This window comes from Mesorhizobium sp. LCM 4576 (assembly GCF_001854815.1).
Lineage (GTDB): Bacteria > Pseudomonadota > Alphaproteobacteria > Rhizobiales > Rhizobiaceae > Mesorhizobium > Mesorhizobium plurifarium.
On the sequence record NZ_MDDT01000031.1, the window covers coordinates 1 to 57,671 of the forward strand.

The following is a 57,671-nucleotide window of genomic DNA, read 5'->3' on the forward strand; positions in this document are numbered from 1 at the left end:
ATTTTCGGGCACATAGACGGCGCCATCCATCACCGAGCGGATGGCGGCGGCGAGGTCGCTCTTCCTCGCCGATTTCGGGATGAAGCCGGCCGCGCCGTAGGACAGCGCCTCGGAGATGATCTTCGGCTCCTCATAGCCCGACACGATCACCACCGGCAGTCGCGGATAGCGGGTCCTCAGCTGCAGCAGCCCTTCGAAGCCATGCACGTCGGGCATGCTGAGATCGAGCAGCGCGAGGTCGAACGGCTTGGCGTCGGCGAGAAGCTCGATCGCTTCCGCGATCGAGCGCGCCTCGACCGTGTCGACATCCGGATAGGCCATCTGCACGGCGCTGTGCAGCGCCTCGCGAAACAGCGGGTGGTCGTCGATGATCAGGAAGCGGGCGCGATCGCTGACGGGGGTCATTGCACGGGTTCAGGCATCGGTTCGGTTTCGGCAGCACAGGATAGTCCCGTGACCATGGCCAGATTATTGGCAAATAGTATACGCCCAATGATCCAGGCATTGTCACTGAAACGACAGGCCGATGTATGGGGACGTCAGAGTCTTGCCCGCCCGGCAAAATCGGCGGAAGGTGGGCGCGATTCACGCCAACACAGAGAAAAACCATGCCAGAATTCGTCCTTCCGCCGCCGCCGGTCGCCTCGGTTGCCGTCGCAGGCTCGGCGGAGCGGTTTGCCGTGCGCCGCATCTTCTGCGTCGGCCGCAATTACGCGGCGCATGCGCGCGAGCTCGGCAACGACGAGCGCGACCCGCCCTTTTTCTTCACCAAGCCCGCCGATGCGGTGGTCGACAGCGGCGCCGAGATCCCCTACCCGCCGCTGACTTCGAACCTGCATCACGAGATCGAGCTGGTCGTCGCCATCGGCAAGGGAGGCCTTCACGTGCCCCGCGCGGATGCGCTCGCCTATGTCTGGGGCTATGGCGTCGGCGTCGACCTGACCCGTCGCGACCTGCAGGATCAGGCGAAGAAGGCGGCGCGTCCCTGGGACTGGTCGAAGGCCTTCGACCAGTCCGCGCCTTGCGGCCCGCTGGTTCCGGCCGCGAAATCAGGACATCCGGACAAAGGCCGCATCTGGCTCGCCGTCAACGGCGCGGTGAAGCAGGACGGCGACCTTGCCGAGCTGATCTGGCCGATCGCCGACATCGTCTCGATCTGCAGCGACGCGGTCGAGCTCCAGCCTGGCGACCTTATCTTCACCGGCACGCCGGCCGGCGTCGGCGCGGTCCAGGCCGGCGACAGGATCACCGGCGGCGTCGACGGCATCGGCGAGATCGCGGTGACCATCGGGCAGCCGAGGCGATGAGCGACCTCGTCCTCCACAATTACTATCGCTCCTCCACGTCCTACCGGGTGCGGATCGCGCTGGTGATGAAGGGGCTGGACTACACCTATGTGCCGCATCACCTGCGCCATGGCGAGCATCTGGAGCCAGCCTATCTCGCCGTCAACCCGCAAGGTCTGGTGCCCGCGCTGGTGCTGGACGATGGTACGCTGTTGACCCAGTCGCTGGCGATCATCGAATATCTCGACGAGATCGAGCCCGAGCCGCCGCTGCTGCCGAAGGATGCGCTGGGCCGGGCGCGTGTCCGCATGCTGGCGCAGATGATCGCCTGCGACATCCACCCGGTGAACAATCTGCGCGTGCTGACCTCGCTGCGCACCTTGTTCGGCGCCGGCGACCAGGACGTCGTCAACTGGTTCCGGCACTGGGTGAACGAAGGTTTCCAGCCGCTTGAAAAGATTCTCGCCTCCTCGCCCGAGACCGGCACCTTTTGCCATGGCGATGCACCCGGCCTCGCCGATATCTGCCTCGCCGCGCAGGTCACCAACAATGCCCGCTTCGGCGTCGACATGACGCCCTATCCGGTGATCGCGCGCATCAACGCCGCCTGCATGGCGCTGCCGGCGTTCCAGAAGGCTGCGCCGCAGAGCCAAATCGATGCCGAGTAGCCGGGCTTAACGCCCTACCCTCAGCGTCGCGGCCCAGAATGCCAGCGCCGCCAGGCCGATGCCCGCGCCAAGCAGGCAGACGCCCGTCCAATTCCAGGCCCCGTAGGTCATGGTCGAGGCGATCGAGCCCAGCGCGCTGCCCAGCGAATAGAAGATCATGTAGCCGCCGACCAGCCGGCTGCGGGCGTCCGGCCGGCGGGCGAAGATCAGGCTTTGATTGGTGACGTGCACGGCCTGGATGGCAAGGTCGAGCATGACGATGCCCAGCACCAGCAGCCACAACGACGTGCCCATGAACGCGATCGGCAGCCAGGCGGCGGCCATCAGCAAGAGACCGAAGCCGGTGACCAATTGGCCTTGCCCGCGATCGACAAGCGTGCCGGTCCAGCGCGCCCCCAGCGCGCCGGCGACGCCCGCCAGGCCGAACAGGCCGATCTCGGTATGCGACAGCGAGAACGGGGGTGCCGCGAGCGGCAGCACCAATGGCGCCCAGAGCACGTTGAAACTGGCGAAGATCAGCATGGCCAGCACCGCACGCACGCGCAGCAAGGGCTCCCCGATGAACAGAAGCAGCACCGAGCCGAGCAGCCGGACATAGGATGTGCGCGGCCGCGCCGCCTCCTGGCGAGGCAGCACGCGGAACAGGATTACCGCCATCGCGAGCGTCAGCACCGCCGAGGCGAGATAGACCGAGCGCCAGCCGGCAAAATCGGCGACCAGCCCCGAAGCGAAGCGCGCGAGCAGGATGCCGAGGATCACACCGCTGGTGACGGTGCCGACCGCCCGCCCCCGCTCCGCCGGCGCCGCCAGGTCGGCGGCATAGGCGACGAGGACCTGCACGACGACGGCGAGCAGACCGACCGCCGCAAGGCTCGCCAGCAGCACCGCGGCGCTCGGCGACAGGCCGACAAGGACTAGCCCCAGAGCCGAAAGCACGGCCTGGGTGGCGACCAGCCTGCGGCGGTCGAAGAGATCGCCGAGCGGCACGATGAAGAACAGGCCGAGCGCGTAGCCAATCTGCGTCACGGYCACCACGATACCGACCGAAGCGGGGGCGATCGCGAAGTCACGTGCGATGGCGTCGAGCAGCGGGTGCGCGAAATAGACGTTGGCGACGCTCAAGCCGCAGACGACCGCGAAGATCAGCGCGGTGAGGCGCGGCAATCCCTGCCCCTTCGCGGCTTCTTCGGTCTRCCGCAGGTCCGCGCTTTGCAGTTGCAGGTTCATCGTGCCGGCTCCATTCGGTTTCAAGTTGAAACCATTGCGGAATAGACAAGAAGGTTTTATCTTGCAACCACAAATCGGAAACCTGGACGAATTGCATGGTGAAACGGACGAGCCATCAAAGCGCGGATTGCCTCATCGCCCGGCCGCTCGACGCGATCGGCGACTGGTGGTCGCTGCTCATCGTGCGCGACGCCTTCGACGGCATGCGGCGCTTCGGCGAATTCCAGAAGAGCTTGGGCGTGGCCAAGAACATCCTGTCGGCGCGCCTGCGCAATCTGATTGCGCATGGCATCCTCGAGACCGTTCCGGCCGAAGACGGCAGCGCGCATCATGAATATGTACTGACCGAAAAAGGCCGTGGCCTGTTCTATGTCCTGGTCGCCCTGCGCCAGTGGGGCGAGACCTATTTCTCCGGGCCGGGCGAGCCCTACACCTTCATGGTCGACACCCGGACCGGCAGGCCGATCCGCCGCCTGGAGGTGCATGCGGAGGACGGTCGCCTGCTGGCGCCGGGCGAAACGCGGCTCGCCGATTTCCGCCAGCAGCCGGAATAACCGATCGGTCCGCCGGTCCTGCTGGCAGAATCGATTTCCGGTCGACTGCCCGTGGAATCGGCTATCGTCGTCTCAAAACGCGGGAGTTTGCCGATGAAAGCCGTCGTCTTCGAGAAATTCGGCGAGGCGCCGACGATCCAGACCGTGCCCGATCCGAAGCCGGCGGCCGACGGCGTGGTCATCAAGGTCGAGGCTACAGGTCTTTGCCGCAGCGACTGGCATGGCTGGATGGGCCATGACGACGGCATCACGCTGCCGCACGTTCCCGGGCACGAGCTGGCCGGTGTCGTCGTCGCCGCCGGCAAGCAGGTCAGCCGCTGGAAGGCCGGCGATCGCGTCACGGTGCCCTTCGCCGTCGGCTGCGGCCGCTGCTTCGAATGCACCTCCGGCAACCACCAGGTCTGCGAGCACCAGACGCAGCCCGGCTTCACCGGCTGGGGCTCCTTCGCTGAATATGTCGGCATCGAGCATGCCGACACCAATCTCGTGCGCCTGCCCGAAGAGATGGAATACGCCACCRCCGCCAGCCTCGGCTGCCGCTTCGTCACCTCCTTCCGCGCCATCGTCGACCAGGGCCGGGTGACGCCCGGCGAATGGGTGGCCGTGCATGRCTGCGGCGGCGTCGGCCTGTCGGCGATCATGATCGCCAGCGCCATGGGCGCCAACGTCATTGCCATCGACCTCACCGACGAGAAGCTGGAATTTGCAAGGAAGATCGGCGCGGTGGCGACGATCAACGCCTCGACGACGCCGAACGTGGTCAAGGCGGTCAAGCAGATCACCAATGGYGGCGCGCATATGTCGATGGACGCGCTCGGACATCCGACCACATCCTTCAACTCGATCTCGAACCTGCGCCGCCGCGGCCGTCACGTTCAGGTCGGGCTGATGCTGGGCGAACATGCCCGTCCCCAGGTGCCGATGGACAAGGTGATCGCCTTCGAGCTCGAAATCCTCGGCAGCCACGGCATGCAGGCCTACCGCTACTCCGCGATGATGGAGATGATCCGCACCGGCAAGCTGAAGCCCGAATTGCTGGTGGGCAAAAGGATCAGCCTCGAGGAGGCCCCGGCCGCCCTGATGGCAATGGGCGGTTTCGAGGGGATCGGCATCGGGGTCGTGACGAAGTTTCAATAGGCCCCTCACCGCGCGAACTTCTTCGCCCCGAACACGCAGGCCACGACGCCGAGCGTGACGACCACCATCATCGGACTGACCTTTTCGTGCAGCAGGCTCGCCGCCAGCGCCAGGCCGAAGAAGGGCTGCAGCAATTGCAGTTGTCCGACGGCGGCGATGCCGCCTTGCGCGAGGCCGCGATACCAGAACACGAAGCCGATCAGCATGCTGAACAGCGAGACATAGCCAAGGCCGATCCAGGCGCTCGAGCCGATGGCCGCGAAGGACGGCGGCAGCGTCGCAAAGCTCAGCGCCAGCATGACCGGCAGCGACAGCGCCAGCGCCCAGCAGATCACCTGCCAGCCGCCGAGCTTGCGCGACAGCTTGGCGCCTTCGGCGTAGCCGAGCCCGCAGACGATGATGGCGCCGAGCATCAGGCCGTCGCCGACCGGCGACGCGGTCACGCCTTGCGCCAGGGCAAAGCCGGCGACCAAGGCGCTGCCCAGGCACGAGAACAGCCAGAAGGCCGGGCGCGGACGGTCGCCGCCGCGCAACACGCCGAAAATCGCGGTCGCCAGCGGCAGCAGGCCGACAAAGATGATCGAATGCGCCGAGGTGACGTGCTTCAGCGCCAGCGCCGTCAGCAACGGGAAGCCGACTACGACGCCCAGCGCGACGACGGCCAGCGAGGCCAGGTCGCCGCGCTCCGGACGTCTCTCGCCGAACATGAGCAGCATCGCGATCCCCAGTAGGCCGGCGATCGCCGCCCGTGCCGCCGTCAGGAAGGTCGGATCGAAATCCATCACCGCCACCCGCGTTGCCGGCAGTGATCCGCTGAAGATCAGCACCCCGATGAAGCCGCTGAGCCAGCCGTCGAAACTCTTTTCCATGATCTGCTCCGTTTGCGCTTCCGTACCGGCGCGGGCCATGGTGTTGCCAGATACAATGGAGTACAATTCCACAAAACTGTAATGGTCCACAGGGAAGTACAGATGGACACATCGGGCCCAAATGCCGGTGGCGCCACGCTCGTCGAAACCGTCATGGCGGCAATCCGCCAGCRCATCGCGGCGCGCACGCTGACGCCCGGAGCCCGCCTGCCGTCGATACGGGCCATGGCCAAATCCATGCAGGTGTCGAAGTCGACCGTGGTCGAGGCCTATGAGCGCCTCGCGGCGGAAGGCACGATCCGTTCGCGGCCCGGCTCGGGTTTCTACGCCGCCGGCCAGCTTGCGCCACTATCACTGGCCGAGATCGGTCCTCGGCTCGACCGCGCAGTCGACCCGCTTTGGGTGTCGAGGCAGTCGCTCGAAGCAGGCGAGGACATGCTGAAACCCGGCTGCGGCTGGCTGCCGGCGTCCTGGATGCCGCAGGCCGCCCTGCGCCGGGCGCTGCGCACCGCCGCCCGTGCCGACGACGTGACGCTTGCCGATTACGGCACGCCGCTTGGCCTGCCGCCGCTGCGCCAATTGCTGGCGCGGCGCATGGCCGAGCATGGCGTCGAGGCCTCGCCCGACCAGATCATGCTGACCGATTGCGGCACCCAGGCCATCGACCTTTTGTGCCGCTTCCTGATCGAGCCCGGCGATGCGGTCCTGGTCGACGATCCCTGCTATTTCAACTTCCATGCGCTGCTGCGCGCCCACCAGGCCAAGGTGGTCGGTGTGCCTTACACGCCTTCGGGTCCGGATATCGAGATCTTCGCCGAGGCGCTCGCCGAGCACCGGCCGCGCCTCTACATCACCAATTCCGGCATCCACAACCCGACCGGCGCGATCCTGTCGCCGGTCACCGCGCACCGGCTCCTGAAGCTCRCCGACCAGGCGGACCTCACCATCGTCGAGGACGATATCTTCGCCGACTTCGAACAYAGCCCTGCCCCGAGGCTCGCGGCCTTCGACGGGCTGCAGCGCGTTATCCAGATCGRCTCCTTCTCCAAGACGCTGTCGGCCTCGGTGCGCTGCGGCTTCATCGCGGCGCCAGCCGACTGGATGGAAGGCCTGACCGACCTCAAGATCGCCACGACATTCGGCGGCACCCGGCTGTCCGCCGAACTGGTGCTGACCCTGTTGAAGGACGGCAGCTACCGCAAGCATGTCGAGCAGTTGCRCACCCGCCTGTCGCGCGCCATGGCCGAGACCGCCGGCCGGCTGAAGGCGATGGGCATCGCGCCCTGGATCGACCAGCCCGCCGGCATGTTCCTCTGGTGTCGCCTGCCCGACGGCATCGACGCGGCGGAAGTCGCGCGCCATGCGCTGTCGGACAATGTCGTGCTGGCGCCCGGCAACGCCTTCAGCCTTTCGCACACCGCCGGTCGCTTCATGCGCTTCAACGTCGCGCAATGCGCCGACGAGCGTATTTTCACCGTCTTGGAAAGAGCGGTCGCAGCGTCCCGCCGCAAGGCGGCGTAGTGCGACCACCGGTTGCCCTATCGGGCTTTGGCTGGTAGGGAACCGCCAACAGCCATGCCGGCAGGCATGCGCATCGTCACCGGGACCGACAGCCATGGGATCCAGCAAGTCAGCAGACAAGTAGGCCGCAACAGCGCTTCGTTGTTGCGGCAGTCTGTCCCGTTTTTCTCGTGAGCAATTCCAGGAAAAGTGTGAAGCGGTTTTCCGTCCGGAATTGCGTCAGAAAAGACTGAGCCAGGTCGCCGTCAAATCTGACCATTTGAGCGGATTTTCCTCATGTCTTCTCCGAACCAGCCGACATGGACCTTGTCCATGCCAGCAGCCTTGCTGCTTCTGTCTCCCTTCGATGTCCTGGCCTCCCTCGCCATGGATATCTATTTGCCCGTCGTGCCGATCATGCCAGGCGCGCTCGGCACTTCGCCGGCCGTGGTGCAGCTAACGCTCAGCCTCTACATGATCTGTCTTGGCGTCGGCCAACTTGCCTTCGGGCCGATCTCCGACAGGATCGGCCGGCGCCCGGTGCTGATCGGCGGGGCGCTCTCGTTCATGGCTGCCTCCTTCCTTCTCGCCGTCACCTCGCTTGCACCGGCCTTCCTTGCCCTTCGCATCGCGCAGGCCCTGGGCGCCTCGGCCATGCTCGTCGCGGTCTTCGCCACCGTCCGCGACGTCTATGCGAAAAGACCGGAAGGCGCCGTCATCTACGGCACGCTCGGCTCGCTGCTGTCCTTCGTGYCGGCGCTGGGACCGATTGCCGGCGCCTTGATCGCCAATAGCTTCGGCTGGCGGGCTATCTTCGTCACGCTCGGCATCCTGGCGGCAGTGGCGACGCTCAATGCCGGGCTGAATTGGCGCGAAACCCGCCCGCTGGTCGATGGCGCTGCCCGGATTGGTCTCGGGCCGATCCTGCGCAGCTTCGCCTTCTGGACCTACACGTTGGCCTTCGCCACCGCCATGGGCTCATTCTTCGTGTTCTTTTCGACAGCGCCCCGGGTGCTCATCGGCAAGGCCGGCTTCTCGCAGCTCGGCTTCAGCCTGGCCTTCGCCAGCGCTGCATTGGCGATGATTATCACCGCGCGCTTCGCGAAGAGTTTCGTCGCGCGCTGGGGCATCGAAGGCAGCGTCAGGCGCGGCATGGCGATGTTGCTCCTGGGTGCTGCCCTGCTGGCCGCCRGCCAGTCATTGGCCGAGCCGTCCTTCGCGAGCTTCGTCATGCCGATGTGGGTCATCGCCATCGRCATCGTGCTGACCGCTTCAGTCACCGCCAATGGCGCGCTGGAACAGTTCGGCGAGACCGCCRGCACGGCCGTCGCGCTCTATTTCTGCGCCCAGAGCGTGATCGTTTCGACGGCGGGAACGCTGTTCGTCATCATCCTGGATGGCGACACGGCATGGCCGCTGGTTGGCTTCGCCGCAAGCTTCGCAGTCGTCACGTTGCTCGCTGTGTGGCGGTTGAACAGCAACGTCTCCGAAAAACCATTGAATAGCTAACCAGCGCCAAGAGACCGTTTCGAAACTCGCTCCTGTGAGTCAGCTGATGGTGGCTTCGAGAACCGGAGCGGAGCGTACTTTCAGTACGTGAGCACCGGAAGCGCAGAAGACGCCTTCAGATGGCCGCAGGAGTAGAGTTTCCAAACGGTCTAGGAGCTGGCCCGCTTGCGGCGCTCGTACATCATCACCAGCGTCTCGGCGGTCAGCGCCGGCTTCTGCTCGCCCTCGATCTCGACGGTGTTGGCCGCCTTCATCAGATACTGGCCGGGGCCGAGATCCTCCATGGAAAGCAGCGTTGTGCGCAGTCGGATGCGCGCACCGGCCTTGACCGGCGCCAGGAAGCGCACCTTGTCGAAGCCGTAGTTGAAGGCGGCCTGGGTGTTCTCCGGCACGATGCCCATCTCCAGCGCCAGCGCGCCGATGATCGACAAGGTCAGATAGCCATGCGCGATCGTGGTKCGGAAGGGGCTCTGCCGCTTCGCCCGCTCGGGATCGACATGGATCCATTGATGGTCGCCCGTGCATTCGGCGAACTGGTCGATGCGCTGCTGGTCGACCGTCGTCCAGTCGGACACGCCGAGCTCCTGCCCGGACATCGTGCGCAGCTGTTCGAAGGTCGGCGGCGTTCTCGGCCGTGTTTCCGTCATTCCGGCTTTCCCATCACTCTTGCTGTCTCCCGACCATGAGCGGCGACCGCTGTCAATTCGCCGCCCCGCGATTTTCGCCGGTAGAGTTGATGCTTTTAGGGCAGGCCGAGAACGCTCGAGCGCCTGCGCCGGTTGCATCGCATGTCGGTCTATGATGGGCCCGAAACGCCGGACAGCCTATTTCTTTTCGTAGCCGGCACGGATTTCCGCCATCGCATCCCTGATCCGGTCGCGCAGGATCTCGACCGATTCGGTGCTGGATTTGCGCACAAGGTCAGCCACTTCGCTGGCATTCTTCAGCGTCGTCTCGAACGACCTGCGGGCAAATTCGGCCTGCTTGCCCATCAATTCCTGCGGGTTGCCGGGCGCCTGGTAGTTCTGCGCCATCCGCGTGACCTCGTTGATGGCATTCTGCACCATCTCATGCTGCCTCGCCAGCACCGAGGAGGCGCCGGCAGCACTTGCCCTCGCCGACTTTTCCAACGCTTCGAGGTTCTTGCGATGATGATCCAGGATCGCCTGGACATCGACATTCGGCAGCTTGAGGTCGCGGCCGAACCTGCTGAACATGTCGAGGAACGAGTCGGATTCCGGTTGTTTTGCCATGCCCTGCCTCCCGTTTTGCCGCCTTTGCGGCGTGCCAGAAGGAGAATAGTGCCAGTTGGGCCGGCGTCAATTGACGAGAAGCAGCCGCTCGGCCGTGTAGAGCGCCAGGCCGGCAAGGCCGCCGATGATCATGCCGTTGAAGCGGATATATTGCAGGTCCTTGCCGATATTCGTCTCGATCAGCCGCGTCAGCTGCGCCAGGTCCCAGCGCTTGACCTGGTCGGCGATGAATGTCGACACCCCGCTCTTCTGGCTTTCCACGAACGATGACAGCGCGACGACAAAGCCCTGGTTCATGTCGGCCCTGATCTGCGCGTCGTCGGCCAGATGCCTGCCGATCTCGACGAACATGTTGGCGAGATGCTCGCGGATCRTCGACTTCTCCRCATTGGCGTCCTGCTCGATGAACAGGCGCAGGCTTGTCCATGCGTCGCCGGCCAGTGCCCTCACCTCCGGGCGGCCGAGAAAATCGCGCTTCAACGCCTCGGCGCGCCTTGCATATTGCTTGGAGGTCCTGAGCCGCTCGATGAAGYCGAGCGCGAAACGGTCGAATTCGGCGCGCATCGGGTGATCGGGATCGGCCCTCACTTCATCGAGCAGCGAGCCCGCCGAGGCGACGATCTTCTTCAAGAGATAGGCATCGGCGCGAAACAGGTTGAACAGCGACGGCAATTCCTCGCGGATCTTTTCACGCATCGTCGCCAGCGCCTGCTCATCGTTGAGGAAGCGCCCGACGACCCGGATGAATTCATCGAAGAGCTTCTGGTGGCGGCGATCGTCGGTCAGCGCCGACAAAAGATCCGCCGCGAGCGGCGCCAGCGGCACCTTATCGATCTGCTCCAGCATGCGGCTGGTGACGAAGTCGCGCAGGCCGGATTGCTCCACCGCCGTCAGCGTCTGCGGCACCAGCCGCGCGACGAACCGCGACAGGCCGGCGGCGCGCTCGGCATCGGCAAGCCAGTCGGCGACCAGGGCGGCGAAGTCCACCTCTGCAAGCTTTTCGCGCACCGGTTCCGGCGCCAGGAAATTGGCCTCGATGAAGCGGCCGAGATTGTCGGCGATGCGGTGCTGGTTCTCCGGGATGATGGCGGTGTGCGGGATCGGGAGTCCCAGCGGCCGCCTGAACAGCGCCACCACGGCATACCAGTCGGCGATGCCGCCGATGGTCGCCGCTTCGGCGAAGGCCGCGACGAAGCCGAGCCACGGATGGGTGGCCTCGAAGGATTTCGCCAGCGCGAAGACGAGGATGCAGAGCGCGAGCGCCGCGGCGGCGATGAGCTTGGTGCGCCGCAATGCCGCGAGCTTCGCCTTGGCATCGGCGTCGAATCGAACCGGCGCTAGAGCCGGGGCTGATTGAGACATGAAAAGGCCGTTTCCTGTTGACACCTGCCTCTATCTAGTGCCTGCGCCCGCGAAACGCTCGCCCGAAGCGAAGGGGCCATCGGGGCCGCTGCCCGCACCGGCATGCACAAAAAGTTGACACGATTATTCATCTATGTACCGGTCCAGTCTGGAATTGTTCCAAACTATGGGCCATATTTGGCTCAAGCTAATATTTCGCGAGGATACCATGCGGCTCACGCGCCAGACCAACTATGCGATGCGCATCCTGATGTATTGCGCCGCTAACACCGACAGGCTGAGCCGCATCCCCGAGATCGCCGCCGCCTATTCGGTGTCCGAGCTGTTCCTGTTCAAGATCCTGCAGCCGCTGGTCGAGGCCGGCCTGGTCGAGACCGTGCGTGGCCGCAACGGCGGCGTGCGCCTCGGCCGTCCGGCCGAGCAGATCAGCCTGTTCGATGTCGTGCGCGTCACCGAAGAGAGCTTCGCCATGGCCGAATGCTTCGAGAACGACGCCGCCGAATGCCCGCTGGTCGACAGCTGCGCCCTGAATTCGGCGCTGCGCGAGGCGCTCAACGCGTTCTTCGCCGTGCTTTCCCGCTACACGATCGCCGACCTGATCGCGGCGCGCCCGAATGTGCGTCACCTGCTGGGCATCGACCTGCTGGAGCAGCGCGCCCCGGCGGCCTAAGCCGCCGACTGCGGCAGCACGAACGGCGTATTTCCTGACGGCAGAGCGCCGACCTTCAGCTTGCAGTCGAACACCTTCTCGATCAGTTCGTCATTGAGCACGTCCGTTGGCGTCCCGGCGGCGGCCAACTGGCCACCAGAGAGCACGAAAATCCGGTCGGCATACATGGCCGTCAGATTGAGGTCGTGCAGGATGGCCACCACGCCGCCGCCGCGCTGGGCGAAATCGCGCGCGATGTTCATGATGATGAGCTGGTGCTTGACGTCGAGGCTGGAGACCGGCTCGTCGAGGAAGAGATAGCGCGGACGCCCCTCAAGCACCGGCGCCCACACCTGGCAGAGCACGCGGGCAAGCTGCACGCGCTGCTGTTCRCCGCCGGAAAGCTCCTGGTAGAAGCGGCCGGCAAAGCCATCGAGATCCACCCGTGCCAACGCCCRCTCCGGCAGGCGCGCATCCTCGCCGGGCAACACGCCGGAGCGCCCGCCGATCAGGCCGAGGCGAACGATCTCGCGCACGGTGAAGGGAAAGGACAGCGTTGTGACCTGCGGCAGCACCGCGCGCAGCGTCGCTGCCTCCACCGGCTTCATCGCCGACAGGTCGCGGCCGTTGAGCGTGACGGTGCCGGTATAGGCAAGCTCGCCGGTCAGCGCCTTGAGCAGCGTCGTCTTGCCGGACCCGTTCGGTCCGACGATGGCCTCGACTTCACCAGGCCGTGCCGTGAAGCCGACATGGGACACGATGCGCTTGCCGCCGATCGCCACCGAGATGTCGCGCGCTTCGATCATGGCAGGCTCACAAATCGATGACGCCGCGCTTGCGCAGCAGGATCCACAGGAAGAACGGCGCGCCGGCGACCGCCGTGACGATGCCGATCGGCAGCTCGGCCGGCGCGACGATGGTGCGGGCGACCGCGTCGGCGATGAGAAGCAGCGATGCGCCGAGCAAAGCGGAAGCCGGCAGCAAATAGCGGTTGTCCGGTCCGATCGCGAGCCGCAGCACATGCGGCACGACGATGCCGATGAAACCGATGCCGCCGCTGACCGCGACCGAAGCGCCGACCGCCGCCGACACGCCGACGATCGCCGTGTATTTCAGCCGCTGCACCGGAATGCCGAGATGACCCGCGGTCGCTTCTCCCAGCGCCAGCGCGTTGAGGCCGCGCGACAGGAACGGCATCGCGGCCAGCGCCAGGATGATCACCGGCCCGACGGTGCCGATCTTCGGCCATGTCGCGCCGGCGAGCGAGCCGAGTTGCCAGAAGGTCAGGTCGCGCAACTGCCGGTCATCGGCCATGAAGATCAGGACGCCGGTCAGCGCCATGGCAAGGGCGCTGATGGCGAYGCCGGCAAGCAGCATCGTGGCGACCGACGTCCGCCCCTGGCGCGTGGCGATGGCGTAGAGCAGCAACGTCACCGCGAGCCCGCCGAAGAAGGCAGCGAGCGGTAAGGTGAGCGTGCCGAGCGCAAGCGTGACGGGCGCGAGCCAGGTTGTTCCGAGGACGATGACCGCCACCGCGCCGAGGCTGGAGCCGGCGGAAACGCCGATCAGGCCGGGATCGGCAAGCGGATTGCGGAACAGCCCCTGCATCACCGCGCCGCAGACCGCCAGCGCCGCGCCGATCAGCACGCCGAGCAGCACGCGCGGCATGCGGATGTCATAGACGATCAGCCGGTCGCGCGCCGCAAGCGCGCCATCCGATGGCACGGCGCCGGTAGTAACCCAGTCGCGGATGACGCGGACGGCCGATGCGTCCGAGGCGCCCGACGTCAGCGACAGGAACACGGAAAGGACCAGCGTCAGGCACAAAAGCGCGATGACGAACCTTGCCCGCGCCGAGCGGTCGCCATCGGCTGCCATCGCGCGGCTCGGYGCGCCTGCTATCGACTGTTCGGCCATCGCCGCTCAGTCCGCGACCTGGTTGCCATAGAGCTCGACCGCAAGATCGTGGATCGCCTCCGCCGTGCGCGGACCGAAGCCGAGCAGATAGCCGCCCCACATGCTGATCATCTTGCGGTTCGTGCCAGCCGGCGTCGAAGCGACGGCGGGGTTGGCAAACAGCTCGTCCTCCGAGATCGGCGGTCCGCCGCCCTTCATCGTCAGGATCACATCCGGCTTGGCGCTGACGATCGCCTCGTCCGTCATCCCCTTGTAGCCGGAAAAGCCCTCGACGGCGTTGACCGCGCCGGCGAGTCTGATGATGCCGTCGGCCGCGGTGTCGCCGCCGGCGGCAAGGATCTTGCCGCCTTGCGTCGACAGCACGAACAGCACGCGCTTGCGCTCCTTGATCGAAGCCGTCTGCTTTTCCGCCGCTGCCAGCTTCGCGTCCGTCTCGGCGGCCAGCTTCTCCGCCTTTGCCTCGACCCCCAGCGCCTTGCCGACGATGCGGATCTTCTCGAGGATGCCCTCGTGATTGTAATGGTCCGGCACCTCGATGAAAGGCACGCTCGACTTCTTCAGCACGTCGACCGCTTCCTTCGGGCCGCTGCCATGCAGCGCAAGGATTCCGCTCGGATTGACCGACAGCACACCTTCGGGCGAGAGCGCGCGCATGTAACCGACATCCGGCAGCTTCTGCGCTTCTTCCGGATAGGAGCTGGTCGAATCGCGGGCGACGAGATGCCCCTCCTCGCCAAGCGCATAGACGATCTCGGTGATCGAGCCTCCGATCGAGACAATTCGCGAAGCATCAGAAAAGACGGCCTTCCCTTCGTCGGCTCCGACAGGCAGCGCGATAATGGCAAGCAGAACGCCAAGCATCGGCGCGAGCGCCGTGCGAAAACGGAAAACGATACGCATTGGGTCTTGCCTTATGCAGCGGTCGGGCTGGGAACGCGGGGCAGGTTCTCGGCGAGAAAACGCCAGTCCTCCCGCTCGCCTTCGCCTTCATGGCGCTTGCCGAAGAATTGGATGATCATGCCGCCATCGGCGTCATAGGCCTCCAGCGAGGTGACATGGCCGTCCTTGGTCGGCTTTCGCACCGCCCAGACCTCGTGGATGTGATCGGTCCTCAGATGCAGATGGAAGGTCTCGTCGAGCACGTTGATCCACGGCCCCATCGGCTTGACGGATCTGATCGGGCCGGAATGGATCTGGATGCAGCCGCGGTTGCCCACGAAGCACATGATGGGCATCTCGCCTGCCGCCGCGTGGTGGAACAGGGCGCTCACCGCGTCATTGTCGAGCAGCCACGCATAGTCCTGGCCGACCATGCGCACCGCCTCGCGGCGGCTGAGCTTCAGCGTCTTCAGCATGCCGAAGAACTGATGCACGTCGGTCAGCCGGCTCCAGCGGTCGCGCAGATCGTCGATCGAGGCGACCGAAGCATGCCCCTCGCCCTTTCCTTCCGCGGCGCTTGGGAGGATCGCGACGGTCGGTTCCTGGTTCGACGATTCCAGGCTCGCCACCAGTTTCTGGTAGGCATAGAGGTTGGAGGCGGGCTTCAGATGCACCTTGTGCACAGYCTCGCCGGCTGCGTCGAAGAACTGCAGGCTGCGGCGGATCTCGCCGCCGTCGCGTTTCTCGACGGCAAAGCCATGCGCCCAGACTTTCGGGAAGATGCGCAGGTCGATGTTTTCACCAAGCACCATGGCGTTGTGGTTGCCGGTGACGACCTTGTCGTAGACGCCGATCTTCTCGTGCACGGCGCTTTCGTTGCGCGTCAGCGCCATCACCTCGCCGACCGCCTCCAGGCCGGTCAAAAGGTCGTTGACGCGCGGCTCGACACGGACGGCGCCGAAGCCRCATTGCGCCGCGACGAGCTCCGCTTCCGAAATGCCCAGTTGCGCCGAGAGATCACGCTCCCGCATCTTGGGATTGTCCTGCCTTGTCCGCCGGATTTCCTCCGGCGACGGCTTAACGCGCTGGTCCATATCGTTCACCTGTATTGCCTGATGTTCGTCTATCGCCCGCCGATTGCGGTCACTTGTTGAGGATCAGCTTGCCCTGGCGGGTGATCTTCAGGCGGTAGAGCGCGCCATGATGCTCGATGCCGATCTCGTGCTCGCCCTGGAACAGCGTGTTGCTGGAGAGCGTCCTCACCGCCAGCGGCACCCGTTCGTAGCGCATCTGCGTGTCTTCCGGGCGGCGGACGCGATAGCGGAAATCGTTGGGATTGTGCGTGTTCATCGGGTCGGTCCTTTCCTCTGCCGGGCATCTTGGCCGCGGCCTCATAAAATGCCGATTAAATTCTTGACTCGAATAATCATGTTTACTAGTCAGTGCATTACCGGACTAAATGAGTCAACATTTAAGACGCCGGACGTGATCAAAAATGCGAGCGAGCCACCGGCCAGCCAGCTACGAGCCTGAAATCTGGAGTTGGGGCATGGGGTTGGTGACTTGGGGACGGACGGGCCTGGCGGGCAATAGCGCGGGTCCGGGCTTCCGATCGATTGCAAAGGCAATCGCCGCATTGATGGCCGGAGCGGCGGCGGTCGCGCTCAGCGCGCCCGCCGCGCAGGCCCAACAAGCCGCGCAGCGGGCCAACCAGCAGCAGGCCGATCAGAAAAAGAAGGCCGATGAGAAGGCCGCGGCCGAAGGAACCCTGCTCGACAAGATCCTCGTCATCAGCCGCACCGGCGAAACGGCGATCCAGTCGCTGGCCTCGGCCAGCCATGTCGACCAGGAACAGCTCGACCGCCGCATGGCGACGACGCCGAACGAGATGCTGCTCGGCGTGCCCGGCGTCACCGTCCAGGCCGACGCGCGGCGCGTCTCTTCCAGCATCAACATCCGCGGCCTGCAGGATTTCGGCCGCGTCGCGGTGATCGTCGATGGCGCCAGGCAGGACTTCCAGCGCTCGGACCACGGCACGCAGTCGACCTTCTATGTCGATCCCGAGCTCATCAAGTCGGTCGACGTCATCCGCGGCCCGACCGCCAACACCTATGGCTCCGGCGCCATCGGCGGCGTCGTCTTCTTCGACACCAAGGACGCAGCGGATTTCCTCAAGCCGGAAGAGACATGGGCCGGCTCGCTGACCGGACGCTATGAGAGCAACGGCAAGGGCTGGACCACCAGCGCCACCGGCGCCTACAAGACCAACGACAACTGGGACATCCTTGGCAACATCGTCTACCGCGACTACGGCGACTACAAGAAGGGCGGCGGCGACACCGTTGCGGGCACCGGTTTCGACGTGCTGAGCGGCCTGCTCAAGACCACCATACGCCCGACCGAAAACAGCGAATTGAAGCTTGGCTGGGTCGGCTCGAAGGACGGCTGGACCGAGACCAGCGGCGGCGTGCCGGCGAACGACGTCGATCTGAGGTCGAACACCTTCACGGCTCGCTACAACATCACCGACGACGCCAAAAGCTGGCTCGACCTCCACGTCAACGCTTCCTACAACAGAACCAATCTCGACCTGACGACGCTTACCCAGCAGAACCGCTTCGATCCGACCACCGGCCTGCCCGTGGTGCTGCCGGCGGGCTCGCTGTCCAGCTTCGATGTCGGCACCACCGGCATCGACATCTGGAACACGTCGCGCTTCGAGACGGCGAGCGTCGCGCATGAACTGACCTATGGYGGCGACTGGGTCGGCGACGATGTCGATACCGGCGGCAGCGCCGGCGGYGACAGCTTCTACACGCCGTCGGGCAAGCGCAACGTCTCCGGCGCCTACATCCAGGACAAGCTGACCTGGGAGTGGCTCGAGGTCATTGGCGGCCTGCGCTATGACAATTACAGCCTGAAGGACGACACGAACGAGACCTCCGGCGACCGCGTCTCRCCGCGCATCACCATCGGCGTCTCGCCCTTCGAAAGCGCCGGTCTGGCCGGACTGCAATTCTACGGCACCTATGCGGAAGGCTATCGCTCGCCCTCGCTGACCGAGACGCTGATCAGCGGCAACCATCCGGCGGGCGTCAGCTTCCCGTTCCTGYCCAATCCCAATCTCAAGCCCGAGACCGGCAAGACGGTCGAGTTCGGCGTCAACTACAAGCAGAACGACATCATCGAGGGCGGCGACGCGCTGCGGCTCAAGGCTGCCTACTTCAATAACAATGTCGACGACTACATCGACGGCGTGACGCTCTCGCCCTTCGACCCGACCAGCGGCTGCCCGTTCGGCCCGGGCATTCCGATCTGCTTCCAGTACCAGAACTTCGCCAAGGCCAAGATCAACGGCTTCGAGCTGGAAAGCGTCTACGACGCCGGCTGGGGCTATGCCGGTCTGTCGGCCTCGATCATCAACGGCCACACCATCTCCTATGAAGGCGAGCGCGCGGACCTCGCCACCATCCCCTCCTCGCAGGTGACGGCCCAGCTTGGCCTGCGCTTCCTCGAGGACAAGCTGACCGTCGGCGGCGAGGTGCAGTACAACGGCAAGCCCAAGGGCAATCCGGTGGCCAAGGATTTCACACTGGTCAACGCCTTCGCCAGCTACCAGGCGACGGACAATCTCAAGCTCGACTTCCGCGCCGACAATCTGTTCGACGTCAAATACACCAACCCGCTCAACGGAAGCACGACCGCCGTCCTTTACGAACCCGGCGTCACGCTGAAGCTCGCGGCAACCATGCGCTTTGGAGGCTGAGATAGACATGAAACGCTTGACGGCATCCTTTCGTCTGCTGACCTCGACGTTGGCGATGTCGCTTGCAGCGCCGGCGTGGGCTCAGTCCGCGCCGGCCCTCAGTCTTGAGCTCAACGCCGCGCAACCGTCTGAAAAAGGCTGCCGGCTGACCTTCGTCGTCAACAACGCGCTCGGGGCCGACCTGTCGAAGGCTGCTTTCGAAATCGCACTGTTCAACCAAGCCGGCGTTGTCGACCGCCTCACCGTGCTCGATTTCAAGGCCCTCCCGGCCGGCAAGACCAAGGTCACGCGCTTCGACCTTACCGGCGCCGACTGCGGCAAGCTCAGCCGCGTGCTGATCAACAGCGCGACCGAATGCGCAGGCACCGGCGTCGAGCCGGCGGCCTGCATGCGCGCGCTGAAGACGTCGACCAAGACCGCGATCGCTTTCGGCGTATAGAGGTGATGTTGCATCCGGCCTTGCCGCAAGACGCCACGGCGTGGACCGCCTCCGGTCCGCCGCCATGGATGGCAACCGATCTTGATTTGACAAGTCCCTATCGCGCGCGGCAGGTCTCGGCGCGAGACATGCAGGACATCGATCACACACCCGACGCGGACAGCGGATTGTCGGCTACACCGACCGAGTCACTGATACAGCCGCGGCCAGCGGCCGGTCGGCGTAAATGGCCGTTGGCCATCGTCGCTTCCGGCCTGCTTCACGGCGCGGCGGCGGCCGCGTTCCTGCTCGCGCCTGCCGGCACATTCGACTCCCTGGACGCGATCCAGGCCGAGGGCGCCGACCAGTCCGGCGCCAACGTCATCGGCAGCGCCCTGGACGACCAGTCGTCCGGCGCCGTGGATGTCACCCTGGTGCCCGATCCTCAGCCGGTGAAACGCCAGGCCGCGCAGCCCGCTCCGCCAGCCGAGGCGCAGCAACCGGCAAGCGTGCCGCCGACACCTCAGCATCCGCAGCAAGCCGTCAAGGAAGCCGCTTCCATGCCGGATATCCTGGCGTCCGCCAGCCCGCGCCAGGATGACCAGAGTGTTCCCGCTGAAAGCAAACCCACGCCCGCGACCGAGCCGCAAAGCGCTGAAGCACCCCCAGTCGAGGCTGAACAGCCATCGGCTCCCAGCGCGACATCGAGCGCTCCAGCCACATCGGCTGGGCCAAGCCAAACCATTGAAACTGGCGGCACGGCGGATGGCGATACGCGCGACGCGCCGGCTGTCGCTAGCAAGGGCAAGAAACAGGCCGCCGGCAATGCCCTGGAATCCCGCTACAGCGGAGAAATCCAGAAGAAACTTGCACGCGCCAACCGTCGCGTCTCGAAATCGATCCAGGCCAAGGCTCGCAACAATGCCAGGGTGGTTTTCGTCGTCGCGGCCGATGGCAGCGTCAGCGACCTGCAGCTCGCCGAAAGTTCAGGGTCCGCCGAGCTCGATCAGTTCGCTTTGACGCTGGTGCGCAAGCAAGCCCCGTTCCCTCCCATTCCGCCCGAGACCGGAAAATCAAGTTGGGTGTTCAAGGCGCGGATCGGCCCTTTTTAACGCGTTCGTCCCCCAGTTGAAGCCTTTCTGGACGTCAGAATTCATCCATTTCGAAAGGAAACCAATGTACATCGCCATGAACCGCTTCAAGGTCCAGACCGGCTCCGAGGAAGCCTTCGAGGACGTCTGGAAGAACCGCGATTCCAGCCTCTCCGAAATGCGGGGTTTCAGGGAATTCCACCTGCTGCGCGGCCCCGTCAACGAGACCGAGGGCTATACGCTGTTTGCCTCGCACACGGTCTGGGCGAGCCAAGAGGATTTCGTCGCCTGGACAAAGTCCGAGAATTTCCGCGCCGCCCATCGCAATGCCGGCGGGTCGAAAGTGCACTATCTGGGCCACCCGCAGTTCGAAGGCTTTTCGGTCGTCGAAGGCGCCTGAAACRCGCCTCCGCCAGGCCTGCTATGCTGCAGCCAGCAGGCTGGCGTTGCCTCCCGCCGCCGTCGTGTCGACGCAAACCGCGCGCTCATGCGCGTAAGCCGCGGGGTTCAGCACCTCGCTGACCAGAGGCACGATCGGCCCGGCGCGCTCGGCGATCACCTTGCGCACGATTCGCGCCGCCTCCGGCGTGCCGGAGAAGGCGACGACATCGACGCGCAGCGAACGCGCCTCGACCGGATCGGGCCGGCCGTCGATCGCCGCCAGCGGCAGGCCCTTGCCGGTCAGCGCCGAAAGCGCGGCCGGGGCGCCCGGCGCCACCGCCARCACCGCGTTGCCGGCGGCAAGCGCCTGGATCGTCTGGGCAAGCAGCGTCTCGGCGTCCGGGCCGAGGCAAAGCACCCGGCCGCGCGGGGCCAGCGACAGCGTGTTGGCCTCGCCGGTCGGTCCGGGAAGGTCGACCTGGCCGAAATCGAGACTCGCCGCGGCAGCGATTGCCGCCGCGCCCTTGCCGCGCAGATGCTTCCTCAGGATCGCGACGCGATCCGGCCGTGTCGACCAGCCGCCGAGCGTCGGATCCGGCAGATTGTCGGCAAGCTCGGTCGCCGTCACCTTGTGGCCCTCGCCTACTTCGGTGCCGGCCTCCGGCCCCTTGCGGAAGCGGCGCAGGTAATGCGGTCCGCCGGCCTTCGGGCCGGTGCCCGAAAGCCCCTCGCCGCCGAAGGGCTGCGAGCCGACGACCGCGCCGATCTGGTTGCGGTTGACATAGATGTTGCCGGCATGGATGCCGTCGACGAAATGCTGGACGCGGCCCTCGATGCGGGTGTGCAGGCCGAAGGTCAGGCCGTAGCCCTTGCGGTTGATGGCGGCGATCACCGCATCGATGTCGTCGGCGTCGAAGGTCGCGACATGCAGCACCGGGCCGAACACCTCGCGCTCCATCTCCTCGATGCCCTTGACACGGAAGACATGCGGCGCGACGAAGCGGCCGGTCGCCGGCGCTTCGAGCTTGGCGATCAGCCTGCCTTCCAACCCCTTCTTCTTGCAATAATCGCTGATCGAAGCCTGCGCCTCGTCGTCGATGACCGGGCCGACATCGGTCGAAATCAGCCAGGGGTTGCCGACATTGAGCGCTTCCATCGCGCCCTTCAGCATTTCCAGCATCTTCTTCTCGACATCCTTCTGCACGTAGAGCACGCGCAATGCCGAGCAGCGCTGGCCGGCGCTCTGGAAGGCCGACGCGAGGATGTCGCGCACCGCCTGTTCGGGCAGCGCGGTGGAATCGACGATCATCGCATTCAAGCCGCCCGTCTCGGCGATCAGCATCGCATCGGGCGCCGCGGTTTCGGCCAGCTGCTTTTCGATCAGCTTGGCGACCTCGGTCGAGCCGGTGAAGCAGACGCCGGCGATGCGCGGGTCGGCGGTGAGCGGCGCGCCGACCGACGGGCCGTCACCCGGCAGAAGCTGGATGACGTCTTCCGGAACGCCGGCCTCGCGCAGCATCTCGACGGCGCGAAAGGCAATCAGCGACGTCTGCTCGGCCGGCTTGGCGATCGCCGAATTGCCGGTGACCAAAGCCGCCGCGATCTGGCCGGTGAAGATCGCCAGCGGAAAGTTCCAGGGCGAGATGCAGACGATCGCGCCGCGCGCCTCGGTGCCGTTCTCGGCATTCGCTGCTTCGGCCGCGTAATAGCGCAGGAAGTCGACCGCCTCGCGCACCTCGGCGACGCCGTCGGCCAGCGACTTGCCCGCCTCGCGCGTGGCAAGAGCGAAGAACTCGGCCGCGTTAGCCTCGTAGAGGTCGGCGGCGCGGTTGAGGATCGCGGCGCGCTCGGCAACAGGACGCTTCGCCCAGGCGGGTTGCGCGTCGACGGCGATGCGCACCGCGGTCGCCACCTGCTTGGCCGCCGCTTCATGCACCGTGCCGACGATTTCGTCCGGCTTGGCCGGATTGACGATCTGCCGCTGCTTACCGTAGCCGGCGGCGCGCGTGATCGGCTTGGCGTGCCAGCGGTCCGCTCCGGCGAACTCCGCCCGAGCCCTGTCAATGGCCGCGAGCGTCACCGGATCGGTGATGTCGAAGCCCCTGGAATTGCGGCGTCCGGCGCCGAAGATCGCGGYGGGACGCGCAATCGCCGGGTTGGCGGCGGGACCCTGCGTCTCGACGGCCGCGAGAGGGTCGCGCGCGATCTCCTCGGGCTCGACTTCCTCGTCGGTCAGTTGATGGACGAAGGAGGAGTTGGCGCCGTTCTCCAGCAGACGGCGCACCAGATAGGCAAGCAGGTCAGAATGCGCGCCGACCGGCGCATAGATGCGGCAGCGCGTGCCTTCGGCCTGCCGCACCGTCTCGTGCAGCGCTTCGCCCATGCCGTGCAGGCGCTGGAACTCGAAACTGTCGCGGTCCTTCGCCATCGACAGGATCGCGGCCACGGTGTGCGCATTGTGGGTGGCGAACTGCGGATAGATGCGGTCGGTCATCGACAAAAGCTTCTTCGCGCAGGCCAGGTAGGAAACGTCGGTGTTGGCCTTGCGGGTGAAGACCGGATAGCCGGAGAGGCCGAGCGTCTGCGCGCGCTTGATCTCGGTATCCCAATAGGCGCCCTTCACCAGCCGCACCATGATCCGGCGGTCGTATTTCTTCGCCAGCGCATAGAGCCAGTCGATGGCGAAAGCCGCGCGCGGGCCRTAGGCTTGTACGACAACCCCAAAACCGTCCCAGCCGGCAAGTTCCGGCTCGGCCAGGACGCGTTCRATGACGTCGAGCGACAGGTCGAGACGGTCCGCCTCCTCGGCGTCGATGTTGAGGCCCATGCGCGAATGYCGGGCGGCAAGCGCCAGCGACAGGAGCCGCTCGGCCATCACCGGCAGCATCGTCTCGCGCTGCGCCACCTCGTAGCGCGGATGCAGCGCCGAGAGCTTGACCGAAATGCCGTGATTGTAGCGGATGTCGGGGCCGTTCGACCCGGAATCGAGTGAGGAGATCGCGTCCGCATAGGCGCGGTGGTAGCGTAGCGCGTCGGCTTCGGTGCGGGCTGCCTCGCCCAGCATGTCGAAGGAGTAGAGATAGCCCTTCTGTGTCATCGGCCGGCCGCGTTTGACCGCCTCGGCGATGGTGCGGCCGAGCACGAACTGCTCGCCCATCTCGCGCATCGCCGCGGCGACCGCCTTGCGGATCACCGGTTCGCCCAGCCTGCGCACCATGGCGCGCAGCGTGCCTTCGATGCCGCCCTCGCCTTCATCAAGCACGCGGCCGGTCAGCATCAGCGCCCAGGTCGAAGCGTTGACGAAGATCGAGCTGGAACCGCCCGAATGGGYCGACCAGTCATGCGGCGCGATCTTGTCGGCGATGAGATCATCCATCGTCTCGGTGTCTGGAACGCGCAGCAGCGCCTCGGCCAGGCACATCAGCGCCACGCCTTCCTTGGTCGACAGGCCGTAGGCCGAGAGGAAGACCTCCATCAGCCTGGGATCGGTCGAGCCGCGCACCGCGCGCACCAGGTCGGCTGCGCGCGCCGAGATCGCCTTGCGCTCCTCGGCTGACAAGCCCGCCGTCGCCGACAGGCGCTTCACCGCCTCGTCTTCATCGGGCAAATAATTGGCGCGGATCTGCTGGCGGATGGCGTCGAGCGGCATGTCGGGTCCATGAAAGCGAGCGTGAGCGAACGGTCTGGCGGTCGCCGGACCGGATGGCGCAAGCTAGCACAGCTGCGAATTCCAGTCGGTCCAAAGAAATCGACAGGATAGTCCATTCGATCTATCATATAGGCATCATTTCCAATTTTTTGACTGCCATTTCGATGACCGAAGACCAATTGGACCGCATCGACCGCAACATCCTGTCCGCGCTGGGGCGCGATGGCCGGCTTTCGATGTCTGAGCTGGCTTTGAAGGTCGGGCTGTCGAAGACGCCGGTGCAGGCGCGCGTGAAGCGGCTGGAGAAGGATGGCTATATCAGAGGCTACCGCGCAGTCATCGACCGCGAACGCATGGGCGAAGGCCATGTCGCCTTCGTCCAGGTGAAGCTGTCGGACACGCGCTCGGCAGCGCTCGACGCCTTCAACCGCGCGGTACAGGGCGTGCCGGAGATCGAGCAATGCCACATGATGGCGTCGAGCTTCGACTATTTGCTGAAGGTTCRCACCACCGACATCGCCGCCTATCGCCGGGTCCTCGGCGAGCGCATCTCGGCCCTGCCCCATGTCGCGCAGACGTCGACCTTCGTGGCGATGGAGACGGTGAAGGATCGGTAGTTCCCCGACACAGGGATTTTGAAAGGCTGCCGTTTGCCTTGGTGCAAGATTTTCCGTCATGTCCGTGAAATCAGCGCAAACGCCGGGGGATTTGTTGAAGCCGCCCCAACCTCGTCATTCTATGGCGGAGCAAGGAGCGAAGCGACGCGCGCAGACCATAGAATCCATTCCGTGACTTCGAAGAGTTGCTGCGGTGCAGAATTCTGCTCCGTTGTATGCCTTGGCGAAGATAACGGCATGGATTCCAGGGTCTCCGCGACGGAGCTTCGCTCCTGCTCCGCCCTGGAATGACGATCGCGATGGGCGTTTCGGCCAATCTCCAACGCATGCCACCTGACAACGCAAACAGAGCCGACCGGTCAAAATCCCTGTGCGGTGCCCTTAGTGCGAGGCTTTCTTAATCTGATCGATCTCCTCGCTGGTCCTTATCAATGCCTCGGCGATCGCAAATTCCGCCTCCAAGGCTTCGAATTCAGCTACAAATTCCGGGTCGTTAAACCAGTCCTTGGCAGCATCTTCGACGGGAACTGTTTTTCGGTTCATGGGATCACCTCTTATCCCWTTATTCCGACAGCGTCTTCAGGAACGCCACCAGCGCCGCTCGCTCGCGATCGGACAGATCGAGCGGATGAACCTCCGACACGCCTTCCACACTGAGCGGCGCCTTCGAATAATGCGCCACCACCTCGTCGAGCGTCGCGAACTGCCCGGCATGCATGTAAGGGGGCCGGCTTGCGGCGCCCCTGAGCGACGGCGTCTTGTAGGCGCGCATGAGTTGCGGCCCGTCCTTGACCATGAAGCGCAGCTCGCGGCAGGCGCTCTCGTCGCCGTCGCGGAACTTGCCGAGACAGTTGAACGGATCGTCCTCGACCTRCGCCACGGCGTCCACCCGCCCGCGGTCCGGYGGCAGGCCGTCTACCGGCGGCACGCCGGTGTTGTGGAAGGCGTTGTCGGTGAAGCGCGGGCCGTTATGGCAGGTCACGCAATTCGCCTTGCCGATGAACAGTTTCAGCCCGAGAATCTCTTCCGGCGAGAACGCCGCATCCCCTTCCGGCTTGGCGCCGGTCGCGAGATCGATGGCGAAGCGGTCGAAGCGCGTCTGCTCAGGCTCGATCGAGCGCTCGAAGGCGGCGAGCGCCTTGCCGATATTGGCATAGACGCGATTGACGTCGTCTTGCTGGCCAGCGGGCATGGCGTTCCACGCCGCCTTCTCGGCATCCGTGCCGAGCGGGCTGGCATTGGCCGGCACGGTGGAAAGGTCCGGCATCGGTCCGAAGATGCGCTCGTAGCGCTCGCCGAACCGCTTCTTGATGTAATGCGCGAAAGCAGCCCGATTGCCGGCCTGCTCCAGCGGATTTTCAAGCGGCGTCAGCGCTTGCGCCCACAGGCTGTCGCGCCTTCCATCCCAGAAGAACCACGGATTGCGCGCCACGCCGGCCAACGGCATCGTACGGCGGTTGGTATGGCCGACGCCGACCGCTTGCGGCAGGTCGTCCTGGAACTGGCGGTCGATCTTGTGGCAGGTCGAGCAGGACACGGTGCCGTCTCGGCTCATGCCGGCATCGAAGAACAGCGTCGAGCCAAGCGCCGCGGCCGCCGGCACGTCGCCGTACTGGTTCGTGGTGTCAGGTTTCAGGGACGGCAGCGTGTTCAGCGCCAGCGATGCAATGATCTTCTTCTCGGCGTCGCTGAACTGCGGCTCGCCGCAGCCGCCTAACAAGGCGAGAGCGGCCAAAGCCAGCAGGCTTGCAATGCTGGCAATGCGCCTCATGACCCGCTCACAACACGACGTTGAAGACGACGGAATCGGATCCGGCCGCCGCCGAAATACCGAAGTGCAGCTGCCACCAGCCGCTCATCGTGAACTTCACGCCATCGATGCGATACCGCCCCTGGCCGAGATAATCGGTCGCCTGCGGACTGGTCGGCAGGCCGTGATCGTGCTGCGGCATCCCGCCCGAAACGGTGATGGCGGCGCCTTCCACCGGCGCGCCGGCGGCGGTCTTCAGCGTCAGCAGCCAGGACTGCAGCTCGCCCTGCCGGACGACGCCGCGCTCCGGCTCGAAGCTCGCGATGAACAGGCCGTTCGCCGTCTTTTTCGAGCGCGACAGATCCGGGCCGGACGCCGATTGCGGCAACGTCAGATAGACGGCGGCCACAATGCCGACCAGCAGGGCGGCCAGACCGAGACCCGCAAGAATGTAACGCCATATCGATGCCAAACCCGTTCCTCTTCGGCTGCTAACGTCGCGGGCCGCTTGTCGCGTCCCGCCCTGCCTGTGGGAAATCGCTTCTGGCGCAAAATTCGCCGCTCGCCAAGCATGGCGCTGCCGGCCGCAAAAAGCTACAGCAACAACATCTTAGGAAGGGATAGCCCGCATGGCCAAAGGTATCGCGTCGATCGGCGAATGCATGCTGGAACTGTCGGGCCAGAGCGGCTCGAACTGGCGCATGAGCTTTGCCGGCGACACTTTCAACACGCTCTGGGCGTTGCACGCCTTGAGCCCGGAACGGCCCGCGACCTATGTGTCGGCCTTCGGCGACGACCCCTTCTCGCGCGACCAGATCGCTTTCTTCGATCAGAACGGCATCGGCATAGGCAACAGTCCGGTCATCGCCGGCGCACGCCCCGGCCTTTACGCCATAACGCTCACCGGCGCCGAGCGCGCCTTCACCTACTGGCGAAGCGACGCTGCCGCGCGCCAGCTCGCCTCCGATCCGGCAGCCTTGGCGAACAGCCTTGAAAACCAGGCGCTTGTCTATTTTTCCGGAATCACCCTGGCAATTCTGGACGAGGCCRCGCGGAAAACTTTGCTGACGGCCATAGTTGCGGCCCGCCAGGCCGGCTCGCTCGTCGCCTTCGACCCGAACTACCGCCCGCGTCTGTGGCCGAGCCGCGAGATGGCCCAGGCCGCGATCCTGGAGGCGCTCGCCGTGACCGACATCGCGCTGCCGACCTTCCCGGACGAGCAGATGCTGTTCGGGGACCAGACGCCGCAGGCAACGGCGGAGCGCCTTGGCAAGTTGACTGGCGAAGTCGTGGTCAAGAATGGCGAGCAGCCGGCCCTGATTGCGCTGAACGGCGCTTCGCAAATCGTCGACGCGGTGCATGTAGCCACGCCTGTCGACACCACGGGTGCCGGCGATTCCTTCAACGGCGGCTACCTCGCCGCGCGGCTTGCCGGCCATGCGCCCGCCGACGCCGCCCGCCGCGCGCACAAAGTCGCCGCCGCGGTGGTGCAGGTTCGCGGCGCGCTGGCGCCGTTTGAGACGTTGAGACCCGCCTTCGACAGTTAAGCAATATCGAAGCTTAAGCAGACCTCACTTCAATACCATCAAACTTCAGGGCAGCCGGAACCGATATTCGGTCACCTGATGATAGATCTGTCCCGGCCAGAGCGTGGCCTGCGGGAAATAGGGCCGGTTCGGTGCGTCCGGCCAGGTCTGCGCTTCGAGGCAAAGGCCCGAAAACGCCTTGTAGCGGCGGCCCTCGAGCCCCGGCGATGTCGGCGCGACATACTGGCCGATGTAGAGCTGCAGTCCGGGCTCGGTGGTCCAGACCTCCATCTCGACGCCGGAATTGGCGCCCTGCACCCAGGCCGCCTGGTGCAGCGGCCCGCGGCTGGACGCCAGGCAGTAATTCAGGTCGTAGCGAAGCTGCTCGCCTTCCATTTCCATGCGCAGCGGCCGCGCCTGCCGGAAGTCGTAAGGCGTGYCGTCGACGGGCTTCACGACGCCGGTCGGGATCATCTCGTCATCGACGGGCGTGTAGGCGCCGGCGTTGAGCATCAGCCGGTGGTCGARGATGTCGCCGGCCCCGCCATCGTCGAGATTGAAGTAGGAATGCTGCGCGAGGTTGCACAGCGTCGGCTCCTCGCAGGTCRCCGTCAGCTCCATGCTGAGCGTGCCGGGTATCTTCAGYCGGTAGGTGCAGGTGACGTCGAGCGCGCCGGGAAAGCCCATGGCGCCGTCCGGGTCGTGCAGCGTCAGCGTCACGAAATCGCGGCCGTGCAGCGAGACGGCCCATGGCCGGTGGAAATAGCCTTCCGAGCCGCCATGCAGCGTATGCTTGCCGAGAAAATTGCGCTCGGTCTGGTAGCGCTTGCCCGCGATGGTGAAACGGCCGCCGCCGATGCGGTTGGCGAAGCGGCCGACGACGGCGCCGAAGAAGGCGCGGTCGGTCTCGTAGGGTTCGAAACGGTCGTAGCCCAGCACCAGCGGCGCATCATGGCCGCTGAGCCTGAGATCCTGGACGATCGCGCCGAGTCCGATGATGTTGGCGGTAAGGCCGCCRCCGCGGATGGTGAAACGGCGAACCGGCTCGCCCGCCTGCGTCGTRCCGAAGACCTCGCCGTCTTTCATCGCCATGCTCGAAGTGCCAGTTCTCGATCCTTGGATTTAGGCCGGCTGTGTCTTGTCCGGCAAGGGCAGGCGTTTCGCCTGCCCTGCTCTATGGACAATTATCAGAGCCCCAGGCCGCCGAAGCAGGCATATTTGGTGTCGAGATAGTCCTCGATGCCCTGGTGCCCGCCTTCGCGGCCGAGGCCGGATTCCTTGACGCCGCCGAACGGCGCCTCCGGCGTGGTGATCAGGCCTTCATTGACGCCGACCATGCCATATTTCAGGCCTTCCATCACCCGGAAGGCGCGGCCGAGATCGCCGGTGTAGAAATAGGCCGCCAGGCCGAACTCGGTGTCGTTGGCCAAGGCGATCGCTTCTTCCTCGGTCTCGAACTTGAACACCGGCGCGATCGGCCCAAAGATCTCTTCCTTCATGAAGCGCATGTTCGGCGTGGCGTTCGAGATCACCGTCGGCTGGAAGAACGAGCCGCCCAGCGCATGGCGCTTGCCGCCGGTGACGACCTTACCGCCCTTCGACGTCGCGTCGGCGATGAATTCCTCGACCTTCTCGACCGCCTTCTCGTCGATCAGCGGTCCCTGCTGGACGCCTTCCTCGAGGCCCGAGCCGACTTTCAGATTGTTGCTGGCGGCGGCGAGCTTTTCGACGAACTTGTCGTAGATGCCGGCCTGGACGAGGAAACGGTTGGTGCACACGCAGGTCTGGCCGGAATTACGGTATTTCGCGGTGATGGCGCCGGCCACCGCGCGGTCTACATCGGCGTCGTCGAAGACMAGGAACGGCGCGTTGCCGCCGAGCTCCATCGACACTTTCTTGACCGTCGAGGCCGACTTCTGGATGAGCAGCTTGCCGACCTCGGTCGAGCCGGTGAAGGTGATCTTCTTGACCAGCGGATTGGTGCAGAGCTCGTCGCCGATCTCGCCGGCCGAACCGGTGACGATATTGACGACACCTTTCGGGAAGCCGACTTCCTCCACCAGCGCGCCCCAGGCGAGGCCCGAATAAGGCGTCTGCGAGGCGGGCTTCACCACCGCGGTGCAGCCGGCAGCCAAAGCCGGGCCGATCTTGCGGGCAAGCATGGAGGACGGGAAGTTCCACGGCGTGATGGCGGCGATGACGCCGACCGGCTCCTTGGTCACCAGGATACGGCGGTCRCCCCATGGCGAGGGCACGATATCGCCATAGACGCGGCGGCCTTCCTCGGCGAACCACAGGATATAGCTTGCTGCCGAGCCGATCTCGCCCTTGGACTCGGTGAGCGACTTGCCCTGCTCGATGGTGAGCAGTTCGGCCAGCACGTCCTGATTGTCCATCATCGCGTCATGCAGCTTGCGCAGCAGCTTCGAGCGCTCGAGCGCGGTGGTCTTGCGCCAGCTCTTGAAGGCTTGCTCCGCAGCCTCGATGGCCCTGCGGGTCTCGGCCTTGCCGGCCTTCGGCACGGTGCCGATCTTCAGGCCCGTCGCCGGATTGTTGACATCGATGGTCTGGCCGCTGTCGGCCTGCACCCATTCGCCATTGATGAGATTGGCCTGGYGCATGAAATGGCTGGTTTTCTGAAGCATGGTCTGGCCTCCGTTCGGCGCGCTGATCGGGCCGTTTTTCTGGAAATCCGTTGAGGCGTGCTCAAGAGCCGCACGCCGGCGCATTGCTCTTACCTAGGGAAAGGCGGGCAGGCAATCACAAGATGGCATATAGGGGTTGGGCCAACAAAGGCGAGAGCGCTCGGCCCCTCTAGCCGAAGATGTGGATCACCACCGTCAGCCAGAACGACGTGGTCACCACCGCGCTGGCGGTGGCAAGGGTCATCTGGTTCGAGGCCAGCGCTTGGCCGGTGTTGAACTGGACGGCGATCAGGTAGGAATTGATGCCCGAAGGCAGTGCAGCAACCACCACCGCGACCTTGGCCGTCAGCGGCGGCAGGCCGAGCAGCCACACGAAAGCCAGCACCAGCGCCGGCATCAGGAACAGCTTCAGACCCGACAGCGCCAGCGCCGGCCGGATATTRCCGGAGATGCCGAAGCGGCGCAGGCTGAGCCCCATGGCGAACAGCGCCACCGGGCCGGCCGTATCCGCCAGCGTGTCGACCAGCCGCTCGACGAGGTCGGGCAGCGGCAAGCCGGTAAGGCGCCAAGCGAGCCCCGCCAGGATGCCGATGATCAGCGGATTGATGAACAGCCGCCTGAGGAAGCTTTTGACGACGCGCAGCGGATGGACCGTCTCGCCGCTGCCGCGCCCGAACATCTCGAACAGCACGATCGAGGCCATCATCATGATCGGCAGGTGCACCGAGACCAGCAGCGACAGCACCTCGAAGCCGCTGGCGCCGAAGATGCCGAGGATGAAGGGCGCGCCGAGCAGCACGACATTGGAATAGGCCGACGACACGCCGCCGACGATGCCGGCGCGGGCATCTCGCCCGAAGATGCGCGTCATCACCAGATGGCCCCCGGCCCAGGTGATGGCCACGGCCGCGAAATAGGCGCCCCATAGCGACCACGGCGTGACGCCGTGGAAATCCGATTTGACCATGGTCTGGAACAACAGCAGCGGCATCGCCACGTTGACGGCGAATTCGGAAATGCCCTCCCCGCTCGCCGGCTTCAGATAGAAGGTGAGCCCGGCCAGATAGCCGAGCGCCACGAGGCTGAAGACGAAGAGGACGGTTTCGGTAAGCGGAGTCATTTTCTGGGTAGGGTCATTTCTCCCGTGATAGGCGAGCCCTGATCGCCGTGCAATTGGCGCCGCGCGCTCTCCCCCCGGCGCCTCTGCTTGTTTTCCAGTCCGCTTTGCGATCCCTATATGCCCTCACGGCCTTCCCCCGCCGGGCCGTCAAAGGACTTCCGATGCTGCGAATTGTTCTGGCGCTTTTTCTCCTGGCTGTTCCGAGCCTTGCCCACGCGACCGACGCCGGCTGGGCGTTGCTGCGCGACGGCGGCCATGTCGTGCTGCTTCGCCACGCTTTTGTCACCGGGGCGACCGACCCGGCCAATTTCGACATCGGCAATTGCGCGACGCAGCTCAACCTGTCGGAGCGCGGCAAGCAGCAGGCAAGCCGCATCGGCGCACTCTTCGCGGCGCGCGCGGCGCCGATCGACCACGTGCTCTCCAGCCGCTATTGCCRTTGCCTCGACACGGCCCGCATCGCTTTCGAATCCGAACCGCAACCCTTCGCGCCGCTCGACCTGCTCAAGACCGACCCGGCCGAAAAGACCGCGCAAATGGAAGCGGTGATGAAGGAGATCCGCGGCTATTCCGGCTCCGACAATCTGGTGCTGGTCACGCATCTGGAAAACATCGAGGCGCTCACCGGCATAGCGCCGCGCGAGGGCGAGGCCGTGGTGGTGGCACCGGAAGGCGACGCCCTCAAGGTGCTCGGTCGCGTCACTTTCTAAGGCGTCGCGCCGACCGGTGTTGCCGAAATACAACTCCTGGAAGAAGCCGCAAATCCGTCGCGACAATGCCGCTTGCGACAACCCGTCGCAGGGTCTATAGGCGCGCTCCCGGTCACGAAAACCGAAGCGAGCACAACGGTTGGAGCTTTCGTCTCCGCCCGCGCAGCCGGCTCTGCCACACTGTGTACGGCGCCGTTTCGGGGATAGGGATTGCGGATGTAGCTCAGAGGTGAGAGCGCCGGATTTGGGTCCGGAGGTCGGGGGTTCGAGTCCCTTCATCCACATCGCGGATAGCTCAGAGGGTAGAGCATCAGATTTTTAATCTGACTGTCGAAGGTTCGATTCCTTCTCCAACGGCCTGATAAGCCGACACCTTCAGGTGGTGTTATCCAAAGGTCCGGGGACCGGAATGCGAGGATTTCACGGACGACAGGGCTTCGGCCTCGCCGGCCCGCGACGTCCTGCGCCATCGGCTCGCGGCCAGGCCCGCGGTGACGATCAAGGCGCGACGCGGCCGGCAAAGGAAGCTTCGGCTTCCGGCGCCCGCTTCGCCGCCCCGCGATCCGCTCCCAAGGGTCCGCCGTGGATCGATGCCACCGGTCCCCGGATCATTCGTGCCCGGACATGAAGTACGACGACGAAACGAGAAACGAAAAGGATGATCGACGCATGACGTGACGCCTCGCATGGGGCCATGCCCGACAGGAGTAAGACAATGAAGACCATTCTCGAAAAGCTTCTTGGACGCCAGCGCGTCCTCGTGAAGGAAAATGAACGTGCCGTCGCCCTCTACAAGGGCGAGATCCAGGCGATCCTGATGCCGGGCGAACATTGGCTCGCCAACCGGCGCGGAAACCTGGAAATCTCCAGGCACGACCTGAAGAACCCGGAATTCGTTTCGGCTTACGAGAAGGCGTTGTTCGACAAGCTCCCGGATGTGGCCGCGCGTCACTTCACCGTCGTCCGCACCGGGCGCACGGACATCGCCGTCGTCGAGCGCGACGGCGCCCTCCACGCTGTTCTGTCTCCGGACCGCAAGCTCGTGCTTTGGACCGATGCCGGACCGTGGAAGGTGACGACTGTCGACACGGCGGCCGATCTGGCTGTCGATCCGGCCCTGATGCGCCGGATCGGCCAGGCCCGGAAGACGGAGCATGTGTTCCTGCATCCGGTCGTGGACGGTCAGGTCGGGCTGTTGTTCGTGGACGGCGTCTTTGCCCGCACACTTGCCGCGGGCGTGCACGCCTTCTGGAATGTCGGGCGCATGGTCCAGGTGAAGGTCGTCGACATCAAGCGCCAGTCGCTCGATGTCGCCGGGCAGGAAGTGCTGACCAGGGATCGCGTGACGATCCGCGTCAACATCGCCGCCGAATACCGGGTCGTCGATCCGGTGACGGCGGTGAGCACGGTGAAGGACTTCTCGGAAGCCCTCTACCGCGCCCTGCAGTATGCCTTCCGCAAGACGCTTGGCGCGCTCACGCTCGACCAGATCCTCGACAAGAAGGTGACGGTCGACAAGGACGTGGCGGCCAAGGTGCGCGACGACATGGCCGCGATCGGCGTCGAGGTCAGCGATATCGCTCTCAAGGATGTGATCCTGCCGGGCGACATGCGCGAGATCCTCAACCAGGTGGTTTCGGCCGAGAAGCAGGCCGAGGCCAACGTCATCCGCCGCCGCGAGGAGACGAACGCCACGCGTTCGCTCCTCAACACGGCCAAGGTGATGGCCGAGAACCCGGTGATGCTGCGGCTGAAGGAGCTCGAGGCTCTCGAAGCCATCGCCGGCAAGGTCGAGCGGCTCACCGTCCACAACGGGACGGGCGGGCTGCTCAACGATCTGGTCAAGCTCCGCGACTGATGCATGTCGCCCAAAAACGGTTCCGGCTTCGGGACAACGACATGCATCGACATCGAAAGCTGACGTCGCGTAAAATGGGAAGGGCCGCCGGGTAGACCGGCGGCCCTTCTTGCGTTTCCCTGGCCCCTACTCATCTGCCCTCGRCGCATCAGGCCTTTTCCTGCCGGGAAAAACCGATTAGACAGCGCCCAAAGCAAGATGCGGACAGATTCCGCCCGCAACCCGAAGGAAGAGCCCTTGTCCACCACGTTCGAGAAAGTCGCCAAGATCATTGCCGACACCAGCGAGATCGATATCGACACCATCACGCCCGAGAGCCACACCATTGACGATCTCGGCATCGACAGCCTCGATTTCCTCGACATCGTCTTCGCCATCGACAAGGAATTCGGCATCAAGGTACCGCTCGAGAAGTGGACGCAGGAAGTCAATGACGGCAAGGCTTCGACCGACGATTACTTCGTCATGAAGAACCTGTGCGCCAAGATCGACGCGCTGGTCGCGGCCAAGGCCGCCTGAAGCGGCTGGGGCGCGGTCTTGACGCGCCCTGCCAGCTGACCCACAACAGCCGCCCCCGCAACAGGCACCCATGAGTTCTCACGACGTCGTCATCACCGGCATCGGCCTTATCTCCTCATTGGGAGAAGGCCCCGACGCGCATTGGCAGAAGCTGACGCAGCCTGGGTTCCAGCCGGTGCTCGATGCGGCACGCTTCGCGCCCTATACCATCCATCCCCTGCCCGAGATCGACTGGAACCTGCAGATCGCCAAGCGCGGCGACCAGCGCCAGATGGAGACCTGGCAGCGGCTCGGCACCTATGCCGCGGGCCTCGCGTTGGACGATGCCGGCATCAAGGGCAACGACGAGCTCTGCACCACGATGGACATGGTGGTGGCGGCCGGTGGYGGCGAGCGCGACGAGGCCGTCGAYGCCGCGATCCTTGCGGCCTCCGAGAGCCGCAACGACCGCGACGTGCTGCTCAACGAGAAGCTGACCACGGAACTGCGGCCGACTTTGTTCCTTGCCCAGCTCTCCAACCTGCTCGCCGGCAACATCTCCATTGTCCACAAGGTCACYGGTTCCTCCCGCACCTTCATGGGCGAGGAAGGTGCCGGCGTTTCGGCCGTCGAGACGGCGGCCGCCCGCATCCGTTCGGGACAGTCGACCCATGTTCTGGTCGGCGGCGCCTTCCAGACCGAGCATTCCGACATGCTGCTCGGCTACGAGCTTGCCGGCTACCTGCATCGCGGGCCTTGGAAGCCGGTCTGGCAGCGCCAGGGCTCCGAAGGCGGCGGCGTGGTAACGGGCTCGGGCAGCGCCTTCCTCGTGCTCGAACAGCGCGAGCACGCAAAAAAACGCGGCCGCAAGATCTACGCCGAGCTTGGCCCTGTTGTCTCCGGCCGCGCCAGGCGCCGGCAAGGCGAGTTGAATGCAGGGATTGCCGCGCTGTTGAAGCAGGCCCACCTTCCCGATGGCGACCTRCTGACGATTTCCGCCGCCTCCGGCGCGCACGTCGCAACCGCGGCCGAAAAAGCGGTGCTCGACRCCAACCCGGCTTTGGCCGTGCGCGCCTTCTCGACGCTGACCGGCCATATGAAGGAAGCGCAATTCCCCTTTGCGGTTGCGCTCGCGGCAATGGCYGTGGACCGTGGGGCCGGCTATCCTGTCTTCGATGCCACGGCGGAGCGCCCATTCGGAGGCGCCCCCAATTCCGTCCTTGCAACCGCGATCGGCTATCACCAATTCGAGGGTCTGGGGCTGATCAAGGCCGCTTAGAGCAATTCCAGGAAGGCGCGTAGCGGTTTTCCGTCCGGATTGCGTGAAAACAAAGAGTTAGAGCGGCTTGGTGATTCTATGAAACGAACCGCTGAACCGCTCTAGAACGAGGCAATAGAACATGGCCAATCTTCGCGATCACATGGGTCGGCCGATTGTCGCGGTGACCGGCATCGGCGTGGTGACGTCGCTGGGTGTCGGCAAAAAGGACAATTGGGCGGCGCTGACCTYGGGCAAATCCGGCATCCATCCGATCACCCGCTTTCCCGTCGACCACCTCAACACCCGCATTTCCGGCATGGTCGACTTCCTGCCCTCGAGCTCGAAGGGCGCCAGCCACCTCACTTACGAACTGGCCGAGACGGCGGCCCAGGAGGCCGTCTCGGAAGCTGGCCTCGATTCCGGCGATTTCGCCGGCCCGCTGTTCCTGGCCTCGCCGCCGGTCGAGCTCGACTGGGCCGACCGTTTCTCGCTCTATAATTCCGACAAGAATGACGGCGGCGCCGAAAGGCTGCTGCGAGTGGCGCGCGGGCTGAAGGAGCTCGACATCTTCGAGACCACGCAGTTCGGCTCGATCGCCGACCAGCTGGCCGACCGCTTCGGCACGCGCGGCCTGCCGATCACTTTATCCACCGCCTGCGCCTCGGGCGCCACTGCCATCCAGCTCGGCGTCGAGGCGATCCGGCGCGGCGAGTGCGACAAGGCGCTGTCGATCGGCGCCGACGGCTCGGCCACCGCCGAGGCGCTGATCCGCTTCTCGCTGCTGTCGGCGCTCTCCACCCATAACGACATCCCCGAGAAAGCGTCAAAACCCTTCTCCAAGGACCGCGACGGCTTTGTCCTGGCCGAAGGCTCCGGCGCGCTGGTGCTGGAATCGCTGGAGGYCGCCCTTGCCCGCGGCGCGACCATCCTCGGCATCATGCGCGGCTGCGGCGAGCGCGCCGACGACTTCCACCGAACCCGCTCCAAGCCCGATGCTTCGCCGGCGATCGCCACGGTGCGCGCTGCCCTTGCCGATGCGGGCCTCAGCGAAGACGAGATCGACTATGTCAACGCGCACGGCACCTCGACGCCGGAAAACGACAAGATGGAGCACCTGTCGCTGTCGACGGTGTTCGGCGAGCGGGTCGGCTCGATGCCGATCTCTTCGAACAAGTCGATGATCGGCCACACGCTGTCCGCCGCCGGCGCGGTCGAGGCCGCGTTCTCGCTGATGACCATGCGCGAGAGCGTCATCCCGCCGACCATCAATTACGACAATCCCGATCCGGCTATTGTCCTCGACGTGGTGCCGAACAAGAAGCGCAACGCCGAAGTCGGCACGGTCTTGTCGAATTCCTTCGGCTTCGGCGGTCAGAACACTTGCCTTGTCATGGCGCGGGAACCGGTCTAAGCGGACTTTTTCAGCCAGACTGAACCGACAGGCCACATGCGCGCATTGCAACTTATCGAGGACCGCCGTCTCGAAACGGTGGACCTGACGCCTCCCCCGCCGCCTTCACTGGGCGAAGTGACGCTCCGCATCAAGGCGGTGGCGCTCAACCATATCGACGTCTGGGGCTGGCGTGGCATGGCCTTCGCCAAGCGCAAGCTGCCGCTGGTCGTCGGCGCCGAGGCTGCCGGCGAGGTCGAGGCGGTCGGCCCCGGCGTCTCCAACCTGCTGCCGGGACAGTTGGTGTCGATCTACGGCGCGCGCACCTGCGGGTTGTGCCGCGCCTGCCGCGAAGGCCGCGATAATCTCTGCGAGCACGTTTCCGGGGTCCACGGCTTCCATCTTGACGGCTTTGCGCAGGAAAAGATCAACCTGCCGGCCCGCCTCCTGGTGCCCGCTCCCCCCGGCGTCACGGAAATCGGCGCCGCGGTCGCTCCTGTCACCTTCGGCACCGTCGAGCACATGCTGTTCGACAATGCCAGACTGGAACCCGGCGAAACCATCCTTGTCCATGCCGGCGGTTCCGGCATCGGCACCGCCGCTATTCAACTCGCCAAGAGGATGGGTTGCACGGTGATCACCACGGTCGGCTCCAACGACAAGATCGACAAGGCCAAGGCGCTTGGCGCCGACCACGTCATCAACTACCGCGAGGACCGTTTCGAAGGCGTCGTGCGCAAGCTGACGAAGAAGAAGGGCGTCGACGTCGTGTTCGAACATGTCGGCGCCGACACCTTCGCCGGCTCGATGTTGTCCCTGAAGCGCGGCGGGCGCCTCGTCACCTGCGGCTCGACCTCCGGCGTGTCGACGCAGGTCAACCTCATGCAGCTCTTCCAGCAGCAGCTGAAGCTGCTAGGCTCCTTCGGCTGCCGCATGGAGAACATGGCCAACGCCATGCAGAAGATGGCCGCCGGCCTCGTCGCCCCCGTCATCGATACGGAGGTGGGCTTCGACGACATCGATGCGGCGCTGAAGCGCATGGAAGGCCGCGACGTCTTCGGCAAGATCATCCTGCGCGTTTCCTAAAGCAATTCCAGGAAAGGCGGATGGTCGGCAACGCGCTCAGGAAAGCCCGCCGGGACTTCATGTTCCGCTACGGCCGGCGGCTGCGCCAGATGGAGCACTGGCTGGTCGCCAGGCTCGCCATCGTGTTGCTCTCGCTGCTACGCCTGTTGCCGCCGGACAGCGCGCTCAACTTTGCCGACCGCGCCGCCCGCCGGGTCGGTCCGCTGGTCGGGCGCCACCGCGTGGCGGTCAACAATCTGCGCCWTGCCTATCCGCAGAAGAGCGACGCCGAGATCGAGGCCATCGCGCGCGACATGTGGGGCAACATGGCCCGTYTCGCGGCCGAATATATCTTCCTCGACGCGCTGTTCGACTTCGACCCGGACGCTTCGAAGCCGGGGCGGGTCGAGGTTCGCGGTATCGAGCATTTCGTCGAGATCGCCGGCGAAAAGAAGCCGCATATCCTGTTCACCGGCCATCTCGGCAATTTCGAGTTGCTGCCGGTGGCCGCCGCCACGTTCGGCATGAACATCACGGCGCTGTTCCGCCCGCCGAACAATCCTTACCTCGCCGACTACATCCACTCCACGCGCCGCTCCTCGATGGGCGCCCTGCTGCCCTCCGCCGCCGGAGCGTCGTTCGCCCTTGCCGCCATCCTGGAAAAGGGCGGCAATATCGGCGTGCTGGTCGATCAGAAATTCTCGGGCGGCGTGGAGACGACTTTCTTCGGCCGTCCATGCCAGACCAATCCGATGCTTGGCATGCTCGCCCGTCACTATGACTGCGATGTCTACCCCGCCCGCTGCGTCAGGCTGCCGGGCAACCGCTTCCGCCTGGAAATCGAGGACAAGCTGACCCTGCCGCGCACCAGCGACGGCAGCGTCGACGTTGATGCCGCCACCCAGCTTCTCACCGACGTGGTCGAGCGCTGGGTGCGCGAAGATCCCGGACAGTGGATGTGGTTCCACAAGCGCTGGGAAATCAGCGGCCGCCGCCGCAAGCGCGCAAAGGCGAAGGCGGCAGCCGGCCAGTAATTGGCTTTCAGTTGGTGACGACGATCCGCGTGTTGCCGAAGCCGACTTCCTTCACCATCGTGTAGAAGGTCGCCGCATTGGCCGGGTGCAGGCGCACGCAGCCATGCGAGGCCGGGCGCCCGAGATTTCTCACCGACCCGGTGCCGTGAATAGCGTAGCCGCCATGGAAGAACACCGAATAGGGCATCGGCGAGTTGTCGTACTTGCGCGAATACCACATCCGGGCGGTCCATTGCGGCCGGTAGCTGCCGCGCGGCGTGAAGTAGCCCTTGCGCGCGGTCGACACGCTCCAGYGATAGACCACCTGGCCGTATTTGCTGACGGTCATGGTCTGCGACGAGACGTCGATGTTGGCGACCAGCGTTGCCGCCCGGCTTGCGATGGACGTGCCGAACAACGCGGTTGCCAGCACGGTTGCCATGAGAACGAACTTTTTCATGCGATCAAACCCCTTTGATTGCCCCCTGCCATCCACGCGGTTTTCCATCTTTTTGCCGGCAGGTGCGTTAAGTACCACACACTCGTTGACGAATCCGCCAATCCGATGYGGTGAATTTGAACGATTTTCCCGGTATAGTTGCCGCCGCGACACGCACCCTCTGGAGTTTAGGCAGGGGCGTTGGGCCATGCCCGGATCGTCGAGTGGCAATGAGYGACTGCTTGCTTGCAAAAGTGCTGCGTTCCTTCTTCAATCCGCCGCATGGATGAACGACTTCTCAAGGCGGTCGAGGACCGGACCGACGACCTCGTTGCGCTGACCGCGGACCTGATCCGCTTCCCAACCGTCAACCCGCCAGGCGAGGCCTACCGGCCATGCGCCGAGTTTCTTGGCGCCCGCCTGAAGAAACTCGGCTTCGAAACCGAATTCATCCGTGCCGAAGGCGCGCCAGGCGATAGCGACCGCTATCCGCGCGTCAACGTCGTCGCCCGCTTCGATGGCCGCTCGCCCGGCCCCTGCGTGCATTTCAACTCGCATATCGACGTGGTCGAGGCCGGCGACGGCTGGACCGTCGATCCCTTTGCCGGCGTGGTGAAGGACGGCAGGGTCTATGGCCGCGGCGCCTGCGACATGAAGGGCGGCCTGGCCGCTTCGGTCATCGCCGTCGAAGCCTTCATGCGCACCCATCCCGACTTTCCCGGCGCCATCGAGATATCGGGCACGGCGGACGAGGAATCGGGCGGTTTCGGCGGCGTCGCCCATCTGGCCAGGCTCGGCTATTTCTCCAAGCCGAAGGTCGACCACGTCATCATCCCCGAGCCGTTGAACAAGGATCGCATCTGCCTTGGCCATCGCGGCGTCTGGTGGGCCGAGATCGAGACCAAGGGCGAGATCGCGCATGGCTCGATGCCGTTCCTCGGCGACAATGCGGTGCGCCATATGGGCGCCGTCCTGCAGGCCTTCGAGGAGGAATTGTTCCCGGCGCTCGACCGCAAGATGACGCGCATGCCCGTGGTGCCGGAAGGCGCCCGACGCTCGACCATGAACATCAATTCCATCCATGGCGGCCAGACGGAGGATTTCCGGCCGGGCCTCCCCTCGCCCAACGTGCCGGATTCCTGCCGGCTCACCATCGACCGGCGCTTCCTGCTGGAAGAGGACATCGCCACCGTGAAAGGCGAAGTCACCGGCATCCTCGAGCGGCTGAAGCGCGAGCGCAGGAAATTCGACTACGAGATCCGCGACCTGATGGAGGTGCTGCCRCTGATGACCGAGCGCGACGCGCCGGTGGTGAAGGCTGTCGCCAAAGGCATCATGGAGGTGTTCGACCGCGAGCCCGACTATGTGATCTCGCCCGGCACCTATGACCAGAAGCATGTCGCGCGCCTCGGCCATCTCTATGACTGCATCGCCTATGGCCCGGGCATTCTCGACCTTGCGCATAGGCCGGACGAATGGGTGGGCATCGCCGACATGGTGGAATCGGCCAAGGTGATGGCGATCGGCCTCAACGTGCTCTTGCGCGGCACGACCGGCTGATACGCAAAAACATTCCGCCTGGCGCCGCTGGGCAGCACGAAACGCAATTTACTCGCGAGCGAAATCACGCTTCTATCCGCCAGCTTGAGCACGTTTGAGCAATGGGAGTTCAGCGATGAAACTGTGGAAGACCATCCTGGCCGCGGCTGTGCTGTCGCTTGCCGCCGCCACGTCGGCCTTTGCCGCGCGCACCGATCTCACGCTCGGGATCGTGCTCGAGCCGCCGCATCTCGATCCGACCGCCGGCGCGGCCGCGGCCATCGGCGAAGTCACCTATGCCAACGTCTTCGAAGGGCTGACGCGCATCGACGACAACGGCCAGGTTCAACCCGCTCTCGCCGAGAGCTGGGCCGTCTCCGACGACGGCAAGGTCTACACGTTCAAGCTGCATTCCGGCGTGAAGTTCCACGATGGCTCGGCCTTCAGCGCCGGCGACGTGAAATTCTCGCTGGACCGGGCGCGCRCCAAGGATTCGCTCAATCCGCAAAAGCAGCTCTTTGCCCACATCACCGACGTCGCGGCGGTCGACCCGGCAACCGTCAAGGTCACTCTCGACGGGCCGCAGGGCGGTTTCCTTTACGACATGGGCCAGGTTGCGGCGGTGATCGTGGCGAAGGGTTCGGCCGACGGCAACAAGGACAAGCCGATCGGCACCGGTCCATTCAAGCTCGATCACTGGGCCAAGGGTTCCGAGATCACGCTGGTCAAGAACCCGGACTACTGGGGTACGCCTGCCGCGCTCGACAAGGCGACATTCCGCATCGTGCCCGACGCCGCCGCGGCTGTCCCCGCATTGCTCTCGGGCGACATCCAGGCTTTCGCCAACATGCCGGCACAGGACGCGCTCGCGCAGGTCCAGTCCGATCCGCGCTTCAGCGTCGTGATCGGCGCGACCGAGGGCGAGACGATCCTGTCGATCAACAACAAGAAGCCACCCTTCGACAAGCTCGCGGTGCGCCAGGCGCTCGCCTCGGCGATCGATCGCAATGCCATCATCGCGGCCGCCTCGAACGGTCTTGGAAAGCCGATCGGCTCGCATTTTTCGCCAGGCGACGCGGGCTATGTCGATCTCACCGGCGTCTATCCGCACGACATCGCCAAGGCCAAGGCGTATCTGAAGGAAGCGGGACTGGAGAACGGCTTTTCGGCCACGATCAAGCTGCCGCCCGTGCCCTACGCACGCGACGGCGGCCAGGTTATTCAGTCCCAGCTGAAGGAGATCGGAGTCAATCTGCAGATCATTCCGGTCGAGTGGGCGGAGTGGCTGAGCCAGGTCTTCACCAACAAGGACTACGACCTGACGATCGTTTCCCATGTCGAGCCAAACGACATCGATATCTATTCGCGGCCCGGCTACTATTTCCAGTACGACAATCCGAAGTTCAACGATGTCATCAAGGAGCTCGGCACCACGGTCGACAAGGACAAGAGGCTGGAGCTGCTGGGCGAGGCGCAGAAGATTCTCGCGCACGACGTGCCCGCCGTCTACCTGTTCGAGCTGCCGAAGATCGGCGTCTGGGACGCCAAGCTGCAGGGCATGTGGACGAACTGGCCGATCGAGGCGGATGATCTGACCAAGGTGAAGTGGACGGATTGAGCCTGGCGCGATCGCCCGATCGCTTCCCATGACCGCCTATCTCCTGAAACGCCTGATCATCGCGGCCCTCACCCTGGTGCTGGCCTCGATGGTGGTGTTCGCGGTCATGGAAATCCTGCCCGGCGATCCGGCGCGCCTGATGCTGGGCATGAATGCCAGYGCCGACCAGGTTGAAGTGCTGCGCGACCAGATGGGGCTGAACGCGCCGCTGGCGCTGCGCTACCTGCACTGGGCGGGCGGCTTGCTCAGCCTCGATTTCGGCCGCTCCTACACCTATTCGGTGCCTGTCATCGACCTGGTGCGCGAACGCATTGCCGTCTCCCTGCCCCTGGCGCTGATCGCGCTGGCGCTCTCGACCATCATCGCCATTCCGGTCGGCGTATTCTCGGCCAGCCGCCAGGGCCGTGCCGGCGACACGCTGGCGATGGGCGCGGCCCAGCTCGGCGTCGCCGTGCCGAATTTCTGGTTCGCGCTGATGCTGATCTATCTCTTTGCCGTCTGGCTGCATCTGGTGCCGGCCGGCGGCTTTCCGGGCTGGGGCGCCGGTATCTGGGCGGCGTTGAAATCCCTGATCTTGCCGGCCATCGCTCTCGCGTTGCCGCAGGCGGCGATCCTGGCGCGCGTCGCCCGCTCGGCGCTGATCGAGGTGCTCAACGAAGACTATATCCGCACCGCGCGCGCCAAGGGCCTGCCCTACCGCGCCGTGCTGTGGCGCCACGCGCTGCGCAACGCCATGATCCCGGTGCTCACCATCCTCGGCCTGCAATTCGCCTTCCTGCTTGCGGGCACCATCATCATCGAGAATGTCTTCTATTTGCCGGGCCTCGGCCGGCTGATCTTCCAGGCCATCACCCAGCGCGACCTGATCGTGGTCGAAAGCATCGTCATGCTGCTGGTCGCCGCCGTGATCCTCATCAACCTCCTCGTCGATTTCTCCTACGCTATCGTCGACCCGCGCCTCAGGGGCCGGCAATGACCATGCGCATCGACCTCCCCAAGGAAACCATCGCCGGCGTGCTGGCCAAGGCCTTCGGCAACCGCTCCTTCCTGATCGGTCTGGCCATCACGCTGCTGATCGTGGCCATGGCGCTGCTGTCCTTCGTCTGGACGCCGTACGACGTCACCAAGCTGGTGATCGCCGACAAGACGCAGGCGCCCTCGGCGGCGCACTGGTTCGGCACCGATCATTTCGGCCGCGACATCCTGTCGATGGTCATGGTCGGCGCCCGCAATTCGATTGCGGTGGCGCTGGTCGCCGTCGGCATCGGCATGGGCATAGGCGTCCCGCTCGGCGCCTTCGCGGCGGCGCGCGGCGGACTGGCCGACGAGGCGCTGATGCGCGTCAACGATCTCGTCTTCGCCTTCCCGGCCTTGCTTTCGGCGATCATGATCACCGCCATCTTCGGCCCGGGCGCCGTCAACGCCATCATCGCCATCGGCATCTTCAACATCCCGGTCTTCGCCCGTGTGGCGCGGGCCGGCGCTTTAGCCATCTGGCCGCGCGAATTCATCCTCGCCGCGCGCGCCGCCGGCAAGGGCATGACGCGGATCAGCATCGAGCACATATTGCCCAACATCGCGACGCTGCTGCTCGTCCAGGGCACGATCCAGTTCGCGCTGGGCATCCTTGCCGAGGCCGGGCTTTCCTATGTCGGCCTCGGCGCCCAACCGCCGATGCCGAGCTGGGGCCGCATGCTGTTCGACGCGCAGACACGCATGGTGACCGCGCCCTGGATGGCGATCTTTCCCGGCATGGCCATCGTCATCACCGTGCTTGGGCTGAACCTGCTCGGCGACGGCCTCGCCGACATCCTCGATCCGAAATCGCGGCGGCGCCGATGAGCCTGCTCGAGATCGAGAACCTGTCGCTGGCGATYGGCGCCACGCCGATCCTCAAAGGCGTCGACCTGACCGTCGCACCCGGCGAGGTGGTCGGTCTGGTCGGCGAATCCGGCTCCGGCAAGTCGATGACGGCGCTGACGATCATGCGGCTTTTGCCGCATCTGGCGCGCACTGAGGGCCGCGTCGCCTTCGACGGCATCGACATCCTCGGCGCGACCGAAGACCAGATGTGCGCCTTGCGCGGCGACGATATCGGCATGGTCTTCCAGGAGCCGATGACGGCGCTCAATCCAGTCAAGACCATCGGCGAGCAGGTCGCCGAAGGTATCCGCTGGCACACCAAGGCGGGCCGCGCCGAGGCGGAAGAGCGCACACGAAAAATCCTCGACCGCGTCGGGCTGCCGGAGGCCAAATTCCCGCTGTCGCGCTACCCGCACGAACTGTCGGGCGGCCAGCGCCAGCGCGTTGTCATAGCCATCGCCTGCGCGCTGAAACCGAAGCTCCTGATCGCCGATGAGCCGACGACGGCGCTCGACGTGGTGCTGCAGGCCCAGATCCTCGACTTGCTGCGTGATCTGGTGCGTGAGAACCGCATGGGCCTGTTGCTCATCTCGCACGACCTGGCGGTCGTGACCGAGATGGCTGATCGCCTGACCATCCTGCGCCGTGGCGAGGTGACGGAGGCTGGCGAAACCGCGCGCACGCTGTCGGAGCAACAACATCCCTACACGCGCGAGCTGGCGTTGGCCTCCATGCACGTGCCGGCGCGGCCGAAACCGCACCTTGCCGGGTCGGCGAAGCCCTTGCTCGACGTCGAGGGCGTCGGCCGGGTGTATCCGGGGCGGCGCATATCGCTGTTGCGGCCGACAGAGCCGATTCGCGCCGTCAACGATGTCTCGCTCACCATCGAGCCCGCGCAATCGGTGGCGCTGGWCGGCCGCTCGGGTTGCGGCAAGTCCACGCTTGCCCGCATGATCCTCGCCCTGGACAAGCCGACGGCGGGCACGATCCGCTTTCGCGGCGAGYCCATCACAGGCAAGCCGGAACAGGCGCTGAGGCCGGCCCGGCGCGACATGCAGGTGGTGTTCCAGGACCCTTACGGCTCCTTCGATCCGCGCCAGAAGGTGGAGAAGCTGGTGGCCGAGCCGCTGCATCTTCTGGAAAAGCAGCCGGCAAAGGCCGAGCGTCGCGAGATGGTCGCGAATGCGCTGCACGAAGTCGGGCTCGGCCCGCGCGACATGGACAAATATCCGCATGAGTTCTCGGGCGGCCAGCGCCAGCGCCTGTCGATCGCGCGGGCCATCATCACCCGCCCGAAGCTGGTGGTCGCAGACGAGCCGGTCTCGGCGCTGGACGTCTCCATCCGCGCCCAGATCCTCGACCTCTTCGCCGAGCTCAACCAGAAGCTCGGCATCGCCTACCTCTTCATCACCCACGACCTGACGGTCGCCCGCGCCATGGCGGACGAGGTGCTGGTCATGCATGAAGGCAGGATCGTCGAGCGCGGCCGGGCCGCCGACGTGCTCGATCATCCGCGCTCGGAAGCCGCGCAGGCACTGGTCGCGGCCGCACCCGACCTGCACCGCGCGATCGCGCGCAAAATGCAGGAACAGGGGTAGACGAACAGCCTTTTGTTTGACGCAATTCCGGACGGAAAACCGCTTCGCACTTTTCCTGGAATTGCTTCAGCTCTCCGGCTTAACCAGATCGACCGGGCTGATGTCGAGCAGGTCGAGCGTGCGGCGCAGCAGCTTCACCTCGCTCTCCGCCAGCCTGGCATCGGCCTTGGCGATCTCGGCCATATGGCGCGCGAGCAGCTTTCGGCGCTCGACGTCAAGGTCGCGGAACAGCGCGATCGCCTGCGAGCCGTTGGTCTCGTAGCCATAGTCGTTGAGATATTCGATGACGCTGTCGATGCTGCTTTCCGGAATGCCGAAGGCTTCCTTGCAGATGCGTCGGAAGACGGCCATCTCGCTCTCCGAGACCGAGCCGTCGGCCAGGATCATGCGAAACAGCATCAGAAGCTCCGCCGACAGCACAGGATCGTCCGCCACCTTGCGCACGCCCGGGTCACCGTCGAAGATCGAACGTATCTGGTCGAGCAGCGCCATCGCCACCAAGCTCCCCTTTGCGATTCCGTCTAGATTGTTAGCTCGGAATCGCTCTTGCGCAAACGGGGCGAGCGTGATGGAAGCTGCGGCTTCCTTCCTCTGTGCCTTTCCCTCAATGATCGACCTTACCCTGCAGACCGTTCTCATCCTCGTCGCCGCCGCTTTCGCGGCGGGTTTTGTCGACTCGATCGCCGGCGGCGGCGGGCTGATCACGATCCCGGCGCTGCTGCTCGCCGGCTTCTCGCCGGTCGCGGCGCTCGGCACCAACAAACTGCAGGGCATGTTCGGCTCCGGCTCGGCCACCATCCACTATGCCGCCAACGGCCAGGTCGACCTGCGCCGCCAGCTGCCGTCGGCGCTGCTGGCGCTTGTCGGCGGCGCGGTTGGCGCCTTGCTGGCGACCGTCGTCCCCGGCGATTTCCTGCGCGCCATCCTGCCGCTGCTCCTGATCGCCATCGCGCTCTATTTCGCGCTGAAACCGAATATGGACGATGTCGACCGCGCCGAACGGCTGTCGCCTTTCCTATTCGGGCTGATCATCCCGCCGCTGGTCGGCTTCTATGACGGCGTCTTCGGCCCTGGCGCCGGCTCCTTCTACATGCTCGCCTTCGTCACGCTTGCCGGCTACGGCGTGCTCAAGGCGACGGCGCACACCAAGCTGCTCAACTTCGCTTCCAACATCGGCGGCTTCGTCGTCTTCGCCGCTGTCGGCGTCATCGATTGGAAGATCGGCCTGATGATGGGCGTGGCGCAGTTCATCGGCGCCCGCGTCGGCGCGAGCCTTGCCATCCGCATCGGCGCCAGGCTGATCAAGCCGCTACTCGTGGTCGCCTGCCTGGCGCTAGCCGCGAAGCTGCTGGCCGACCCGGACAATCCCTTGCGCCAGCTAATTGGTAAGTGACCGCACCACTGGTAGAATAAGCGCGCGCGAATCATGTTGGAGGGACTAGACATGAATCTCAGTGCACCCACCCAGCTTGTGTTCATCATTTCGTTGGTCATCGCCATCATCGGTCTTCTTGCCGCTTTTGGTCTGCTTGCGTTCATTCCGCTCGCGTCCGTTTGGATCATGCTCATCGCCTATATCGTGCTCGCCGCCGGCTGTTTGATGCGCGGGGCCTGAGCCAAGGTAAATCAGCAATCTCAGGCAACTCGGAGCGCCCGGCCCTGYCGGGCGCTTTTGATTTGAGGACGCGGTCTGATAGGCTTGCGCCATGTCCGACGAGCCAGAGCGTCATCGCCAGGATAACCGCTCTCCCGCCCTGCATTTCGAGATGGTGCGGCGCAAGCCCTCTGCCTCGCTCGCAGGGATCGTCACGGATATCTGCGGCTATCGCGAGACCTGCCCCGGTCATTTCCGCATCGTCGAATACGCTTCGCTGACTGTGCCGCTGGTGATCAGCTTCGCCGAGGCCTTCGCCATCGGGCTCGGCCACACGCCCGGCGACAATGACCGCTACGCCAGCTTCGCTGCCGGCCTCTATGCGGGGCCGGTCATGATCGAATCGTTCGGCGGCGCCTGCTGCGTCCAGGTCAATTTCACACCACTTGGCGCCAGGCGCTTCTTCGGCCTGCCGATGAGCGAGCTGCGGGACCGAATGGTCGGGCTGGACGATGCGCTGGGCTTTGACGGCATCGCGCTGCGCGAACGGCTCGGCGACGCGCCAGATTGGGGTACGCGCTTCGACATAGCCGAGAACTATATCGCCGGCCGCCTTGTGGAAGCGAATGCCCTTTCGCCCGAAGTCGCCTGGGCCTACAGGACGGTCATCGCATCGGGCGGCCGTACCCGGATTTCCGTGCTCGCCGGCGAGATCGRCTGGAGCCGCAAGCACCTTGCGGCCAAATTCACCGACGCGATCGGCATCGCCCCGAAGACCTTATCGCGCATCGTACGCTTCAACCGAGCGCTGTCGCTGTCGAAGCGACAGGACGACGACTGGGCCGGCATCGCCGCCGATTGCGGTTATGCCGACCAGGCGCATCTGGTGCGCGAATTCCGCCAGCTTGCCGGCGAAACGCCCACCGGACTCGCCGCGTTGATGTAGGCCTGAGCCGAGGTAACATTYCTTCAAGACGCCGGAACAGCCTTGGTCGAAATTGGGCTCATCGACGCGAACAAGGAGATCGTCATGCCCTCGTCAACCGAAGCACCCCGTCTCTATCCAGCCCTACGTTACCGGAACGCCGCCAAGATGATCGATTGGCTCTGCGAAGCCTTTGGCTTCGAGGTCCGCGCCCGCTATGGTGACGGCGACATCGTCCACCACGCCGAGCTGACCTTCGGCTCCTCGATGATCATGCTGGGCACGGCGCGCGACGACGATTACGGCAAGATGGTCGGCGAGCCAGGCGAAGGCGGCGGCAAGTCGATCTATATCGCCGTCGATGATGCCGATGCCGCCTATGCGCGCGCCAGGAAGGCCGGCGCGAAAATCCTCCAGGAACTGGTCGACCGCGACTATGGCAGCCGCGAGTTCATCTGCCTCGACCCCGAAGGCAATGTCTGGTCCTTCGGCACCTATTGGCCGAAGGCGGGTGAGAAGGCGTGAGCCTCAGCGCGCGACGGCAAAGATGGCGTCACAGTCGAGATGCCGCTCCATCTCGGCCGCGACCTCGTCCAGCGCCCTCTCGACGTCCGCACGGTAGTCGATGCCGCCTCCTTTGACGCCAAGGCTCTCAAGATAGGCGGCGCGAAAAGCATCGGCGGAAAACAACCCGTGCAGATAGGTGCCGATCACCTTGCCGTCGGCGGAGGTCGCGCCGTCCTCGACGCCGTTGAGGATCGTCGAGGGCCGCGCCGTATCCGGACCGGTGGTGCGGCCGAGATGGATCTCATAGCCCTCGAGCGGCAGGCCGAACTGCACCGAATGCGCATTTGAATTGCGCACGGTCTTTTCCGGCTCCATCACCGTTTCGGTGTCGAGCAGGCCGAGGCCCTCGGCCTCTCTCACGCTGCCTTCGATGCCGTCGGGATCGCGCACCATGCGGCCGAGCATCTGGTAGCCGCCGCAGATGCCGACGACATGGCCGCCACGCTTGCGGTGGGCAAGAAGATCGCGGTCCCAGCCATTCTCACGGAATTTGATGAGATCGCCGATGGTCGATTTGGAGCCGGGGATGACGACAAGCCCGGCATCTTCCGGCAGCCTCTGGCCCGGCGGCACGAACACCACCTCGACCTGCGGCTCGGCTTTCAGCGGATCGAAGTCATCGAAATTGGCGATGCGCGCCAGCATCGGCACCGCCACCTTCAGCGCCCTTTTCCCGCCGGAAGCGAGGCGTTCGAGCACGACGGAATCCTCGGACGGCAGCCGACCGGCCGCCTTCAGCCAAGRCACCACGCCGAAGCAGCGCCAGCCGGTGAACTTTTCGATTGCCTTGATGCCGTCGTCGAACAAAGAGACATCGCCGCGGAACTTGTTGATAATGTAGCCGGCGATCATGCGCCGGTCCTGCTCCGGCAGGATGAGATGGGTGCCCGCGACCGAAGCGATGACACCGCCGCGATCGATGTCGCCGACCAGGATTACCGGCACGTTGGCCYGCGTCGCGAACCCCATATTGGCGATGTCGCGGCTCCTGAGATTGATCTCGGCAGGCGAGCCCGCGCCTTCGACGATGACCAGGTCCGCGCCCTCGCCGATCTTGGCCCAGGACTCCAGCACCGCGTCCATCAATCCTGCCTTCATCGCCTGGTAGTCGCGCGCCCGCGCCTCGCCATAGACCTTGCCCTRCACCACCACCTGAGAGCCGATATCGCTCTGCGGCTTGAGCAGCACCGGGTTCATATGCACCGTCGGACGAACCCCACAGGCCAGCGCCTGCAGCCATTGCCCGCGGCCGATCTCGCCTTCGCCGGCCCCATTCTCACCGGCTTTATCGCCGGGAATGTCGGCGACGGCGGCATTGTTCGACATGTTCTGCGGCTTGAACGGCCTGACCTTCAGCCCGCGATTCTTCGCCGCGCGGCAAAGCCCGGCCACCAACACGGTCTTGCCGACATCGGAACCCGTGCCCTGCAGCATGATCGCCCTAGACATCAGCCCCTGCCTCTCAAGTCGATCATCGGGCCGATCGTCGACTTCTGCGCCAGCGGACCGCCGCGCCAGAGATAGAGCGCCATCAGCGGCTCCTTGCCGGTGCGCATGGCATGGCTGACATTGGAAGCGTGGTGGATCACTTCGCCGGCATCGCGAATATGAAAGTCCCCCTCGCCCATCCGCCACTCGGTGCCTCCGGTCAGCGGGATGTAGATTTCCTCGGCGATATGGTGATGGTCGGGATAGACGATGTTCGGTCCAAGGATCAGCAGGCCTCCCGCGACCGTGTCATTGACGAAATGCCCGCGCGTGCCGAACACTTCCAGCCAGCCGTAATTGTCGATGAAACCCTGCCCGAAATCGGCGGCGGTATAGGTTTGTCCCCAGCGCAGCTCGTCCCGATGGTCGGCAACGAACCGCGCCAGCGGCTTGGCGTCGGGCGTCGCAAGCTCGGCGATGCGATCGAGATGGTTAAGACAGCCAAGCGCATGCGGTTCGAGAGAGCGCACAGGCATGTCCCAGCCGATGCGCGCGGCCTCTTCGGCGACGAGATCGCTGTCGACGCCGCCGAGATAGGCTCGGAATCGCTCCAGCAAATCATCGAAAATTGTCGGCACGCAAGAGCTCCGTTAGTCATTCCATGCACAGCCGGTTCTCAGCGGTCCGGGTTGCGCGGCGGCATCATTGGTCTAGATTGGACGGCGCGCAAAGCCAAAAACGACAGGCCAGAAGGCCTGAAGCGACAGGGAGCACGCCATGGACGCTGCAGTCGATGCGGGCGCTGGCCAGTTCGAACTCAATGAGGAACAGCGCGCCATCCAGGAGATGGCCCAAGCCTTTGCGGCGGACCGCGTCGCGCCCAATGCGCTCGACTGGGACAAGGCAAAGCATTTCCCCGCCGATGTGATCCGCGAGACCGGGCCGCTCGGCCTGGGCGGCATCTATGTGCGCGACGATGTCGGCGGCTCGGCGCTCGGCCGGCTGGACGCGGTGCTGATCTTCGAGGCGCTTGCCCACGCCGATCCGGCCTTTTCCTCCTTCATTTCGATCCACAACATGGCGGCCTCGATGATCGACCGCTTCGGCAGCGACGAGCAGCGCCAGCGCTTCCTGCCGAAACTGACCTCGATGGAATGGCTGGCGAGTTATTGCCTGACCGAGCCCGGCTCGGGCTCGGATGCCGCCGCGCTGAAGACGCGCGCGGTGAAGAGCGGCGGCGATTACGTGCTCAACGGCGCCAAGCAGTTCATTTCCGGCGCCGGCGACAGCGACATCTATGTCGCGATGGCACGCACCGGCGGCGACGGCCCGAAGGGCATCTCGACCTTCGTCGTGCCCAGGGATGCGCCGGGCCTGTCCTTCGGCGCCAACGAGCACAAGATGGGCTGGCACATGCAGTCGACCCGCCAGGTCATCTTCGAGGACTGCAAGGTGCCGGCCGAGAACCTGCTCGCCGCCGAAGGCGCCGGCTTCGGCATCGCCATGGCCGGCCTCGATGGCGGACGGCTCAACATCGCCGCCTGTTCGCTCGGCGGCGCGCAATCGGCGCTCGACAAGGCGCTTGCCTATACGGCTGAGCGCAAGGCCTTCGGCTCGAAGATCAACCAGTTCCAGGCGCTACAGTTCAAGCTGGCCGACATGGAGACGGAGCTGCAGGCGGCCCGCATCTTCCTCTACGCCGCCGCTTCCAAGCTCGACCGCAAGGCGCCCGACGCCGGCAAATGGTCGGCGATGGCCAAGCGCTTCGTCACCGATATCGGCTTCGATATCGCCAACCAGGCGCTGCAGCTGCATGGCGGCTATGGTTATCTGCACGACTACGGCATCGAGAAGCTGGTGCGGGATCTCCGCGTCCACCAGATCCTCGAGGGCACCAACGAGATCATGCGTGTCATCATTGCGCGGACGCTGATTGGCCGCTGAACAGACTTTGGGAGAGAGACAATGAGCACCATCGCCTTCATCGGCTTGGGCAACATGGGCAATCCGATGGCTGCCAATCTCGTCAAGGCGGGGCATGCGGTGCTGGGCTTCGACCTTGTGCCCGAAAACCTGACGGTCGCGAAAGAGCATGGTGTGACCGTCATGGCCAACGCCGTCGCAGCGGTGAAGGACGCCGATGTCGTCATCACCATGCTGCCCGCCGGCAAGCATGTGCTGTCTGTTTACGAAGACATCGCGCCCAAGGCTAAGAAAGGCGCGCTGTTCATCGATTCCTCGACCATCGATGTCGAATCCGCGCGTAAGGCGCATGCGATTGCCGCCAAGCATGGCCTGCCCTCGATCGACGCGCCGGTCTCCGGCGGCACCGGCGGCGCCACGGCCGGCACCCTCACCTTCATGGCCGGCGGTTCCGACGAGGCGTTTGCCACCGCCGAGCCGATCCTGAAGCCGATGGCCGGGCGCATCGTTCATTGCGGCGGCGACGGCGCCGGCCAGGCGGCCAAGATCTGCAACAACATGATTCTCGGCATCTCGATGATCGGCGTCGCCGAGGCCTTTGTGYTCGCCGAAAAGCTCGGCCTGTCGCACCAGGCGCTGTTCGACGTCGCCTCTACCTCTTCCGGCCAATGCTGGTCGCTGACCACCTATTGCCCAGTGCCCGGCCCGGTGCCGGCCTCGCCAGCCAACCGTGACTACAAGCCGGGCTTTGCCGCCGCGCTCATGCTGAAGGACCTGAAACTGTCGCAGGAGGCCGCGCAGAGCGCGGGCGCGGTGACCCCGCTCGGCGCCGAAGCCACGCAGCTCTATGCCTTGTTCAACGCACAAGGCCACGCCGGCACCGATTTTTCCGGCATCATAAATTTCCTGCGCGGCGATAAAAGCTAAGCGGCTGCCTTAGAACGATTATTAGCGGATTTTTTCGACACAAAGCCGGCAAATTTAGATTTGCTTAAGGTCTCGCTAACTCACCGGTAACGATGTGCCTTTAAAACGGATTGCGAGGCGGACAACGCGTCCGCCMGGCGCTCCGGATCAGGTCTCGCGTACCGGAGCCCGTAAGTTTCGCAAGTATTCTCGTCGCGAAACGCCATGCGTATCTGGCAGAGCCGCGTTCCCGCCGGGACGCGGTTTTTGCCATTTGGGGACGTCACGCGATATGTCCAGGAATGGACCGGGCGCCAATCAGGAGCGCCCGGGGAATAATCGCTCAGCGCTTGCGCAAATCGGCATCCGCGAGGTCGAGCGCCTTGGCGATCCGCTCGCAGGCCATGTCGATCGTCTCGCGCGTCCAGACCAGCGGCGGCGACAGGATCATCGTGTCGCCGGTGGCCCGCAGCATCATGCCGTTCGCGATCGCGTGGTCGCGCACGACGACCGCGGCGCTTCCCGACGGCAGATAGCGCTCCTTGGTGGCCTTGTCCTTGACGATCTCGATCGCGYCCATCAGGCCGATCGAACGCACCTCGCCGACCAGCCTGTGCCCAGCGATGCGCTCCTGAAGCGCCTGCGCGAAATAGGGACCGGTGTCGTTCTTGACGCGCTCGACCAGCCCTTCCCTCTCGATGATCTCGAGGTTCTTCAGCGCCACCGCGCAGGCCACCGGATGACCGGAATAAGTGTAGCCGTGATAGAACTCGCCGCCTTTCTCGACGAGCGTCTTTGCGACGCGGTCGCCGACCAGCAGCGCCGACAGCGGCTGGTAGCCCGAGGTCAGCGCCTTGGCGGTGGTAATGGTGTCGGGCTCTACCCCGAAAGTCTGCGCTGCGAACCATTCGCCGGTGCGGCCATAGCCGGTGATGACCTCGTCCAGCATCAGCAGCACATCGTATTTGCGGCAGATGCGCTCGACTTCCGGCCAGTAGCTCATCGGCGGGATCTTCACCCCGCCTGCGCCCATGACCGGCTCGCCGATGAAGGCGGCGACCTTGTCGGCGCCGGCTTCGAGGATCGCGTCCTCGACCGCCTTGGCCGCGCGGATGCCGAAATCATGGTCGCTTTCGCCGGGCAACGCCAGCTCATAGGCATAGGGCATCATCACATGGACGATGTTGGGCACCGCGCCGCCGAGCTGCTTGTGCATCGGCTCCATTCCGCCGAGCGACGTGCCGGCAATCGTCGAGCCGTGATAGGCTGACTTGCGCGAGATGATGCGGTTCTTCTCGGGCTTGCCTTCGAGCGCCCAGTAATGGCGCACGAGCCTGAGCGCCGTGTCGTTGGCTTCCGAGCCGGAGGAGCCGTAAAAAACCTGGCTGACATGCTTGGGCGCCAGCTCCGCCAGCTTCTTCGACAACAGCACCRGCGTCGGCGTCGAGCATTTGAAGAAGGAGTTGTAGTAAGGCAGCTCCTTCATCTGCGCGTAGGCCGCCTCGGCCAGCTCGTCGCGGCCATAGCCGACATTGACGCACCACAAGCCCGCCATGCCGTCGAGGATTTCGGTGCCGTCGGCGTCGTAGATGAACGGGCCCTTGGCATGGGTGATGATGCGCGACCCGGTCTCGCGCAGCTCCTTGTGGTCGGTGAAGGGGTGGAGGTGATGCGCGGCGTCGATCTGCTGAAGCTGCTTCAGCGAATAATTCTGATAGGTCATGGATTTGATCTTTCCTCTTGAATCAATCCGGCAAGAGCCGGGGCGGATTCGTCAGAGGAAGGCAGGCGGCGAATAGCCGATGCGGGCGCACAGCCGCAACAGCTCGGCGCGAAGGGTCCGCGGTGACGGCGTCACCGCGACCCCGAAGGCGCCTGATGTGCTGAAGCGGATCATGGCGGCAGCTTATGCCGCCTGAAGTGCAAAATTCAAGTCGTGAAGGCCAAGATGGCGAGGCAATCGTTTCAGACGAGATTTGTGATTTTATCCGGCGCAGACTGCTAATCGTCCACGTCGGCACCGCCCCTCATCGCCCTGCCGGGCACTTCTCCCCGTATAGTGACGGGGAGAAGGGRCAGGCCGCAACGCCGGCACCTTTCCCGCAACGGCGGCGATTGGCGAAATCGCCGATGAGAGCGCCCCTCTCCCCGTCACTATACGGGGAGAGGATGCCGGCAGGCAGGTGAGGGGCAGCGCCAGCGATTTGACAGGTCGCGGATAAGTTCGAAACCTGAAGCGATTTTCCTGGTCAGGCGACGGCGCCAAGCGACCGCTGCAGGAATATGTAGCGCATCGCCGTCTGCGCCGCCTGGGGCCGGCGGTCGCCGCGCCCGCCATGGCCGCCTTCGGTCTCCTCGAAGAACAGCGTCCTGCCGTGGCCTGCCTCTTTAAGCCGCGCCGCCATCTTTCGCGCATGTCCGGGATGGACGCGATCGTCGGCGGTCGATGTCATCAAGAGCACCGGCGGATAGGCGACATCGGCCGCGATATGCTGGTAGGGCGAATAGGCGCCGAGCCAGGCCGCCTCCTCCGGCTTCGACGGGTCGCCATATTCGGCGATCCAGGAAGCACCGGGCGGCAATTCCGTGTAGCGCAGCATGTCAAGCAGCGGCACGTCGATGATGACGGCGCCGAACAATTCCGGCCGCTGCGTCAGCGACGTGCCGGTGAGCAGACCGCCATTCGAACCGCCCTGGATGCCGAGCTGCGCCGGCGTGGTGATGCCGCGCCTGACGACATCTTCGGCGACGGCCGCGAAATCGTCGAATGCGTTCTGTCGCTTGCCCTTCAGCGCCGCCTGATGCCAGGCCGGACCAAATTCGCCGCCGCCGCGGATGTTGGCCTGGACATAGGCGTTGCCCCTGTCCAGCCAGAGCTTGCCGCGAATGCCGGCATAGCCGGGCAAGAGCGGCACTTCGAAGCCGCCATAGCCGTAAAGCAGCGCCGGCACCGGCCCCTTCTGGTCGCGCCGCCGCACGACGAAATACGGGATCATCGTGCCGTCCTTCGAGCGGGCTTCGAACTGCTCCGAAACATAGGGCGAGGCATCGAAGCGGGCCGGCTGCGATTTCACCGTTTGCAGCGTCTCGCCATTGTCGTCCGACCAGATGATCGAGCTCGGCGTCAGGAAATCGGTGAAGGAGAAGGAGACGCTGGAGCCGAAATGCTCGACATGACTGATGCCGACATTGCCGTTGTCGGGCAGCGCGATCCGTTTCAGCGACCAGCCATCGGCGGTGCGGTCGCAGGCGATGACCTTGCCGCGCACATTGTCCATCAGGTTGATGAACAACCGATCCCGCGTCCTGGCGAGCCCGGCGATCGAAACGCGATGCGCAGGCGCGAGCACGGTTTCGAACGGCCYGAACGCGCCGCTCTCGATCCAGCGGTCGAAATCGAGGGAGTAAAGCCCGTCAGGCAGGCAGCACGTGCCGTCCGGGGTCGTCCAGGGGCTGCGYACGCCGAAGATCAGCTGTCCCTTGAAGATCGCCGTGTCGGTTGCATCGTCGGGCAGCGGAATGCGCCGGTTCTCGCCGGAAACCAGCCGCAGGAAACTGTGCGAGGTGAAGAAGTCGAGCGTCTTGCCGAGCAGCACATGCCGCTTGTCGCCGTCATATTCGACGCCGCCGCCGACCGCGAGATRCTGCTTCTCACCTTCGAAGATCGACGTTGCGTCCTCGAGCTTGGTGCCGCGCCGCCAGA

56 protein-coding genes and 2 tRNA genes (1 of these 58 running past the window's edge) are annotated in these 57,671 nt (G+C 64.9%); 33 read left to right on the forward strand and 25 right to left on the reverse strand.

Features of this window, described 5'->3' with window-relative positions:
• Window positions 1–405, reverse strand: a 405-nt coding sequence (locus LCM4576_RS19415; protein ID WP_131803270.1) for a response regulator transcription factor, incomplete at its 3' end; no start/stop codon positions are given.
• Window positions 406–608: 203 nt separating this feature from the next.
• Between LCM4576_RS19415 and LCM4576_RS19420 the strand changes: the two genes are divergently transcribed.
• Complete coding sequence (locus LCM4576_RS19420) at window positions 609–1,307, forward strand: fumarylacetoacetate hydrolase family protein (protein ID WP_071033942.1); 699 nt, start codon at window positions 609–611, stop codon at window positions 1,305–1,307.
• The gene (gene maiA / locus LCM4576_RS19425; RefSeq protein ID WP_071033944.1) at window positions 1,304–1,954 is read left to right on the forward strand and encodes a maleylacetoacetate isomerase; all 651 of its coding nucleotides are present in this window, start codon (window positions 1,304–1,306) and stop codon (window positions 1,952–1,954) included. The genes LCM4576_RS19420 and maiA overlap by 4 nt, the downstream gene beginning before the upstream one ends.
• Before the next feature lie 6 nt (window positions 1,955–1,960).
• Here maiA and LCM4576_RS19430 read toward each other — a convergent pair whose 3' ends face one another.
• Complete coding sequence (locus LCM4576_RS19430; RefSeq protein WP_083361440.1) at window positions 1,961–3,181, reverse strand: MFS transporter; 1,221 nt, start codon at window positions 3,179–3,181, stop codon at window positions 1,961–1,963.
• Window positions 3,182–3,276: 95 nt separating this feature from the next.
• On the opposite strand from LCM4576_RS19430, the gene LCM4576_RS19435 reads away from it, so the two are divergent.
• Window positions 3,277–3,735, forward strand: coding sequence for a helix-turn-helix domain-containing protein (locus LCM4576_RS19435; RefSeq protein WP_040981760.1), 459 nt, complete (start codon window positions 3,277–3,279; stop codon window positions 3,733–3,735).
• Window positions 3,736–3,828: 93 nt separating this feature from the next.
• Window positions 3,829–4,872, forward strand: a complete 1,044-nt coding sequence (locus LCM4576_RS19440; protein ID WP_071033946.1) for a zinc-dependent alcohol dehydrogenase family protein — start codon at window positions 3,829–3,831, stop codon at window positions 4,870–4,872.
• 5 nt (window positions 4,873–4,877) lie between these two features.
• Here the strand turns inward: LCM4576_RS19440 and LCM4576_RS19445 are convergent, their stop codons facing one another.
• The gene (locus LCM4576_RS19445) at window positions 4,878–5,741 is read right to left on the reverse strand and encodes a DMT family transporter (protein ID WP_071034087.1); all 864 of its coding nucleotides are present in this window, start codon (window positions 5,739–5,741) and stop codon (window positions 4,878–4,880) included.
• Between the two features lie 102 nt (window positions 5,742–5,843).
• Here LCM4576_RS19445 and LCM4576_RS19450 point away from each other — a divergent pair, with 102 nt between their 5' ends.
• Window positions 5,844–7,262 carry a PLP-dependent aminotransferase family protein gene (locus LCM4576_RS19450; protein WP_071033948.1) on the forward strand — a complete coding sequence of 473 codons (1,419 nt, stop codon included), beginning with the start codon at window positions 5,844–5,846 and terminating at the stop codon, window positions 7,260–7,262.
• A gap of 276 nt (window positions 7,263–7,538) precedes the next feature.
• Window positions 7,539–8,750 carry a CmlA/FloR family chloramphenicol efflux MFS transporter gene (cml, locus tag LCM4576_RS19455; protein WP_071033950.1) on the forward strand — a complete coding sequence of 404 codons (1,212 nt, stop codon included), beginning with the start codon at window positions 7,539–7,541 and terminating at the stop codon, window positions 8,748–8,750.
• A gap of 149 nt (window positions 8,751–8,899) precedes the next feature.
• Here the strand turns inward: cml and LCM4576_RS19460 are convergent, their stop codons facing one another.
• The 3 genes from LCM4576_RS19460 to LCM4576_RS19470 all read right to left on the reverse strand — a co-directional run bounded on the left by LCM4576_RS19460 (window position 8,900) and on the right by LCM4576_RS19470 (window position 11,365).
• Window positions 8,900–9,397 (reverse strand): MaoC family dehydratase, encoded by a 498-nt coding sequence (locus LCM4576_RS19460; protein ID WP_040981770.1) that lies wholly within the window; start codon window positions 9,395–9,397, stop codon window positions 8,900–8,902.
• A 177-nt stretch (window positions 9,398–9,574) separates the two neighbouring features.
• Window positions 9,575–10,003 (reverse strand): phasin family protein, encoded by a 429-nt coding sequence (locus tag LCM4576_RS19465; RefSeq protein WP_041007463.1) that lies wholly within the window; start codon window positions 10,001–10,003, stop codon window positions 9,575–9,577.
• A 66-nt stretch (window positions 10,004–10,069) separates the two neighbouring features.
• Window positions 10,070–11,365, reverse strand: coding sequence for a DUF445 domain-containing protein (locus tag LCM4576_RS19470; RefSeq protein WP_071033952.1), 1,296 nt, complete (start codon window positions 11,363–11,365; stop codon window positions 10,070–10,072).
• Between the two features lie 208 nt (window positions 11,366–11,573).
• On the opposite strand from LCM4576_RS19470, the gene rirA reads away from it, so the two are divergent.
• On the forward strand, window positions 11,574–12,035 hold the full coding sequence (rirA, locus tag LCM4576_RS19475) for an iron-responsive transcriptional regulator RirA (RefSeq protein WP_040982432.1): 462 nt from the start codon (window positions 11,574–11,576) through the stop codon (window positions 12,033–12,035).
• Here the strand turns inward: rirA and LCM4576_RS19480 are convergent.
• From LCM4576_RS19480 to hemP, 5 genes are read right to left on the reverse strand one after another with little or no spacing between them, the layout of a single operon-like run.
• Window positions 12,032–12,820: a heme ABC transporter ATP-binding protein gene (locus tag LCM4576_RS19480; RefSeq protein ID WP_071033954.1), complete on the reverse strand. Its 789-nt coding sequence runs from the start codon at window positions 12,818–12,820 to the stop codon at window positions 12,032–12,034. The genes rirA and LCM4576_RS19480 overlap by 4 nt on opposite strands.
• Before the next feature lie 7 nt (window positions 12,821–12,827).
• Entirely contained in the window at window positions 12,828–13,931 is a 1,104-nt protein-coding gene (locus tag LCM4576_RS19485; RefSeq protein ID WP_071033956.1) for an iron ABC transporter permease, read from the reverse strand.
• Between the two features lie 6 nt (window positions 13,932–13,937).
• A complete protein-coding gene (locus LCM4576_RS19490; RefSeq protein WP_071033958.1) occupies window positions 13,938–14,831 on the reverse strand; it encodes a hemin ABC transporter substrate-binding protein in 894 nt (297 codons plus the stop codon).
• A gap of 11 nt (window positions 14,832–14,842) precedes the next feature.
• Window positions 14,843–15,904, reverse strand: coding sequence for a hemin-degrading factor (locus LCM4576_RS19495; protein WP_071033960.1), 1,062 nt, complete (start codon window positions 15,902–15,904; stop codon window positions 14,843–14,845).
• Window positions 15,905–15,953: 49 nt separating this feature from the next.
• Window positions 15,954–16,160, reverse strand: a complete 207-nt coding sequence (gene hemP, locus LCM4576_RS19500) for a hemin uptake protein HemP (protein ID WP_040981784.1) — start codon at window positions 16,158–16,160, stop codon at window positions 15,954–15,956.
• A 199-nt stretch (window positions 16,161–16,359) separates the two neighbouring features.
• On the opposite strand from hemP, the gene LCM4576_RS19505 reads away from it, so the two are divergent.
• The 4 genes from LCM4576_RS19505 (at window position 16,360) to LCM4576_RS19520 (ending at window position 20,485) form a co-directional block, all read left to right on the forward strand.
• Window positions 16,360–18,576, forward strand: a complete 2,217-nt coding sequence (locus LCM4576_RS19505; RefSeq protein ID WP_198540271.1) for a TonB-dependent hemoglobin/transferrin/lactoferrin family receptor — start codon at window positions 16,360–16,362, stop codon at window positions 18,574–18,576.
• A gap of 7 nt (window positions 18,577–18,583) precedes the next feature.
• Window positions 18,584–19,015, forward strand: coding sequence for a hypothetical protein (locus LCM4576_RS19510; protein WP_071033963.1), 432 nt, complete (start codon window positions 18,584–18,586; stop codon window positions 19,013–19,015).
• 128 nt (window positions 19,016–19,143) lie between these two features.
• Entirely contained in the window at window positions 19,144–20,106 is a 963-nt protein-coding gene (locus tag LCM4576_RS19515) for an energy transducer TonB (protein ID WP_071034089.1), read from the forward strand.
• A 64-nt stretch (window positions 20,107–20,170) separates the two neighbouring features.
• On the forward strand, window positions 20,171–20,485 hold the full coding sequence (locus LCM4576_RS19520; protein WP_041007478.1) for an antibiotic biosynthesis monooxygenase: 315 nt from the start codon (window positions 20,171–20,173) through the stop codon (window positions 20,483–20,485).
• 21 nt (window positions 20,486–20,506) lie between these two features.
• On the opposite strand, the gene putA is transcribed toward LCM4576_RS19520, so the two are convergent.
• Complete coding sequence (putA, locus tag LCM4576_RS19525) at window positions 20,507–24,115, reverse strand: bifunctional proline dehydrogenase/L-glutamate gamma-semialdehyde dehydrogenase PutA (RefSeq protein WP_071033965.1); 3,609 nt, start codon at window positions 24,113–24,115, stop codon at window positions 20,507–20,509.
• Window positions 24,116–24,279: 164 nt separating this feature from the next.
• Here putA and LCM4576_RS19530 point away from each other — a divergent pair, with 164 nt between their 5' ends.
• The gene (locus LCM4576_RS19530) at window positions 24,280–24,732 is read left to right on the forward strand and encodes an Lrp/AsnC family transcriptional regulator (RefSeq protein ID WP_071033967.1); all 453 of its coding nucleotides are present in this window, start codon (window positions 24,280–24,282) and stop codon (window positions 24,730–24,732) included.
• Window positions 24,733–25,113: 381 nt separating this feature from the next.
• Here LCM4576_RS19530 and LCM4576_RS19535 read toward each other — a convergent pair whose 3' ends face one another.
• Genes LCM4576_RS19535 through LCM4576_RS19545 form a run of 3 tightly spaced genes read right to left on the reverse strand, consistent with a single transcriptional unit; the run spans window position 25,114 to window position 26,954 of the window.
• Entirely contained in the window at window positions 25,114–25,275 is a 162-nt protein-coding gene (locus LCM4576_RS19535; protein ID WP_198540272.1) for a hypothetical protein, read from the reverse strand.
• 19 nt (window positions 25,276–25,294) lie between these two features.
• A complete protein-coding gene (locus LCM4576_RS19540; protein WP_071033969.1) occupies window positions 25,295–26,503 on the reverse strand; it encodes a cytochrome-c peroxidase in 1,209 nt (402 codons plus the stop codon).
• 7 nt (window positions 26,504–26,510) lie between these two features.
• Window positions 26,511–26,954 (reverse strand): FixH family protein, encoded by a 444-nt coding sequence (locus LCM4576_RS19545; RefSeq protein WP_071033971.1) that lies wholly within the window; start codon window positions 26,952–26,954, stop codon window positions 26,511–26,513.
• 157 nt (window positions 26,955–27,111) lie between these two features.
• On the opposite strand from LCM4576_RS19545, the gene LCM4576_RS19550 reads away from it, so the two are divergent.
• Complete coding sequence (locus LCM4576_RS19550) at window positions 27,112–28,029, forward strand: sugar kinase (protein ID WP_071033973.1); 918 nt, start codon at window positions 27,112–27,114, stop codon at window positions 28,027–28,029.
• Between the two features lie 45 nt (window positions 28,030–28,074).
• Here LCM4576_RS19550 and LCM4576_RS19555 read toward each other — a convergent pair whose 3' ends face one another.
• The 3 genes from LCM4576_RS19555 to LCM4576_RS19565 all read right to left on the reverse strand — a co-directional run bounded on the left by LCM4576_RS19555 (window position 28,075) and on the right by LCM4576_RS19565 (window position 31,773).
• Complete coding sequence (locus LCM4576_RS19555) at window positions 28,075–29,100, reverse strand: aldose epimerase family protein (protein ID WP_071033975.1); 1,026 nt, start codon at window positions 29,098–29,100, stop codon at window positions 28,075–28,077.
• A gap of 95 nt (window positions 29,101–29,195) precedes the next feature.
• Complete coding sequence (locus tag LCM4576_RS19560; protein ID WP_071034091.1) at window positions 29,196–30,653, reverse strand: NAD-dependent succinate-semialdehyde dehydrogenase; 1,458 nt, start codon at window positions 30,651–30,653, stop codon at window positions 29,196–29,198.
• A 169-nt stretch (window positions 30,654–30,822) separates the two neighbouring features.
• Window positions 30,823–31,773 carry an AEC family transporter gene (locus LCM4576_RS19565; RefSeq protein WP_040981803.1) on the reverse strand — a complete coding sequence of 317 codons (951 nt, stop codon included), beginning with the start codon at window positions 31,771–31,773 and terminating at the stop codon, window positions 30,823–30,825.
• Between the two features lie 161 nt (window positions 31,774–31,934).
• On the opposite strand from LCM4576_RS19565, the gene LCM4576_RS19570 reads away from it, so the two are divergent.
• From LCM4576_RS19570 to LCM4576_RS19610, 9 genes are all read left to right on the forward strand, one after another.
• Window positions 31,935–32,483 carry a histidine phosphatase family protein gene (locus LCM4576_RS19570; protein WP_071033976.1) on the forward strand — a complete coding sequence of 183 codons (549 nt, stop codon included), beginning with the start codon at window positions 31,935–31,937 and terminating at the stop codon, window positions 32,481–32,483.
• Between the two features lie 212 nt (window positions 32,484–32,695).
• Window positions 32,696–32,767 (forward strand) — tRNA-OTHER (locus tag LCM4576_RS19575).
• Between the two features lie 4 nt (window positions 32,768–32,771).
• A tRNA-Lys gene (locus LCM4576_RS19580) sits at window positions 32,772–32,837 on the forward strand.
• 361 nt (window positions 32,838–33,198) lie between these two features.
• Entirely contained in the window at window positions 33,199–34,341 is a 1,143-nt protein-coding gene (locus LCM4576_RS19585; RefSeq protein ID WP_071033978.1) for a slipin family protein, read from the forward strand.
• Window positions 34,342–34,578: 237 nt separating this feature from the next.
• Window positions 34,579–34,860, forward strand: coding sequence for an acyl carrier protein (locus LCM4576_RS19590; RefSeq protein WP_027167184.1), 282 nt, complete (start codon window positions 34,579–34,581; stop codon window positions 34,858–34,860).
• 70 nt (window positions 34,861–34,930) lie between these two features.
• Window positions 34,931–36,118, forward strand: a complete 1,188-nt coding sequence (locus LCM4576_RS19595) for a beta-ketoacyl-ACP synthase (RefSeq protein WP_071033980.1) — start codon at window positions 34,931–34,933, stop codon at window positions 36,116–36,118.
• Between the two features lie 121 nt (window positions 36,119–36,239).
• Complete coding sequence (locus LCM4576_RS19600; RefSeq protein ID WP_071033982.1) at window positions 36,240–37,511, forward strand: beta-ketoacyl-ACP synthase; 1,272 nt, start codon at window positions 36,240–36,242, stop codon at window positions 37,509–37,511.
• 36 nt (window positions 37,512–37,547) lie between these two features.
• Window positions 37,548–38,576, forward strand: coding sequence for a zinc-binding dehydrogenase (locus LCM4576_RS19605; RefSeq protein ID WP_071033983.1), 1,029 nt, complete (start codon window positions 37,548–37,550; stop codon window positions 38,574–38,576).
• 20 nt (window positions 38,577–38,596) lie between these two features.
• Complete coding sequence (locus LCM4576_RS19610) at window positions 38,597–39,589, forward strand: lipid A biosynthesis lauroyl acyltransferase (protein ID WP_071033986.1); 993 nt, start codon at window positions 38,597–38,599, stop codon at window positions 39,587–39,589.
• Window positions 39,590–39,596: 7 nt separating this feature from the next.
• Here LCM4576_RS19610 and LCM4576_RS19615 read toward each other — a convergent pair whose 3' ends face one another.
• Window positions 39,597–40,028 (reverse strand): L,D-transpeptidase, encoded by a 432-nt coding sequence (locus tag LCM4576_RS19615; RefSeq protein ID WP_071033987.1) that lies wholly within the window; start codon window positions 40,026–40,028, stop codon window positions 39,597–39,599.
• A 261-nt stretch (window positions 40,029–40,289) separates the two neighbouring features.
• Here LCM4576_RS19615 and LCM4576_RS19620 point away from each other — a divergent pair, with 261 nt between their 5' ends.
• The 5 genes from LCM4576_RS19620 (at window position 40,290) to LCM4576_RS19640 (ending at window position 46,625) form a co-directional block, all read left to right on the forward strand.
• Window positions 40,290–41,567: an acetylornithine deacetylase/succinyl-diaminopimelate desuccinylase family protein gene (locus LCM4576_RS19620; RefSeq protein ID WP_071033989.1), complete on the forward strand. Its 1,278-nt coding sequence runs from the start codon at window positions 40,290–40,292 to the stop codon at window positions 41,565–41,567.
• A gap of 115 nt (window positions 41,568–41,682) precedes the next feature.
• Window positions 41,683–43,164 carry an ABC transporter substrate-binding protein gene (locus LCM4576_RS19625; protein ID WP_071033991.1) on the forward strand — a complete coding sequence of 494 codons (1,482 nt, stop codon included), beginning with the start codon at window positions 41,683–41,685 and terminating at the stop codon, window positions 43,162–43,164.
• 28 nt (window positions 43,165–43,192) lie between these two features.
• Window positions 43,193–44,140 (forward strand): ABC transporter permease, encoded by a 948-nt coding sequence (locus tag LCM4576_RS19630; protein ID WP_071033993.1) that lies wholly within the window; start codon window positions 43,193–43,195, stop codon window positions 44,138–44,140.
• A complete protein-coding gene (locus LCM4576_RS19635; RefSeq protein WP_071033995.1) occupies window positions 44,137–45,006 on the forward strand; it encodes an ABC transporter permease in 870 nt (289 codons plus the stop codon). Before LCM4576_RS19630 ends, LCM4576_RS19635 begins: the two co-directional genes overlap by 4 nt.
• Window positions 45,003–46,625: an ABC transporter ATP-binding protein gene (locus LCM4576_RS19640; RefSeq protein WP_071033997.1), complete on the forward strand. Its 1,623-nt coding sequence runs from the start codon at window positions 45,003–45,005 to the stop codon at window positions 46,623–46,625. The genes LCM4576_RS19635 and LCM4576_RS19640 overlap by 4 nt, the downstream gene beginning before the upstream one ends.
• A 66-nt stretch (window positions 46,626–46,691) precedes the next feature.
• On the opposite strand, the gene LCM4576_RS19645 is transcribed toward LCM4576_RS19640, so the two are convergent.
• Window positions 46,692–47,123 (reverse strand): TerB family tellurite resistance protein, encoded by a 432-nt coding sequence (locus LCM4576_RS19645; RefSeq protein ID WP_071034092.1) that lies wholly within the window; start codon window positions 47,121–47,123, stop codon window positions 46,692–46,694.
• Window positions 47,124–47,232: 109 nt separating this feature from the next.
• Here LCM4576_RS19645 and LCM4576_RS19650 point away from each other — a divergent pair, with 109 nt between their 5' ends.
• From LCM4576_RS19650 to LCM4576_RS19660, 4 genes are all read left to right on the forward strand, one after another.
• Window positions 47,233–48,018: a TSUP family transporter gene (locus LCM4576_RS19650; protein WP_071033999.1), complete on the forward strand. Its 786-nt coding sequence runs from the start codon at window positions 47,233–47,235 to the stop codon at window positions 48,016–48,018.
• Window positions 48,019–48,069: 51 nt separating this feature from the next.
• On the forward strand, window positions 48,070–48,240 hold the full coding sequence (locus LCM4576_RS35890; RefSeq protein WP_116390196.1) for a hypothetical protein: 171 nt from the start codon (window positions 48,070–48,072) through the stop codon (window positions 48,238–48,240).
• Between the two features lie 91 nt (window positions 48,241–48,331).
• Window positions 48,332–49,165, forward strand: a complete 834-nt coding sequence (locus LCM4576_RS19655) for an AraC family transcriptional regulator (protein WP_071034001.1) — start codon at window positions 48,332–48,334, stop codon at window positions 49,163–49,165.
• A gap of 84 nt (window positions 49,166–49,249) precedes the next feature.
• Window positions 49,250–49,669 (forward strand): VOC family protein, encoded by a 420-nt coding sequence (locus tag LCM4576_RS19660; RefSeq protein ID WP_071034094.1) that lies wholly within the window; start codon window positions 49,250–49,252, stop codon window positions 49,667–49,669.
• Window positions 49,670–49,672: 3 nt separating this feature from the next.
• Here LCM4576_RS19660 and LCM4576_RS19665 read toward each other — a convergent pair whose 3' ends face one another.
• Window positions 49,673–51,160 carry a cobyric acid synthase gene (locus tag LCM4576_RS19665; protein WP_071034003.1) on the reverse strand — a complete coding sequence of 496 codons (1,488 nt, stop codon included), beginning with the start codon at window positions 51,158–51,160 and terminating at the stop codon, window positions 49,673–49,675.
• The gene (locus LCM4576_RS19670) at window positions 51,160–51,777 is read right to left on the reverse strand and encodes a dimethylsulfonioproprionate lyase family protein (protein WP_071034005.1); all 618 of its coding nucleotides are present in this window, start codon (window positions 51,775–51,777) and stop codon (window positions 51,160–51,162) included. The genes LCM4576_RS19665 and LCM4576_RS19670 overlap by 1 nt, the downstream gene beginning before the upstream one ends.
• 139 nt (window positions 51,778–51,916) lie before the next feature.
• Between LCM4576_RS19670 and LCM4576_RS19675 the strand changes: the two genes are divergently transcribed.
• Both LCM4576_RS19675 and mmsB read left to right on the forward strand, forming a co-directional pair.
• Window positions 51,917–53,083: an isobutyryl-CoA dehydrogenase gene (locus LCM4576_RS19675; protein WP_071034006.1), complete on the forward strand. Its 1,167-nt coding sequence runs from the start codon at window positions 51,917–51,919 to the stop codon at window positions 53,081–53,083.
• A 21-nt stretch (window positions 53,084–53,104) separates the two neighbouring features.
• The gene (gene mmsB, locus LCM4576_RS19680; protein WP_071034007.1) at window positions 53,105–53,989 is read left to right on the forward strand and encodes a 3-hydroxyisobutyrate dehydrogenase; all 885 of its coding nucleotides are present in this window, start codon (window positions 53,105–53,107) and stop codon (window positions 53,987–53,989) included.
• Window positions 53,990–54,311: 322 nt separating this feature from the next.
• On the opposite strand, the gene LCM4576_RS19685 is transcribed toward mmsB, so the two are convergent.
• The 3 genes from LCM4576_RS19685 to LCM4576_RS19695 all read right to left on the reverse strand — a co-directional run.
• Window positions 54,312–55,691, reverse strand: a complete 1,380-nt coding sequence (locus LCM4576_RS19685) for an aspartate aminotransferase family protein (RefSeq protein ID WP_071034009.1) — start codon at window positions 55,689–55,691, stop codon at window positions 54,312–54,314.
• 51 nt (window positions 55,692–55,742) lie between these two features.
• Window positions 55,743–55,865 (reverse strand): hypothetical protein, encoded by a 123-nt coding sequence (locus tag LCM4576_RS19690; protein ID WP_041003987.1) that lies wholly within the window; start codon window positions 55,863–55,865, stop codon window positions 55,743–55,745.
• A 352-nt stretch (window positions 55,866–56,217) separates the two neighbouring features.
• Window positions 56,218–57,671, reverse strand: the 3' portion of a protein-coding gene (locus LCM4576_RS19695) for a prolyl oligopeptidase family protein (RefSeq protein WP_071034096.1). 616 nt of this gene lie beyond the right edge of the window; only the last 1,454 of its 2,070 coding nucleotides appear in the window; its start codon lies beyond the right edge, outside the window; the stop codon is at window positions 56,218–56,220.

Excerpts from the sequence above, each read along its gene's own strand:
- LCM4576_RS19420 (WP_071033942.1), top strand. The coding sequence starts at position 609 with ATGCCAGAATTCGTCCTTCCGCCGCCGCCGGTCGCCTCGGTTGCCGTC.
- maiA (WP_071033944.1), top strand. The coding sequence starts at position 1,304 with ATGAGCGACCTCGTCCTCCACAATTACTATCGCTCCTCCACGTCCTAC.
- LCM4576_RS19435 (WP_040981760.1), top strand. The coding sequence starts at position 3,277 with ATGGTGAAACGGACGAGCCATCAAAGCGCGGATTGCCTCATCGCCCGG.
- LCM4576_RS19445 (WP_071034087.1), bottom strand. The coding sequence starts at position 5,741 with ATGGAAAAGAGTTTCGACGGCTGGCTCAGCGGCTTCATCGGGGTGCTG.
- LCM4576_RS19465 (WP_041007463.1), bottom strand. The coding sequence starts at position 10,003 with ATGGCAAAACAACCGGAATCCGACTCGTTCCTCGACATGTTCAGCAGG.
- rirA (WP_040982432.1), top strand. The coding sequence starts at position 11,574 with ATGCGGCTCACGCGCCAGACCAACTATGCGATGCGCATCCTGATGTAT.
- LCM4576_RS19490 (WP_071033958.1), bottom strand. The coding sequence starts at position 14,831 with ATGCGTATCGTTTTCCGTTTTCGCACGGCGCTCGCGCCGATGCTTGGC.
- hemP (WP_040981784.1), bottom strand. The coding sequence starts at position 16,160 with ATGAACACGCACAATCCCAACGATTTCCGCTATCGCGTCCGCCGCCCG.
- LCM4576_RS19510 (WP_071033963.1), top strand. The coding sequence starts at position 18,584 with ATGAAACGCTTGACGGCATCCTTTCGTCTGCTGACCTCGACGTTGGCG.
- LCM4576_RS19515 (WP_071034089.1), top strand. The coding sequence starts at position 19,144 with ATGCAGGACATCGATCACACACCCGACGCGGACAGCGGATTGTCGGCT.
- LCM4576_RS19520 (WP_041007478.1), top strand. The coding sequence starts at position 20,171 with ATGTACATCGCCATGAACCGCTTCAAGGTCCAGACCGGCTCCGAGGAA.
- LCM4576_RS19535 (WP_198540272.1), bottom strand. The coding sequence starts at position 25,275 with ATGAACCGAAAAACAGTTCCCGTCGAAGATGCTGCCAAGGACTGGTTT.
- LCM4576_RS19585 (WP_071033978.1), top strand. The coding sequence starts at position 33,199 with ATGAAGACCATTCTCGAAAAGCTTCTTGGACGCCAGCGCGTCCTCGTG.
- LCM4576_RS19605 (WP_071033983.1), top strand. The coding sequence starts at position 37,548 with ATGCGCGCATTGCAACTTATCGAGGACCGCCGTCTCGAAACGGTGGAC.
- LCM4576_RS19635 (WP_071033995.1), top strand. The coding sequence starts at position 44,137 with ATGACCATGCGCATCGACCTCCCCAAGGAAACCATCGCCGGCGTGCTG.
- LCM4576_RS19650 (WP_071033999.1), top strand. The coding sequence starts at position 47,233 with ATGATCGACCTTACCCTGCAGACCGTTCTCATCCTCGTCGCCGCCGCT.
- LCM4576_RS35890 (WP_116390196.1), top strand. The coding sequence starts at position 48,070 with ATGAATCTCAGTGCACCCACCCAGCTTGTGTTCATCATTTCGTTGGTC.
- LCM4576_RS19660 (WP_071034094.1), top strand. The coding sequence starts at position 49,250 with ATGCCCTCGTCAACCGAAGCACCCCGTCTCTATCCAGCCCTACGTTAC.
- LCM4576_RS19675 (WP_071034006.1), top strand. The coding sequence starts at position 51,917 with ATGGACGCTGCAGTCGATGCGGGCGCTGGCCAGTTCGAACTCAATGAG.
- LCM4576_RS19690 (WP_041003987.1), bottom strand. The coding sequence starts at position 55,865 with ATGATCCGCTTCAGCACATCAGGCGCCTTCGGGGTCGCGGTGACGCCG.